The following is a 56,649-nucleotide window of genomic DNA, read 5'->3' on the forward strand; positions in this document are numbered from 1 at the left end:
GTCACCAGATCCAGGTCGATGGCCAGGGGCTCGACCCCCACCGTCGCCCGCACCTCCTCCCGGACCAGGGCGATTAGCCGCTGGCGATGCAGATCCAGGGCAAGGCTCCGGGTCCGGTCCCGGGCGGCCTCTAGGTCCGCCCGGTCAACCGGGCCGGCGCCGGTGCCGCCGGCCAGGCCGCCCTCGCCCTCCACCGCGGCCAGCGCCCGCTGCCACGCCGGCACCAGGTCCGCCGGCTCGCTGCCCAGCCACGCCAGGACCGGCCGGATGACGGCCAGCAGGACCAGGAGCCCCAGCACGACCTGGACGTAGCGGCGCATGGCCCCCGTGGGCAGGGCCAGTTCCACCAGCCCGGTGAGGATCAGCACCATGACGACCTGCCGGATCCACTCGCTCAGCGCCCCCATGGCCGGCCTCCTAGCGCATCATCACGGCGGCGTTGCCGGCGGCCAGCATGACGGCCAGGACGATGAAGAACATCAGCCCCACCACCGCCGTGGCCGCGCCCACCAGGACCAGGTGGTCGCCCATGGACTGCAGGGCCGCCGTCACATGGCCCGGGCCGACGGGCTGGATCGCCGCCGCCACCAGCCGGTAGACGAAGACCAGGGCCACCAGCTTGAGCAGCGGGAACACCACCAGGGCGAAGACCGCCAGCATGCCGAGCAGGTTCACCGCGTTCTTCAGCAGCAGCGACGAGGTCACGACCAGTTCCACCGAATCGGACAGCATGCCGCCGACCACGGGGATGAAGGTCCCCACCAGGTACTTGGCCGTCCGCAGGGCGATGCCGTCGGCCACCGTCCCCGCGGCCCCCTGGATGGCCACCACCGTCAGGAACACCGTGCCGGCCAGGCCGAGCAGGACCAGGGCCGCCTGCCGCAGGAGGCGCGAGACGCCGGAGAGGGAGGTGCCCACCGGGAAGTGGCCGGCGATGTCGACCACCGCCGCCAGGAAGATCAGCGGCAGGACCCACTGGCCGACGATCACGCTGGTGGTGTGGGCGGTCGCCACCACCAGGGGATGGAGGATCCCGGCGGTGGCCAGGGCGCCGGTACCGGCCATCAAGGTCAGCAGCACCGGCAGGCTGGCCAGGAGGAAGTCCACCAGCCCCTGGATCGCCTGCTGGCTGACGGCCAGGGCGTCGCGGAAGCTGACCAGGGCCAGGGCGATCAGGGCCAGGTAGGTGACGGCGTAGGCCGCCCGGGCCACCGCTTCGTTGTCAAAGGCGTTCTCGATGGCTTGCAGGACGGCCAGCAGCACCGCCAGGACCAGGAGCCGCAAGAGCAGGCCCCCGTTGGTGACCACCTCGCCGGCCAGGGCCCGCAACAGGGCGCCCAGGATGTCCCCGGCGTCCCAGGGCAGCTCCCCCCGGCGCAGGGCTTGCCAGGTCGACTCCCAGTCCAGGCCCGGCAGGGCCTCGCCCACCTGCTCCCGGACCCGGTCGAGGGCCTGGAGGAACCCGGCCGCCCCTTCCGTCTCCTCCCACTGGCGCTGGGCCAGCCGGTCCAGGTCGAGGGTGCCGCCGGCCGGCTCGCCTTCCGGGGCCGGGTCCTCCCGCCCGTCCAGCACGGGGGCGGCCGGCGGGGCCTCTTCGCCGGTGGCGGCCGCGGTGGTTGGATGGCCCGGGGCCGGCCCGGCGGCCCCGGCCGGGGCGCCGCTGCCGGGGAGGAAGGGCAGGATCAAGAGGGCCAGAGCCGCCGTCAGGACCGCCTCCCAGCGGAGGCTCGCCCGGCGCCGCCCGGTGCCCCGGGCGGCCGGCCCCCCACGCCCCCAAGGACCGGCCTGGGGCCCGCGGCCGGTCCCGCCGGCCAACCCCGTCCCCACGGCCACCGGTTGGGTTCCCTTCCCACCCACCGCGGGCATGCGCCCCACCTCACGTCCGCACCCCGGTCCGCCGGGCGGCCCGGCCCGCCGGCCGGCTAGGCCGGCAGCAATCCCACCAGCAGCTCCAGAACCGCCATCAGGATCGGCACGGCCAGCAGCAAGATGACGACCTTGCCCGCCAGTTCCACCTTGGCCGCCAGGGCCGACTCCCCCGCATCTCGGCACAGCTGGGCGCCGAATTCGGCCAGGTAGGCCACACCGACGATCTTCAGCAGGGTGGCGGTGTAGCGGCCGTCCAGATCGGCCCGGTCCGCCACCTGCTGCAACACCCGCAGAACGGCCGCGATGTCGTCCACCAGCAGGAGGAACACGGCCACGGCGGTGACGATGCTCAGCAGCAGCGCCCATTCCGGCCGCGCCTGCCGCAGCAGCACCAGCAGGACGCTGGCCACCAGGGCGATGCCGACAACCTGGGCGATGGTCATGGCTCTCAGCCCAGATCGAAGAGGTTCTGGATCGTCTCGAACAGCTCGACGATGACCTGGACCGTCATCCACAGCACCACCGCCAGCCCGGCCAGCAGGACGGTGAAGGCGTACTCCTCCCGTCCCGCCGTCTTCAGCAGGGTGTAGACCACGGTGACGATGATGCCGATGCCGGCCAGCCGGAGGATCAGGTTGGGGTCGATCACCGCCGCGCCTCCTCCCCTCGCGCCCCCTACAGCAACAGCAGCCCGATGAAGGCCCCCGCCAGGATCCCGCCATACCGGTAGATCCGGCCCCAGCGCTGGTCCTGGTCCCGGGCCAGCGCCTCGGCCGCCTCCAGCCGGGCCATGGCCAGGTGCAGGTGGCGCACCTGGTCGTCCCGGTCGGTGGCCCCCAGGTAGGGCGCCAGGGCCCGCAGGACCCCGCAGTCCTCCGGGGTGAGGGCGCTGTAGCGGGCCAGTTCCTCCACCGCCGCCTCCCAGGCGGCGGCCGCCGTCCGGCGCTCCGGCGGCGCCAGGCGGCCCGCCGCCCGCCGGAACAGGGTGGCGGCCGGATCGGGGTAGAACCCGGCGATCCGCGCAAAGGCCTCCGGCAACGGCGTCACCCCGAAGGCGATCTCGCTCTCCAGCGCCTGGAGGGCGCTGCGCAGCACCCGCAGCTCCCCGGGCCGCCGGGCCAGCTCGGCCGCCCGTTGCCACCCCCAGGTGGAACAGGCGAGGAGGACCAGGGTGAAGCCCAACCAGCCCATGGCCCTACCCCCTGCCGTCGCCGTCCAGGGCGATCCACCGGCCGCCGGTCCCCCGGGCGTAGACCGCCACGGCCGTGCCCGGCCGTGGCCGGCGGGCCAGCTGGACCAGCCGCCGGAAGGCCCCCGTGGCCTCCAGGGCCCGGAGCTGGCGGCGGGCCTCCAGGTCCGCCGGGCTGCCGGCATGGGCCGTCGCCACCACGGTGACCCCGGCGTGGACCGCCTCGGCCACGGCGGCCGCGTCGCCCGGCCCGCCCAGCTCGTCGGTGACCAGCACCTCCGGGGAGAGGGCGCGCAGGGCCAGGGGGATCCCCGTCTCCTTGGGGCAGTGGGCCAGCACCACCGTCCGCGGCCCCAGGTCAAAGGCGCCACCCGCCGCCAGCTCCCCCCGCTCGTCCACCACGGCCACCCGCTGGGGGGCCAGGGTGCCGGCCAGACCGGCGCTGGCCAGCCGGGCCAGGTCCCGCAGCAGCGTCGTCTTGCCGCTGGCCGGGGCCCCGATGACCAGGGTGCTGGCCAGGCGCGGGGCCCCCGGGCCGGGTTCCACCAGCCGGGGGAGCAGGGGGACCGCACACCCCGGGACGGGCCGGGCCCGCCGGATCACCAGCCCATCCACCCGCCGGAACCGCTCGATCCGGCCGCCGTCCACCTGGACCTCGCCGGCCAGGCCCACCCGGTGACCGCCGGGCAGGGTGAGGAACCCCTGGCGGGCTTCCTCCTGAACGGCGTACCAGGAGCTGGCCGTCATCCGTTCGAGGCACGCCGCCACCTCGGCGGCGGTGACCGCCGGCGCCTGGCCGGGCTGCGGGACCAGGCGGCCCGCGGCGTCGACGAACCCCTCGCCCCCGGCCAGCAGGACCCAGAGGGGTGCACCGGCCACGACCCGCACCTCGTCGACCTGCCCCTGCACCTGGGGGGCCAGCCGCGCCAGCCGGTCGGCCAGGGAGGGAGCCAGAGACTGCAGCAGGGCGTCCCAGGCCGCATCGGGTGCCTGGGGCCCCTCTCCGGCCCGGCCCGTTTCCGGCGCCGCCGCCAGGCTGGCGCCCGCCGCGCCCTCGGCCGCCCGCTGGCGAGACGACATGGCTCGCCCGCTGCGGGCGGCGGGTCCGGTGGCGCCGGGGAGGGCGGCGCCGGGCAGGAGACGGGCCGTCCGGCGCGGCTGCCCTGGGATCGGGGTACCGTAGGCGACCATGGGCTTGCCCCCTGTCCAACCTCGTTCCCAGGTATATGAGGGGCTTGACCCCTTTAACACCGGACCCGCCACCTTCGTCTCCGATCCCCAGCCATCTGGGGACCCGATCGCCGCCCGCCCGTACCGGGCGGCCGAGGCAGAGCGAGGCAGGCGGCGGCAGGTATGGCCAAGGGGCGCTTCAAGACGCCAGGCCGCCCGGGGTCGGGCGGCCTGGCGAGCGCGCAGCGATGCGGTTGAAAGCGGTCCCACGGACCAGAAGGCGGTTGATCGGGGTGAACGGGAACGGGTTGAAGGGATCAGAAGGGTGCGACGGGCGCCGCCGGGCCGGCCACGGGGCCGGCAGCCGTCCCCGCGGCCACGGGGGCCGCGTTCGTCCCGGCCTCCCGCCGGCCGTCCATCCCGGTGCCGGCCCCATCGCCCGCGGGCCGGTGGTTCCGGGCCGCACCCTGCGCCCCGGCCTCCAGGGGGTCTTCGCTGTCGTCGGGGTCGGCATCGGGGAGGAAGTCGTGGACCACCTCGCCACAGTTGGGACAAACCCACTCGAACTCGTTCTCGTCCTCTTCCGGCTCCCGGTCGAACTCCAGCTCCTCCATGGCGACGGCGTAGCGGGTGCCGCAGTGGGGGCATTCCAGCAGCAGGCCGTCAACCAGCCGGTCGTCCCCGGCACCGCCCGCGCCGCCGCGCCCCCCCGTCCCCGCCGGGCCGCTGGCCCGAGCCCGAGGTGCCTCCTCCCCGCCGACCCGCGTGGGGATGCCCGAGTCGAAGACCACGGCCCCTTCGAAGTCGGCCGGCGCCGCGTCGCCGGCGTCGCCCTCGGCACCGGCCCCGGCCGGTTCCTCCCAGTCCGCGAGGTCCTCCTCGTCCCAGAAGGCGTCCTCGTCCTCGTCGTCGTCCTCGCCGCTGACCGCCTCTTCCAGGTCGAACAGGTCCTGGTCCAGCTCGCCCAGGTACTCCGCCAGCTCGCCGAGACGGCCGTCCAGGCGCTCCATCTCCTCGGCCATGGCGTCGAGCACCTCGATGATCCCCGCCAGGACCCGGCCTTCGGCCGACTGGCCGGACAGGTTCAGGCCGGCCGCCAGTCCGTTGAGGTAGGCCACCCGCTGGCGCAAACGGCCCATGGCGTTGCCCCCCTTCGCGTGCCTGGTCGAGGGCATGGTCCTGCCTCGACCCCCGCCGGCCGCCGCCCCGTCGCCGGTGCCCCGGCCCGGTCCCAGGGCGGCGGGCCGAGCCATCTCCATACAAATGTGCCCGGCGGGCGGGCGCCGGATTCGCACCCGCCTGCCGGGCGGTGAAGGAACGCGTGGAGCCCCCTTGAGGAACGGGCACCCCGATGGCGGGGGGCTTGCGGGCGCTGGGGGGGCCGCGGACTCCCGGGGACCGGCCGTCCCCCGCCGCTCCGATCCCGGCGGGTCAAGAGACCCGCTCCACGTACTCGCCGGTCCGGGTGTCGACCCGGATCACGTCGCCGGCGTTGACGAAGAGGGGCACCTGGACCACGGCCCCCGTCTCCAGGCGCGCCGGCTTCGACCCGCCCTGGGCCGTGTCGCCCCGCACGCCGGGTTCCGTCTCCACGACCTTGAGGTCGACGGCCGTGGGCAGCTCGACGCCCAGGGTCTTCTCGCCGGTCTGGAGGACCTTGACGACCATGCCCTCCTTGAGGAAGTTGACCGCCTCGCCCAGCTGGGCAGTGCTCAGGCCCACCTGGTCGTAGGTGGACGTGTCCATGAAGAAGTACTGGCCGTCGGACTCGTAAAGGTACTGCATCTCCCGCTTCTCGATGGGCGCCGGCGGGAAGCGCTCGTCCGGACGGAAGGTGCGGTTCACCGTGGCCCCCGTCTCCAGGTTGCGGATCTTGGCCCGGACGAAGGCCTGGCCCCGCCCCGGCTTGACGTGCTGGAACTCCAGGACCTGGTGCACCTGCCCGTCGATCAGCACGGTCATCCCGTTCTTGAAATCCCCTGCTTCGATCATCGCCCCAACCTCCTTCAGGCCCGGCCGCTCAGGCCAGGCCCACCTCCAGCAACTCCTTGCTCACCCTGGTCAGGATCTCGCCCCCGTCCTCGGTGATGACGACCAGGTCTTCGATGCGCACGCCGCCCCACCCGGGGATGTAGATGCCCGGTTCCACGGTGACCACCATGCCCGGCTCCAGCCGCTCGTCCTCCGCCAGGGCCGAGAGCCGCGGCCCCTCGTGGACCTCCAGGCCCACGCCGTGGCCCGTGGCGTGGCCGAACCGGTCCCCGTACCCGGCCTCTTCGATGACCTGCCGGGCCGCCCGGTCGACCTCGGCCCCCGTCGCCCCCGGCCGGATCGCCTCCAGGGCGCGGCGCTGGGCTTCCAGCACCACCCGGTAGATTTCCCGGTGGCGCGGGGTGGCCCGGCCGACCACCACGGTCCGCGTGCAGTCGGAGCAATAGCCGCCCACCACGGCGCCGTAGTCCAAGGTGACGAACTGGCCCGGCTCCAGGGCGTGGGGGCCCGGCTGGCCGTGGGGCAAGGCCGAGCGGGGGCCGGCGACCACGATCAGGTCGAAGGCCGCGGCCGTCGCACCCCGGCGGCGCATGGCAAACTCCAGGTCGAGGGCCAGCTGCCGCTCCGTGACCCCCGGCCGCAGGCCGGCCAGGACCTCCAGGAGCGCCTCGTCGGCCAGCCGGGCGGCCTCGCGGATCCAGGCCAGCTCGACCTCGTCCTTGATCCGGCGCAGCTGCTCGACCCAGCCGGAGACCCCCACCAGCTCGATCGCCTCCGGCACCGCCGCCCGCAGGCGCTGCCACTCGCCGTAGCGGACGTGGTCCGCCTCGAAGCCCAGCCGCCGGACCCCCCGTTCCTGGAGGTGGCGGGCCAGATGGGCGTGCACCTGCGGCTCATGGCGCACGATCTCGAACCCGGGCGCCTCCTGGGCCGCCTGCTCCAGGTAACGGAAGTCCGTCCAGAGCTGGGCGTCGGTGGCGGTGATGAGCAGCCACCCCGAGCTGCCCGAGAAGCCGCTGAGGTAGCGGCGGTTGGCCGGGCTGCCGATCCAGAGGGCGTCGACCCCCTCGGCGGCCATGCGCTCCCGCAGGCGCTGAAGGCGCCGGGCCGTCTGGGCCGCCCGATCCTGGGCCACGGTCAAGGCCATCCTCCTTCGCCTCCTGCTGCCAGAGTCCTGCGGCCTGCCAGGGTCCTGCGCCGCCCCACGGCCCCGGGGGGCCCATGGGCCCCCCGGGGCCGCCGGGCCCGGCCCCCGGCGGGGGCCCGGCGGGGGCCACAACCGGGCCGGCCGCTCAAGCGGACAAGACGACCCGCACCGGGCGATCGCCCAGGCGCCGGCGCCCCTCTAGGGCGCCGATTTCGATCAGGTAGGCAAACCCGGCCACCTGCCCGCCCAGCTGCTCCACCAGGGCGGCTGCGGCGGCACTGGTGCCGCCCGTGGCCAGCACGTCGTCGACGATCAGGATGCGGTCGCCCGGGCCCACCGCATCCCGGTGCACCTCGATGGCCGCCTGCCCGTATTCCAACTGGTACTCCTGGCGGGCCACCGCCAGGGGCAGCTTGCCGGGCTTGCGGGCGGGGATGAACCCCTTCCCGAGCCGCACCGCCAGCGGCGCCCCCAGGATGAAGCCCCGGGCCTCGATGGCCAGGACCCGGTCGAAGACCAGGTCCGCCACGGCCCCGGCCAGGGCGGCGAGGGCCTGCTGGAAGGCCGGCCCGTCGGCCAGCAGCGGGGTGATGTCGAGGAAGGTGACGCCGGCCACCGGATAGTCCGGCACCCGCCGGATCCACGGCCACAGCGCCGCCGGCCCACCCGCCGCCGGCCCGGTGCCGGTCCCCCCGGTCTCCGGCCCCCGTTCCCCACCGGTCCTCACCGGCCCGCCTCCTCTCCCGGCCGCCAGCGCAGCACCGGCCGCCGGGCCGCCAGGGCCTCATCGAGCCGGCCGACGGGCGTGGTGTGGGGCGCCTGCCGGAGCACCTCCGGCTCCTCCTCCGCCTCCCGGGCGATCCGCCGCATCACCGCCACGAACCGGTCCAGGGTCTCCTTGCTCTCGGTCTCCGTCGGCTCGATCATCAGCGCCTCCTCGACGATCAGCGGGAAGTAGATCGTCGGCGGGTGGATGCCGAAGTCCAGCAGCCGCTTGGCCACATCCAGCGCCCGTACCCCCGTCCGCTCCCGCAGGTTCGACGCCGAGAGGACGAACTCGTGCATGCAGGTCCGGTCGTACGGCAGCCGGAAGAGACCGGCCAGCTGCCGCATCACGTAGTTGGCGTTGAGGACCGCATCCTCGCTGACCCGCCGCAGGCCCTCGGCCCCCAGGGCGCGGATGTAGGCGTAGGCCCGGACCAGGATGGCGAAGTTCCCGTAGAAGGACCGCATCCGGCCGATGGCCTGGGGCCGGTCGTGATCCAGGTAGAACCGGCCTGTCTCGGGATCCCGCTCCACCAGGGGCGCCGGGAGGAAGGGGACCAGCTCCTCCTTCACCCCCACGGGCCCCGAACCGGGCCCGCCGCCGCCGTGGGGCGTGGAGAAGGTCTTGTGCAGGTTGAAGTGGACCACGTCGAAGCCCATGTCCCCCGGCCGGGAGATGCCGAGGATGGCGTTGGCGTTGGCCCCGTCGTAGTAGAGCAGGCCGCCCGCCCCGTGGACCAGTTCGGCGATGCGGTGGATGTTCTCGTCGAACAGGCCGAGGGTGTTGGGGTTCGTCAGCATCAGGGCAGCCACGTCCTCGTCCAGCGCCGCCTCCAGCGCCTTGAGGTCCACGCCGCCGCGGGCGTCCGACGGCACCTCCACCACCTTGTAGCCCGCCATGGCGGCGGTCGCCGGGTTCGTCCCGTGGGCGGAATCGGGCACGATGACCTTGTAGCGGTGCCCCTGCCCCCGGGACCGGTGATAGGCCCGGATCAGCAGGATCCCGGTCAGCTCCCCATGGGCCCCCGCCGCCGGCTGCAAGGTGGCCCGGGCCATGCCGCCCAGCTCGCACAGGGCCCGCTCCAGTTCCCACATCAAGCGCAGCGCGCCCTGGGCCAGGTCGTCGGGCACGTAGGGGTGCAGCCCGGCGAACCCCGGCAGGGCCGCCACCCGCTCGTTTACCTTCGGGTTGTACTTCATGGTGCAGGAGCCGAGGGGGTAGAACCCGGTGTCCACGGCGTGGTTCATCTGGCTGAGCCGGGTGTAATGGCGCACCAGGTCGACCTCGGCCACCTCGGGCAAGGCAGGCGCCTGCTGGCGCAGGAGGTCCGCCGGCACCCGCTCCTCCACCGGCCGCACCGGCACGTCGGGATCGGGCAGGGCCATCCCACCCCGGCCGGGCCGGCTGTAGGCGAAGATCAGCGGTTCCGGCTCGGTGCCCACCGGCGCGGGCTCGCCGGCCCCGACCCCGGCGGAGGAACCGGCCCTCCCCGGCAGCGATCCCGCCGCCGGCTGGTGGGCGGGACTCGCCGGCCCCACTGCCCCCGGTTCGGGACCGGGGCCGTCCGGCCGCGTCTGGGGGCCGGCGGGAAGGCCTTCCACCGGCTGGGCCCCGGGCGGCAAGCCGCGGTCGTCCGTCATGACCTCACCCCCCAGGCCGCCACCAGGCCGTCCAGCTCCTGCCGGGTCCGCCGCTCGGTGACCGCCACCAGCAGCTGGCCGCGCCGCCCGGGCTCCCACCGGCCCAGGTCGGGGCCCACCAGGTAGCCCGCCTCTAGGGCGGCGGCCGCCGCATCCTGGCCGGGCCGGTCGCAGGCGATCACGAACTCCTTGAAGAAGGGCGCCTCAAACACGCGGCGGAAGCCCGGCAGCGCCTCGATCCGCTCCGCCAGGTAGTGGGCCTTGTGCAGGCACAGCTCCGCCACCCGCCGGAGCCCCCGGGGGCCCAGGGCCGCCAGGTGGATCGTCGCCGCCAGGGCCATCAGGCTGTGGTTCGTGCAGATGTTGGAGGTAGCCCGGTCGCGCCGGATGTGCTGTTCCCGGGTCTGCAGGGTGAGGACGTACCCCTCCCGCCCCTGCCGGTCGACGGTCCGGCCGACGATCCGGCCGGGCAGCCGCCGCACGTACTCGCCCCGGCAGGCGAAGAAGCCGAAGTGGGGGCCTCCGTAGGCCATGGGCAGGCCCAGGGCCTGGCCGTCGCCCACCACGATGTCGGCCCCGTAGCGGCCCGGCGCCTCCAGGAGGCCCAGGCTGACGGGATCGGCGCTGACCACCACCAGGGCGCCCGCGGCCTTCGCCCGCCGGGCGATCTCGGGCGCCGGCTCCAGGCACCCGTAGAAGTTGGGCTGCTGGATCAACACGCAGGCCACGTCGCCGGCCGCCAGGATCTCGTCGAGGGCCCGGGGGTCCGTAGTCCCGGCCTGGGGATCGACGGGCACGGCGGTCACGGGCAGGCCCTGCCCTTCGGCGTAGGTCGCCAGCACCTGCCGCGCCTCGGGGTGGACGCCCCCGAGCACGACGATCCGCTCGCGCCGGGCCAGGTTGACGGCCATGAAGGCGGCCTCGGCCAGGGCCGTGGCCCCGTCGTACATGGAGGCGTTCGCCACGTCGAGACCAGCCAGCTCGGCGATCATCGTCTGGAACTCGAAGATGGCCCGCAGCGTCCCCTGACTCACCTCGGGCTGGTACGGGGTGTAGGCCGTGGCGAACTCGCCCCGGCCCGCCAGGTAGGGCACCACCGACGGGATGAAGTGGTCGTAGACGCCGCCCCCCAGGAAGCAGACCTTAGCCGCCCCGGTGTTGGCGGCGGCCAGTTCCTCCAGGTGGGCGACCAGCTCCGGCTCGGTCAGGGCCGGAGGAAGGTCGAGGGGCCGCTGGAGCCGCAAGGCCGCCGGGATGTCGGCGAACAGGTCCTCCACGGACCCGATGCCCAGGGCGGCCAGCATCGCCTCCCGGTCCTCCCGGGTGTGGGGGATGTAGTCGATCGCCATGGTCGCGTTCCCTGCCTTAGCTGGTGCGCTGCCGGTAGGCGGCCGCGTCGAGCAGGCCGGCCAGTTCGTCCCGGTTCAGGATCTGGATGCGGACGAGCCAGCCCTCCCCGTAGGGATCCTGGTTGACCAGCTCGGGCCGGTCGGCCAGGGCCAGGTTGACCGCCACGACCCGCCCCGAGACGGGCATGTACACGTCGGAGACCGTCTTCACCGACTCGACCACCCCGAAGGCCTCCTTGGCGCGGTACTCGGCGCCGACCTGGGGCAGCTCGACGAAGACCACGTCCCCCAGCTGGTCCTGGGCGTAGGCGGTGATCCCGACCACGCCCTCGTCACCCTCGACCCGCAGCCACTCATGCTCCTCGGTGTAGTACAGGCCTTCCGGTACCTCATGGGCCACCGTCGTCAACCTCCCCGCCGCCGGCGATAGAAGGGGGTCTCCACCACCTGGGCCGCCACCGCCCGCCCCCGGATGGCCACGGCGAGCCGCTGGCCGGGCGCCGCCAGGGAAGGCGGTACGTACGCCAGGGCCAGGCTGGCCTCCAGGGTGGGGGCCACAGTGCCGCTGGTGACGCGTCCCACTGTCTCCCCCCGTTCGTCCAGGACCGGGTAACCCGGGCGGGCCACGCCGGGCTCCAGCAGCCGCAGGCCGACCAGCTTCTTGCGGAGGCCGTGCTCCCGCTGTCGCAGCAGGGCCTCCCGGCCGATGAAGGGCCCCTTGTCCCATTTGACGACAAAGTCCAGGCCGGCCTCAAGCGGGGTGGTGTCCCGGTCCAGCTCCTGCCCGTAGAGGGGCAGGCACGCCTCGAAGCGCAGGGTGTCCCGGGCGCCGAGGCCGGCCGGAACTAGCCCCTCGGCCTCCCCCGCGGCCAGGATCCCCCGCCAGATGGCGGGCACGCCGTCCCAGCTGAGAAAGATCTCGAACCCGTCTTCCCCGGTGTATCCCGTGCGGGAGATCATCCCCTCCCAGCCGCCGACGAAGTGGAAGGGCCGCAGGGCGTCCAGGTCGACGTCGTCGGTGACCCGGGCCAGGATGGACTGGGCGCGGGGGCCTTGCAAGGCGATCAGCGCCGTCTCCAGGCTGCGGTCGGCGATGGTCACCTGGGGGCCGCCGGCGTGCTCCTGGATCCACTCCAGGTCGGAGGCGGTGTTGGCCGCGTTGACCACCAGCATGTAGCGCTGCTCGCCCAGCTGGTAGACCAGCAGGTCGTCGACGACACCGCCCTCCGGCGTGCACATGACGGTGTAGAGGGCGCGGCCCGGCGTCAGCCGGCCCACGTCGTTGGTGAGGAGCCGCTGCAGGGCTTCCTGGGCGCCGGGGCCGGAGACCTCGATCTCGCCCATGTGGCTGACGTCGAAGAGGCCGGCGGCGCTGCGCACGGCCCGGTGTTCCTCGATGATGCTGGTGTACTGCAGGGGCATCGCCCAGCCGGCGAAGGGGACCATGCGCGCCCCCAAGGCCAGGTGCTCCTCGTAGAGGGGGGTCCGCTTGAGGTCCCCTGCCGCAGCGGTGGTGTCCCCGCTCACTGGACGTCCTCCTTCCCCTCGGGTGGTCCCGGCCGGCGTCGCCGGGCGATCCCCGCTGGGACCGCCCCCGGCGCGGACCGCAGTGCCATTCGACACCGGGGCGGCCCGTTCCCTCCCGGACCGGTGGCCCAAGGCCGGCGGCTGCGGCCCGGCCTCCCCCGGCGGGTCGCGACGCCGGCCTCAAGCCCGGGCGGCGGCCCGTTCCACCGCTTTGTGCAGGATCTCCCGGTCGCCGGGGGCAAAGGCGTCGGCCGGCGCCGTGGCCAGGTCGACCCAGCCGATCTCCGTCACCTCCGCCAGCTGGGGGGTGAAGGTCGCCCCCGCCGGCACCCGCACCAGGTAGTAGAAGCGCAGGGAGTGGAACGGGTGGTTGAAGAACGCGAAGAAGTTCTCGGTGAAGTGGAATAGCTCAATGGGCTCGGGTTCGACCCCGGTTTCCTCTCGGAACTCGCGGCGCAGCGCCTGTTCGAGGGATTCCCAGGGTTCCACCGCGCCACCCGGGATGTCCAGGCGGCCGGTGAAGGCCGACCGGCCCAGCAGGACGCGACCGCCGTCGACCGCCACGCCGTAGACGGCGGGCCGGAAGCGGACCTGGTGGGCGGGGTAGCGGCGCCGCTGCCCGTGGAGGGTCAGGCACTCGACCTCCGCCGGTGGAACCGGCCCGGTCGTTCCCGGTTCTGCCATGCCGGATCCCCCTTTCCCCGGTGGGGTGTACACTTATTTACGGGAGGCGAGGGAGATGGAGCGACAACGGGAGAAGATGATCGCCCTGATGAACCTGTCGCGCATGTTGCCGCAGCACCCCGGCCTCATGATGCTGGTCGGCTTCCTCGCCGCGCGCCTGGATCGCCTCCACTTCGTCGCCACCACCGACGAGGCGGATCCCGCCGCCGTCCGGATCGTCCTGGCCACACCCCACGCCCGCATCTGGACGGGCCGGTGGTTCCGGGCCTGGATCGGGACCGCCGAGGTCCCCGACCCGGTCCTGTTGATCTCCGCCCTGGCGGAACGGGACTCCGACATCTACCTGGCCCTGGACATCGGACCGCGTCCGGTGTGGCTGGAAGCGGTCCTGGCCCCGGTCGAGCCGGCGGCGGCCCCCACCCCCCGGGAGCGGCTCGAGGAGCTGCGGGAGCGGGTGGACCGCGCCCTGGACATCTACAACGAGTGCCGCCGGCAGCTGGAGCAGGGCGACCCCCAGCGGCGGGAGGAACTGGAGTTCTTCCTCGACCTCGCCCGGCGCGAGGTGGAGGAGCTGGGGCGGGAACTCCAGCGGCTCAAGGAGTCCCTTCCCGAGGCCGACTGACGCCGGGAAGGGGCGGCGGCCGGCGACCGGCACCCCGGGGCCCCGAAGCGCGGAGCCCGGTAGCAAGGTTTCCCGGGGCCAGCCGTGATGACGGCGGGCCTGTGCAGCGGCCATCCCCCGCGGCGGCAGGGGCCCCAGGCGGGAGCCGGCTCCACCGCACGAGGGCGGCCCCTTCAGCGGGCCCGTCGCCCTTTCGCCCCATCGACCCAGCGCGCCGCCCAGGCCCTGGCCGCCCCAGCCGGGGCGTGATGCCCTTTCACCGCCGGGACAGGGCGACCCGCGCCGCGGAAGCGGCCACCAGGTCCTCATACAGCTTCAGGATGCGCGCCAGGATCACGTCGCTATCGTATGCCCGGGCCGCCTGCTGGGCGGCCCGGCCCATTTGGGCGCGCAGGGCCGGGTCGTCCACCAGCCGGAGGCAGGCGGCGGCCAGTTCGTCCGCCGTGGCGGGGACGACCAGGCCCGCCTCGCCGGCCGCCACCACCTCCTCCGAGACGTCGCTGGCCACGGCCACCACGGGCAGGCCCGCCGCCATGGCCTCGACCACCACCAGCCCCTGGGTCTCGGTCACCGACGGGAAGACGTACACGTCGGCGGCCCGGTAGAAACCGGCGATCCGGTCCGGGGGCACGGCACCCGTCAAGCGGACCCGGCCCGACAACCCCCATTCGGCCACCGTTCGCTCCAGGTTCTCCCGCAGCGGCCCGTCGCCCACCAGGACCAGCCGCACGTCCGGGCGCTGGGCGGCCAGCCGCCGGAACGCTTGCAGCAGCAAGGCCAGGTTCTTCTCCCGGCTGAGCCGGCCGGTGTATAGGAGGGCGACATCGTCGTTGGCCAGCCCCAGCTGGCAGCGGATCCGCACGCGCTCGGCGGGATCCCCACCGGCGAACCGCCCGATGGCGATCCCCGTCGGCACCACCTCGATGGGCGTCTCCACCCCCAGGCTGGCGACTTGGCGCCCAATGGCGCGGGTCGGGGCGATCACCAGGTCGCAGGCATTGCAGAAGCGACGCACGTAGGCGTTCAACGCCGGCACCAGGACCGAGCCTGCTCCGGGGGCATAGTGGCGAAGGTAGACGTCGTAGCGGGTGTGGAAGGTGAAGCACAACGGAAGCCCCAGGGCGCGGGCCGCATCCAGGGCCATGCGGCCCATCACGAAGGGCGTGTGGGTGTGCAGCACGTCCAGACCCAGCCGGTCCACGGCCGCCCGCACCTGGGCCTGCCGGGGGACCGGGATGCGAAACTGGGGGTAGAGGGGCGCCGCCACCGACGGGAAGCGAACCACCCGCGCCTCTTCCTCGGGATCGGACGGCTCCCCCAGGCCCTCCGGGTAGCGCGGACCGAAGACGTACACCTCGTGACCGGCCCGCTCCATCCCCCGGCGCAACGTCTGGATGGAACGGACGACACCGCTGATGTAAGGGGTGTAGCTGTCGCTGAACATCCCAATCCGCATGGACGGGCCCACGCCCTCCTTGCCGGTCACCCGGTGCCGCCCGGCTGCCTGCCCGGCACCGGCGCCGCCCCTCGCCGCCTCCGGCCCGCCGTCGCCCCCGGCGGAAGAGGTGAACGGCGCGGCAACCAGGCCAGAACCAGGATAGCATACCGCTTCCGGGCCTGCCGTTGCGGCGGCCGCGTTCCGTTCCAGCGATCCCGCTCCCTGGGACGAAGGACGCAGGAAGGACGAAGGATGGACGAACGGGGGGCGAAGGAGGGCTGGATCCAAGGCATGGGTCCGGCCCGTGAAGCGCGCACCGTGGGGTGGCGGCTCTTCAGCCGGGCGGCGCGGCTGCGCATGGTTTGGCGTTTGGTGCTCATGATTCACGGCCGGTTTCATACGCCCGGAGTCTTGGGTTGGTGCGGAGCGGGTCGAAAACATGGCGTCCGGGCCTGCTTTGGCCCGGACGCCCGTCGGGCTAACGCGCGTTTCGGCTGACGCCCTTTCCGACTGTTTTGGGGTTGGCCTTCCCGCGTCGGGGCGAACCCGCTCCGCCGTCAGGCCGTGGCCTTGGCCGACCGGCGACGGCGCAGGGTGATGGCCCGGGTCTCGACGGAGAGGTAGCACTTGGACCGCTTGTTCCACTCCATCACGTACCGGCCTTGACCAAAGCCCTTCTCTGCCAGCAAGGCCAGCAGCTTCTTGTTGTGGGTCCGGCCCGTCTTGGGGTTGATGTACCAGGCGTCCTGATCGTCCGGCTGGGCCTGGACCAGAGCGAGCTTCTGGCCCTTGACGCCAAAGAGCACGTACACGCCGGGCTTCTTGCCGTTCTGCGTCATCAGCTGCTCGCGCAGGGCAGCCGAAAGACTGACGGCATTGGGCAGGATGTTGACCGCCAGCGTACCCGCGTTGCGGGTCTCACCCTCATCGGACTTGCGGAGCCATTCGATGGCCACCGACCATCACACTCCTAACCGGATTTGGACTTCCCGTGTATATTATACGCGGCCTGAAAATATAACAAGGGTGTACCATCCGGGTTTTATCGAGATTCCATGATGGGTCGTCCATGACGGGAATTCAGGGAGATACCTTTTCGGAGAGACGCCATCCAACCAACCGATGCTCCCATGCGTTCGCCATGCGCCTTTGACGACATGGATCAGCGGGACAAGGGTCGCCCCGCGTTCCCAGTTCGATGCCTTTTCCAGGGTTCGGTTGAGCCAACGGACAAAAGTCGACGAAACGGGCTGCACTGAAGGCGAACGCCCGTGACAACGGGATGCATCGGTTTGGCGTACCACGGCAGGCCCCGTAGGATCGATGGGGAGGGGAAACCTTAAGACAAAACACGTGCAAAGGGGGAGATATCAAGGGTTACGTCGGGCGTCGCAACAGAGATGGGGATGGCACCCTCGGCTTCTGCCGGAAGGAAGGCGACCTCCTGATGACTCCGGTTCCGTTGGCATACAAAGGCACCCGTTCCTCAACCCATCCAAGGCGACGCTCATCGGGCACAAGAGCGGGCACAACAATTGGTTTCAAGGATGACGGGTGGTTTCAAGGGTGACGGGGACGGGCCCGTTACCGGACTTGGGTCACGCTGGCATCCGCCGCCACGGTCACCGGCACGATTCCGGCGCCAGGGCGCCACGCCAGGTCCACCGGAACCGTCAACCGGACGGCGACCGTCGGGTCGTCCACCCGGCGGCCGCTCCACGGGTGGCGCCGTGGGGCCTGGGGGGTTGCATTGATCACCTCCACCTCGATACGGGTCCGGCTGGCGATGCCGGGACCGAAGGCCTCTTGCAGGCCCTGCGCCGCCCAGCGGCGGGCCGTCGCCGCCGCCCCATGTTCGAGCAACGACGGTTCGCCCCGGGCGAAGGCCTCCTCATCGATCTCCTGGGCCCCGGCGAGGCTGGCGAAGTCGGCCACGGCCTGGGCCCTGGCCCGGGTGACCACCAGCCGGCTCCCGTCGAGAACCAGTCCCAATCCGGCCAGGATGACGGGCATGATCAAGAGGAAGGCGGCGGCCACCGCTCCCCGTTGAGCGGGTCGGCTCCCCCGGGCCGATCGCCGGCCCGGCTGCTGCCGTCCCGGCGGTCGCCGGACCGCAGGCGTTCGCGTCCCTCGCTGCTCCGGGCAATCTCCTGCCACGGCTGGCCCCTCCCCACGACTCCTTCACACAACCCCTTCGGACCCCCTGTGAACCCTGAAACGCTGGGCGCGGGCCGGCATCCCGCCGGCCGGACCGGCCCCGGCCGGCGTCCCGGCCGGGGCGACCGGCCGGGACGCACGACCAGCCTGTGATCCTTGGCGGGGCAAGGCCGGCACGACCGCCATCGCTGGGACGGGCCCCGGTCACGTGCCGGGCGGCCGGATCCGCTCGTTGCGACCGTCCATGCGGATGCGCAGCGGGATGCCGCCGGGCACCAGCCTGGATAAGACGGGCGTCACCGGCCGCGCCGTGAAGCGCAGTTCGACCGACAGCGGGCTCCCATAGGCAGGGCGCCGCGGTTCGATGGCAACCGTCACGGCCTGCGGAGCGATGCCACCGGCTTCGAGCTGCCGCGCGATCACCTGGCGAACCTCCGGTGTATCGCCGCCCTCGACGATGGCCCGGCGCACCCCTTCCCGGGCCGCCTGCACCAGGACGATCTGCCGGTTGAGGATCACCGTCAGGTCAAAGAGGCCGAAGATCAACGTCGCCAACAACCCGACCACCAGGACGAACTCGGCCGCCGCGGCCCCCTGGTCCCCGCCCCGGCGGTGGGCCGTCAGCCGCCGGCCTCGCTCAGGGCACTGGTGATCTCCTCCAGCCTCCCCTGGATCGCGCTGCCCAGATCGGTCAGGGCCGTGATGAGGACGATGACGACCAGAGCGAGCAACAGGGCATATTCGGCCGAGGCCGCCCCGGTCTCGTCGCCCCAGGCGGCCGTCAGCTTGCGCCACCACCGCCAGCGACCGGCCGTCGCCGCTGTCATGCGCATCGCCGTCCATATCACTGCATCCCGCCTCCCTGAACAGGGTTTTCACGCCACCGGTGGCGCCGTCGCCAGCCCGCACCTCCGGGCGCGGGGCCACCGATCCCACGCTGGAGGAGCCCACGCGGGCTGGATCCATCCCACCCCCTTTCCGGTTTCAGTGATAGAGGCGCAGGAACTGGATCACGTTGGGCAGCAGCACCACGACCAGGACCGGCGGCAGCAACAGGCCCATGGTGATCACCGTGAGCCAGAACGGCAGGCTATCGGCCTGGCGTTGCCACTCCCGGGCCGCCAGGGCCCGCATCAGGCGCACCTGTTCGTCCAGGGTTTGAGCAAGGGGCAATCCCCGGGCCTCGGCTTCGACCAGGGTGCGCAAGGCAACGGTGACCTCCGGTTCGGGGTAGAGCTGGGCAAGTTCCAGCAGCGGCAACCGGAGCGGCTGGCCCGCCCGGATCCGGGCGAAGGCATCGCGGGCGTCCTCAATCAAGGGGCCCTCCCCCACGTCGTTGGCGACCTCCACGGCCTGCCGCAGGCTGAGACCGCCGCGGGCAGCCAGGGCGATGTCCTCAAGCCAGCCGGGCATTCCCCGGCGGACCTGGTTGGCGCGCTGGCGCCCCGCGGCGGCCAGGGCCGTGAGGAAGATCCGGCGACCGCCCAGATACCCCACCACCGGCAGCAGCAGCAGGCCCGGCGTGGGGCTCCCGACAGCCGTAGCGACGAAGGTGGCGAGGGCACCGGCCGCGGCGCCGGTCCAGGACGCCAGCCCCAGGGCACGGCATGCCCAGCCCATCAGGTCCTCGGGCGCCCAACGATGCCAGCCGGCGCGCCGCAGAAGGAGGATCAGGTCGGTGTCGGCCGGCGGCCGGGCCGGCCACGGCCAGCGTTCCACCAGGGCGCTCAGGTGGCCGGGCGCCCGGGCCAGGCCGGGGCGGAGCCCGAGGCCGCCGGTCCGGCGCCACCAGCCCAGCGCCCTTCCCCAGCGCTCGGCGGCCCACCAAAAGCCCGCTCCACCGGCCAGGGCGGCGAAGCCGCCCAACACGTAACCCGTCATCCCGTCACCCCTCTCCTGCAGCGGCCAACCGGCCGGTGAGGCGGCCAAGCAGGTACAAACCGCTGAACCAGGAAACGACGCCGTACCCTAGGCCCCAACGTCCCAACGGATCGTCCCAAAGCGGCGTGAGAAAGGCGGGATCCATGAGCAGGGCGTAACCCGTCACCGCCGCCGGCAGGACTGCCAGCAGACGGGCGGAGAGCCGTGCCTCCGCCGTGCGGGCCGCGAGATCGGCCCATCCCAAGCGCTGCTCCCGCAAGCGATGGATGATGGCCAACATGGGACCGGTCACGTCGCCGCCCGTCCGCCGGTGGGCGGCGGCCACAGCCTGGCAGCGCCGCAGGGCGCGAAGGCCCGTGGCCCGATGCCACAGGGCGAGGGCTTCCTCCAGCGACAAACCCGCCCCCATCGCCGCCAGGAAGGCGCCCTTCGCCGGCTCAAGGGCCGGTGAGGTCGTCTCCCGCGCCGCTTCGATCCAGGCCTGCCGCAACGGCCGCCCGGCCTGGAGGTGGGCGATGACCGTGACCAGGAGCCCCTCGAGCGCTTCCGCCGCCCCGTCGCGGCCCGCCCGCTGTCGCCGCCTGGGCCCGGGCCCGAAGCCGGCCAAGGCCAACATGGGAATGGGCCGCCGTCCCCGTCGCGAGCTGCCCGTGACGCCCTTCGCGCCGCCGGGATCGTCGGCCGAGGCGCGCCTGCGGCGGCCAACGGCCTGCCCTAGCTCGGGCCAGGCCACGGTCACCAGCCACCCCGCCAGGGCTGCCGAAACCGCGCAGGCCAGGGCGCTACCCGTCGCCGTCATCGCCGGCCGCCTCCTCCTTCCCTCGCGGTGGGGCGAGGGGTTCGAGCCGTCGCAACCCTCCCGGCGGGGGAAGGGCAACGGGTTCGAGGCGCCCATCGGGCAGCACCCGGCAGATCTCCGCCACCACCCGCCGCCCACCGGGCAGGCGCACCTGGTGCACCACCAGGTGGATCGCCCGGCGGATCTGCTCCCGCACCAGATCCACCGGCCAGTGCTCGCCGGCCATCAGCACCAGTTGCTCCAGCCGCCGCAGGGCATCCAGGCTGCTGTTGGCATGGATCGTCGACACCGAGCCCAGATGGCCGGTGTTGAGGGCTTGCATCAGGTCGGCAGCCTCCTCCCCCCGAACCTCCCCGACCACCAGGCGGTCCGGCCGCATCCGCAGGGCGTTGCGCAGCAAGACCCGCAGGGGTACGGCGCCCTGCCCGTCCAACCCGGGCGGTCGGGCTTCCAGGCGGACCACATGCCGATCGGGTCCCAGGTCGATTTCCGCCGCCTCCTCCAGGACGACGACCCGTTCGAGGGGGTGGGTCGCCGCCCGCAGCAAGGCGATCAGCGTCGTCGTCTTGCCCGAGCTGGTGGCCCCGGCGATGAGCAGGTTCCTCCGCGAGCGGACGGCTTCGGCCAGGAACCGGGCCGCCGCCGGGCTCAGGGTGCCAAGCCGCACCAGGTCTTCGAGGGTCGGCCGCTGGCGGCGGAAACGCCGGATGGTCAGCACCGGGCCGTCCACAGCCAGGGGCGGCACGATGGCGTGGACCCGGTCCCCCGAGGGCAGGCGGGCGTCGACGAAGGGATGGGCGGGATCCACCCGCCGGCCCAGGGGGGCCACGATGCGGTTGATCGTCTCCAGCAGGTGGTCGTCGTCGCGGAACCGGCCCGGGAACGGTTCGATCCGCCCGGCGCGCTCGACGAAGACCCGGTAGGGGCCGTTCACCATGATCTCGGTGACGCTGTCGTCGTCGAGCAGGACGTCGATGGGGCCGAGTCCGACCATCTCGGCCGCGATGGCCCGCACCAGGGCGGGGGTGATGAGGGGCGCCGGTAGGCCCCCGGGACGGGCCAGCACTTGGGTGACGAAGGCCTCGAGCCGCCGGCGCAGTTCCGCGCCGGGTGGCTCGCGCAGCAGCTGGGGCCGCTCTCGCAAGAGCCGCTCGCGCACCGCCTCGACCAGCTGGAGGAAGCGGGGGTCTTCGCCGGTGGCCATCTTCTGGGGCTCAACCGGCACGGAACGTCACCCCCTCCACCGGGCTCGCCGGCCGGACCCCACCGGCGCCAGAACGCCAGCGCCGCCAGAGCCGGCTCAGCGGACCTCCCCGGGGTCCCTCGGCCGGCTGGCCCAGGGCCGCGGCCAGCAGCCCACCGACTGCCTGGACAGCGGGGTGGCCCGGCTGGGCCAGGACCAGGGGAAGGCCGCTGGCCGCCGCCTGGGCGACCGCCCCTGCGTCGTCCGGGATCCACGCAGCCACTGGCACCCCCAAGTACCGCTGGATCTCCTGCCGGGCGGGTTCCGGACCCGACCACCGGTTGACCACCACCCGCGAGCCGGCCTCCATCCCGCCGTCGGCGGCAAGCTGTTCGAGCCAGAGGCGGGTGCGGCGCAGGGCGGGTCCGTCCGGTGTCGTCACCACAAGATCCCATCGTCTGGGGTGGGGCAGGGTGGGCAGAACCGGACGCGCCGGCTCGGCAGGCCCATCGACCACGACCACGTCAAAGAGGAGAAGGGCCCGTTCCAGCACCCGCTGCAGCGCATCGGGCGCCACCAGTTCCGCCAGATCCGGCCGCGGTGGCGCGGCCAGAACCCGCAGTCCCGACCGCAGGTGCACCAGCCACTGCTCGGCCCAGGCCTCCTCCGGCCCGTCCAGCAGGGGTTGCAGATCGAGGATCGTGGGGCCGGGACCCAGGTCAAGGACGACCCCCACGTCGGCGGCGGTCCAGTGGGCATCGACCAGCCCGGTGCGCAACCCCCGGATCGCTGCCGCGACCGCCAGTTCACAGGCCAGCCAGGTGCGACCCGTTCCCCCCTTGACGCCCGTGACCACCAGCAGCCGCGCGCCCGTACCCGGCGACGGGGCGGCGTCGGAGGATGCCAGGGGGCCGGACCCGGCGGGCGAGGAAGGGCCGCCGGACGGGGACACCCGGGCCGGAAGGCTCGGGCGGTCCGCGGGAGGGGCTGCCCCGGGTCCGGCACCGGCCTGCGGGTTCCCCGGAGGTGGCGGCGGCGCCGTGCCGGCGTGCCCCCCTGCGGCCTGCGCCGGGCCGTCCGGTTCCACCACCTGGGGCGGCCCATCCAAAGGCGGCCGCTTGAAGCCGGCGACTCGTTTTGCCGCGTCTCCCGGCGATGCCGGGGCCTCGGGGCGCATCGGGCCGTCCTCCCCGCCCGCCCGTTCGCTCTTGGGGCCGGGTTCGTCCAGAACCTGGTCCAGAGAGGTGACCACCCGGACGGCCGGTGCACCGCCCAAAAGCGCGGTGGCCGCCGCCTCCCACACGTCGGTGGCGGCCCCCGCAGGGGCCAGCAGCCACAATACCCCCTCCTGGTCCCGGTTCCGCACCAGCCGGCCACAGCGCAGGGCCTCCGCCAGGTCCGGCGCCTGGACGAGCCACACGTCCACGGGCTCGCGTGGGTCGGGGACGGCGTCGACCGTCCGAGCCAGGCCGGCAGGCTCCCACCCCGGATGGCGGGCCAGCCGCTCGATCTCCCCTGGCCGAAGCCCGATGCCGTACCACCAGACGGTGCCGTTCCGCGTCACGGTACGTCCTCCCCCTGTCCAAGCCATTGAGGATCGACCAGAGGGACCCCCGGATCGGGGGCCGCCGTGGCGGGCGCACCGAAGGGAAGGGTTGAAGCGTCCTGGTCGCCCGCCGGTGCCGGTGGGGCCAGATCCGAGCGGTCGCTCGCCCCTTGACCGGCAGCCGCCACGCCCGACGCAGGCCCCGGCCCGTCGACCGCGGCCGCCGGGCCGGCGGTCGTGCCGGTGGCGGCGTCACCGGCGGAGCCTGTGCCCCCACCGCCCTGGGGCAAGAGGAACAAGTTGTCCCACGTGACCCCTGTACCGCCGCCCGCGGGTCCCGCTGCCGGAGCCAACGACAGGAAGACCCGGCCGAAGGTCAAGGCGTAAGCCAGCCGCTCGGCTTCGTCGGGGGTCACCCCGACCAGCACCCCCAGGGGGCGCCCCTCTTCCCAGCGACGGCCTTCCTCATCGCGGACCTGCAGCACGGGCAGGTTCTCCAACAACGTCCGGGCGACGGCTCCCGGCCCCTCGCCGCCGACAAAGATCACGTCGACCCGGTCACCGGGCTCGACGGCGCCTCCCAGCCCTTGCTCGAGGCGGGTCGGGATGAAGAAGGCCTGCTGGCGCCCTTCCAGATAGAGGGACAGGCCCGCGTCCCTCCCCGGGGCTAGGTCAGCTTCCAGCAGTGGCTCACCCGCCTCCACGTCCCGGCGCAACACCCGCCCGACCACCTTGGCGGGATCGGCCACCGCCCCGGGATGAACGGCGGCGGCCGGCAGGGGGACGACAGACACCATGTCGGCTTCGATCTTGACGGGCGCCTGCAGCGCCCGGGCGGCCACGACCACGGGCAGGGAGGCCGTGGCGTCGAGATAGATGAGGTAGGCGGTGGCCCCAGACAGCAGCGCCACGCCCAGGCTGGCCGCGGCACGCCACGAGATCCGGCGCAAGTCCCCACCTCCTTTGCCACATAGTGGTTCCGTCACTCCAGAGACTACCACTCCCCCGCATCATGAGTCAAGTATTTCCATCTCAGGGTTGCCGTGGTATCCTTGCAGCGGGGGGTGGGATGGTGCGCAGGGGACGGAGCGGCCGGTGCCCCATCCGGCCGGCCGCGGGGATCCAGCCAATCCAGATGGGCGAGATCGGCCCAGGGCGCCGGGGGGTTCCCGCCCCGGCAAAGGCGGGCGGCCCTTCCGGTACGGCCGCCCGTGCCCATGGGGTAGCGGGGGTTGCAGGGCACCATCCTGGCGTGCCGGGGCCCGAGGCGGGCGTCGGGGGCAATGCCAGCCGCCGCCGGCGGCGCCTGGGGCTTGTCCCGCCCGCCCTGCTGGTGCTCGTGGCGCTGAGCCTGCCGGCCCAGGCCGCCGACCCGTGGTACGTGGATCTCAAGGGCCACTGGGCGGAAGACGAGGTGAGGGTCCTGTGGGAAGAAGGGGTGACCGACGGCTATCCCCGGGCCGACGCCCTGGGCCGGCCCCAGTGGTACTACCTGCCCAACGCCTTCATGGAACGGGCCCAATTCGCCGTCTTGCTGGTCAAGGTGATGGGCCTCCCGCCCGACCCCACAGGGCCGCCCGCCTTCACCGACGTGCCCCCCGATTACCGGGCGGGAGGCGACGTGGCCGCCTATCCCTGGATCCAGGCGGGGGCGCGGGCGGGCCTCTTCGCGGACGAACGCGGCCGCTTCCGCCCGGCGGACGTCATCCGGCGGGACGAGGCGGTGGCCATGCTCATCCATGCCCTGGAGCTGGACTGGTACGCCCGCAGCCTGCCCGAGCAGCGAGTGGCGGCCCTGCTGGGTCGCTACGCCGATGCCGCCAGGATTCGGCCCGAGCTGCGGCGGGCCATGGCCGCCGCCATCGACCTGGCCATCGTGGTCGGCTACGGTGATGGCTACCTCCGGCCCGACCGGTCCCTCACCCGGGCGGAGGGAGCCACCCTCATCTACAAGTCCGCCCTGATCCGGGTCGGGGCGGAGCCGCCATCCTTCTCCCCGGACGGTGACGGGCAGGAGGAGACCACGGAACTGCTGGCCCAAGCCCTGCTGAACCGCAACCAGTCGTCCTGGCAGGTCGACGTGCTGGATGCCCAGGGCAATCCCGTCAACCGGTGGTCGGGCACGCGCCTGCCAGCCCGGTGGACGTGGGATGGCAGCGACGACCAGGGCCGGCCCCTGCCGGCGGGCCTGTACCTGCTCCGCGGCCAGTTGGTCACCCGGCAAGGCAGCCGCTTCGTCTCCGCCATCGAACCGGTCGTGCTGGTCTACCACCGCCTTCTGGCCGCGGTCTCGCCGGTGGTGGTGGAACCCGGCGCGCAGGTCACCGTCACCGCCCAGACGGAGGGGCCGGCCGAACGGGTGACGCTCCAGCCACCCGTGGGGGGACCTCGTCCGCTACAGGCCGAGGGGAGCGGGTCGTGGCGAACGACCTGGAACGTGCCGGACGGGCTGCCGCCCGGGACCTACGCCCTGGTGGTGGCCGCGGACTTTCCCACCGCCCGCCGGGAACAAACCCTGGCCATCCAGGTCCTCCCCGCCTTGTGGATCGAAGGGGAGGCACTGCCCAACCCGGCAGCGGCGGGATCGACGGTCACCGTGCGGGCCAGCACCTCGAGCCGGATCGACCGGGTCCAACTGGTGCCGCCCCAGGGAAAGGCGATCCCCCTGCACCCCGTCGGACCCGGGCGGTGGGAGGTGCGCTGGTCCGTCCCGGCCGAAGCACCGCCGGGAAGCGTTCTGGAGCTTGGCTTGGAAGGCTGGCAGGGGGTCCGGCGGGTGGCCGCTCGCATCCGCCTTGCGATCGCGGCCGGGGAGATCCAGCCGGTCTTCTATCTCAGCCGCTGAGCTCAACGGCTAAACGCCCTCAACGGCTAAACGCCGCCAGGATCTGGATCAGCGCCGGACCCAGCAGGACGATGAACAGGGTCGGAAAGATGAACAGCACCAGGGGGAGGAGCATCTTGATGGGCGTTTTCATCGCCTGTTCCTCCGCCCGCTGCTTGCGCTGGAACCGGAGCTGCTCGGCCTGGACCCGCAAGACCCGGGCCAGGCTCACGCCGAGCCGGTCCGCCTGGATCACCGCGGCAGCAAAGCTGCGCAGCTCCGGGAGCTCGACCCGGTCGGCCAGCGACCGCAGGGCCTCCTCGCGGCCCACGCCGAGGCGCAGCTCCTTGAGGTACTGCCGGAACTCGGTGCTCACCGGGGCCGGGAACTTCTCCGTCACCTTCTGGACGGCCCCGTCGAGGCCGAGCCCGGCTTCGACGGCCACGCTGAGCAGGTCCATGACATCGGGTAACGCTCGGGCCAGTTGTCGCCGGCGCCGGGTGGCCCGGTCCCGTAAGGCCACGTCGGGGATCACCCAACCCGCCCCTCCGGCCAGCAACGGCAACAGCAGGGTGACGGCCAGGCCGGCCGGGCCCGCCCAGGGCAGCCAGCCGCCGCCCAGCAACCCCAGGGCGCCGCCCAACCCAGCCCCGAGCGCCTTCAAGCAGGCGAAGGGGCCGAGCCCCATGGGCCGGCCAGCGGCCGCCAGCAGCCGTTCCCAGCGGGAGGCGACGCCCCGCGGTGTCCAGCGCTCTGCCGCCGCCACCAGTCCTTGCCAGGCAGGGCGCAGGACCCGCTGGCCAAAGGGTTGGGCCAGTTCCTCCGTCACCGCCTGGTCGGCGGAAGCGGCGCCGCCTCCCCGCAGGCCGATGTCCCGTAACCGCTTACGGGCGATGTGTTCCGCTTCCGACGGGGCCATGACGGCCAGGGTGGCCAGGGCCACCGTCATGAACACGAGCCAGAGCAAGACGGGCTCAACCCAGGTGCCCGCACCCAACCAAGCCCCCAAACCCCCTGCCACGGTGCATCGCCTCCTTGCCACCCGGCTCCCGGGGCCGATCCCGCGGCGACGGCTGAACGGTCCGACTGCCGACCGGCCGCCGGCCCCCCGGCCCCCGCGGGCCCAACCGGGACCTTCACACGTCGACGCGGATCAGCGCCCGGATCACCAGGACGCCGGCCGCCTCCATGACGACCCCGGCACCCAGCAGCACCCAGCCCACGGGGGTCGTCAGGAGGGGCTGCAGGTAGGCCGGGTTCATGGCGCTCAGCAGGACGAGCAGGGCCACGGGCAGGGCGCCGACAATCCAACCGGAGAGGCGGCCCTGGGCGGTCAGGGTGCGAATCTGACCCTGCAGCCGGACCCGCTCGCGGATCGTCTCGGCCGTCCGTTCCAGGACCCCGGCCAGGTTGCCCCCCACCTGCTTTTGGATCAGGACCGCCGTCACCACCAGGTCCAGATCGGGGCTGGGGACCCGGTCCAAGAGGTTGGCCAGGGCATCTTCCAGGGGGATGTTGACCCGCGTCTCCTTGACCAGCCAGGCGAACTCGTCGGCGATGGGCGCCGGCATCTCCCGGGCCACCACGTCGGCCGCCTGAAGGAAGGAGTACCCCGACTTGAGGGCATTGGCCATCAGGGTGAGGGCATCGGGCAATTGCCCGTCGAAGGCCCGCAGCCGCTGCTGGTACCGCCGCGCCACGTAGAGATCGGGCAGGAGCAGGCCCAGCACGCTGGCGGCGAGGGCCAGGAGCCATTGGCCGGTGAGGACGAGCCCCACGAGGCCGCCGCCCATGCCGGCCGCACCTTGGAGGGCCAGGAACTCGACGGCGCGCCAGCGCAGGCGGGCCCGGTTCAACTTGCGTTGCACGCCGTCCAGCCAGCGGGTGCCTTTCAGGTGGGCCTCGGCCCGCTCGACCAGCTCCTGCCGCCAGGTCCGGGCGTCGCGGGCGGCGGGCGCAGCCTCCTCCATGGCCAGCATCGGGGCGAGCCGCAGGCCGCGCTGGCGGGAGTGCCGGTGAACCGCCTCAAGCCGCCGGGCGACCCGGGCGCCCTGCCAGCCCTCCCATGCCCGCACCAGGCCCCAGATCAAATAGGTCGATGCGGCGAACACCGCAAGAAGAAGCAGCCAGCCGGGCCATCCCAGCGAAACCAGCGTGCCCACCGCCGCAGGCCCATCGCCGGCAGCTCCCCCAAGGCCCCCCACTACGGCCGTGGCCCCGGTCCCGGCCGCCGCCCCCGAACCGGCCCCGAGGCCCTCGGCCCCGTGATGAACCAGCCGCACGACGGCCTCCCAGGCGGCCTCCGCCCATCCCCGCAGGGTCGCCCACAGGGAGGCCAGGACCTCCACCAGCCATTGCCCCCATCCGGCCATGCATCCTCCCTCCCTCGGCCCGGCCCCGCCCGGCGACCTCCGACGGTCCCGGTCAGTCGAAGAGGCCGGGCGGCAGCACGATGCCGGCCGCCTCCAGCCGCTCCTGGCACCGCGGCCGGATCCCCGTGGCGACGAACTCGCCCATCACCTTGCCGCTGGCGTCGACGCCGTAGGCCTGGAAGCGGAACAGGTCCTGCAGGACGATGACGTCCCCCTCCATGCCCTGGACCTCGGTGATGTGGGTGATCTTGCGCGTCCCGTCCTTGAACCGGCTCTGGTGCACGATCAGGTCCAGGGCCGAGGCGATCTGCTCCCGGATCGCCCGCACCGGGAGGTCGATCCCGGCCATCAGCACCATCGTCTCCAGGCGCGACAGCAGGTCCCGGGGACTGTTGGCGTGGGCCGTGGTCAGGCTGCCGTCGTGACCGGTGTTCATCGCCTGGAGCATGTCCAGCGCCTCGCCCGAACGCACCTCGCCGACCACAATGCGGTCCGGCCGCATGCGCAAGCTGTTGCGCACCAGCTGCCGGATCGTCACCTCGCCCCGCCCCTCGATGTTGGGCGGCCGCGTCTCCAGCGACACCACGTGCTCCTGGCGGAGCTGTAACTCCGCCGCGTCCTCGATGGTCACGATCCGCTCGTCGGGCGGGATGAAGGACGATAGCACGTTGAGGGTGGTCGTCTTGCCCGAGCCGGTTCCTCCCGAGACCATGATGTTGAGCCGGCCCCGGACCGCCGCCTCGAGGAACACCGCCATCTTCGGGCTCAAGGTGCCCAGGCGGATCAGGTCGTCGATCTGCAGGGGGTCGCGGCTGAACTTCCGGATGGTCAGGCACGGCCCGCGCAGGGCCAGGGGCGGGATGATGGCGTTCACCCGGGACCCGTCGGGCAGCCGGGCGTCCACCATGGGGCTGGCCTCGTCGATCCGCCGGCCCAGGGGGGCGACGATCTTTTCGATGAGATGAAGGATCTGCCGGTCGTCCTCGAACTGGACCGGCACCCGCTCCAGGCGGCCCCGCCGCTCCACGTAGACCTGGTCGCGGGCGTTGACCATGATCTCGCTGATCTCCGGGTCCTTCAGTAGGGGCTCCAAGGGCCCGTAGCCCAGGATCTCGGCCAGCAGGGTCTCGGCCAGACTCTCCCGCTCCAGGGGGGAGACCGATTCCTCCTCGACCAGGTACTCCAAGATCTTGGCCCGGATGGCGGCCCGCTGCTCCTCGCTGGGTCCTTCCGGACGAACCAGCGCCCGCCCGTCGATCTCGTCGATCAGCCGCAGCTGGATCCGGTTCTTCAGGGCCCGGTGGGGGTCGTCGGCCGGCACCCCGTCCCCCCGTCCCGGGTCCCGGCCCCGCCCGCTCCGTTCGGGCTCGGGTTCCGTCACCGGTTCAAAGGGCTTGTCCTTCAACCGCTGATAGAGGCTCGAACCCATGGCCACTCCCCCTCCCCGCTGCCCAGGTGCTCAGGACGAACCGGCCGCCGCCGGCCTACGCCTCATCGGCCGGTGACGGCGAGCGGTTTAGAAGAAGCCCAGCAGCGACAGCCTCCGGGCGGGCGGCCGGGCGGCCGCCGCCGGCGCCGGCGGCGCCAGCTTCTCGGCCAGGGCCTCGACCGCGTCCCCCAGGGGCGACCGGGCCCGGCGGGCGCAGAAGGGGACGCCGGCGTTGGCCGCCTGAACCGCCACCGGGTCCCGGGGCAGGACGTGGGCCACCGGAAAGTTCAAACCGTGGGCCACCTCGTCGGGCGTCAGTCCCCCGGGCTCGTGAAGGTTGAGGACGACCCGGACCTTGTCTTCCGGGTACTCGAGCTTCTGGATCAGGAGGTCGAGGCACTTGGCCGTATTGGCCACAGCGGGGATGTCGCTGGTCGTGACCACGACCAGGAGGTCCGACATGTCGAACGCCGTCAGGTTGGAGTCGCGGTAGTTGGCCGCCGTGTCCACGATAACGAAATCATGGGTGGACCGCAGCGCCTCCAGCACCTCCGCCGTGTAGTTGCGGGCGGGGTCACGCCGCCCCTCCCCTTCGATCTCCGCGGCCTCGTGGGGGAAGAGGGGGGCGGGCAGCAGCGACAGCCGGAAGCCGCTCACGGGGTGCAGGGCGGGGGCCACCGCCTGGGGATCCAGGGCGCCCTCCCGCCGGCAGAGGTCGGCCAGGGTGGCCCGGGGCCGGATGCCCAGCAGTAGGGCCGCGCTGCCCAGCTCCAGGTCCAGGTCGACCAGCACCGTGCGCCGGTCGGGCCGTTTGGCCAGCACCACGGCCAGGTTGACGGCCAGCGTCGTCTTGCCCACACCCCCTTTGGCGGAGAAGACGGTGATCAGCCGGCCCCGCCCGCCCGGGGCGGGCATGAGGGACACCGGGTCCGCCGGCGGCACGGCCCGGCGCACGGCCTCGGCCAGGGCATCGGGGGAGAAGGGCTTGACCAAAAAGTCGCAAGCCCCGGCTTGCATCGCCCGCCGGAAGTACTCCGGCCCGTTCTCCACCGAGACCATGATGATCCGGGTCTCCAGCTGCTTGAGGATCCGCTCCGCGGCAGCCAGGCCGTCCAGGCGCGGCAGGTTGATGTCCATCAGCACCACGTCGGGGTGCAGGTCGGCGGCCAGGGCCACGGCCGCCTCGCCGTCCGCCGCCTCGCCGATGACGTGGAGGTCAGGCTCCATCTCCAGCATCTCCACCAGGCTGCGTCGGACCGGTTCGGCGTCTTCCACCACGAGGACCCGGATACGCTCGGTGCGGCTCGCCCCTGCAGCTGGGGAGCCCGCACCCTTCGATCCCGGCCCCCGGGCCCCGGCCCCGTCCCCTGCCGCCCCACCTGCCGATGGTACGGGGGGCATTCCACCCCCGTGCAGGGCCGGCCCCAACGGGCCGGACCCCAGGGGCAGGCCGCCACCCTGGCGCCCGTTTCGTCCGATCACCATGGCTCCCCCCTACCGCACCAGGTCCGCCAGCCGGGTCACGGCGGGCCCGGTCTCCTTGTCGTCCCCCGCCGGCCGCAACAGCAGGCGCAACCGCCCCTCCTGTTCGGCCAGGGCGATGGCCGCCGCATGGGCCGGTGCCACGGCCAGCGTCAGGTGGGTGATCCCGTCCCCCGCCGGCTCGCCCTCGGCCGCCGTGTCCTGCTGCACCGCCAGGACCAGGACGTTCTCCACCAGGATGCGGGCCTCGGGCTCGGCCACGCCCGCCTTGCCGCCCGGCAGACCGATCAGCACGTCGACCCGGTCCCCTGGCTGGACGAACCCGCCCACGGCGATCACCGGATCGGCTGCGATGGTCAGCGCCCGGGTCCCCGGGGGCAGGCGGTAGGCCAGCCCGTCCGTGCCGTCGCCCCGGGCCAGCTTGTTCGTCAGGACGAACTCGCCCTCGGCCAGCGGCACCTTGGTCACCTTGCCCACCGCCTCTTCCAGCCGCCCGATGGCCCCGCGCCCGACCAGGTCCGCCGGCGCCTGGCGCACGGCCAGCATCTCCGGCTCGAGGACCGTCTGGGCCGGGACGGGCCGGGTGGCGACCACCACGGGCACCCGGGGCCCGTCGCCGGCCTGGCCTGAGGGCACGCGGATGGAAAAGGCGACCAGGATCGTCACCGCCAGCCCGGCCAGTACCGGCAGCAGCAGATAGCGCACCACTCGTCCGCGGCTCAAATCGCCTCGTCTCCTTCCCCTCGGCACTGCCTGGCATGTCCCCGCGGCCCTGCGCCCCGGGCCCGCCACCGGGCCGGCCCGGTCCCGCCGCAGCGGGACGCCGGCGCCGCCATCCGGCCTTCATCCCGGCCTCCGCCCGGCCCCGTTCCCTCTCCCTTGGCGCCGTTCCGTTCCCCCGGCCCACGGTCATCCGGGGGAATGTCAACGCAGCCTTCCTGGGGGCTTGGCCGGGCGCCTATTCGACCAGCCTCACGACCCGGACCCCCGCGCCGGCGGGCGGCCCTCCCGCCTCACCCTCCACCCACAGCCGGACGAACCGGCCCACCACCTGCCCCTCGTCCTCCCGGGCCTCTTCGAGGAAGAAGGCGGCAAAGCCGGTGACGGTGACCCGATCCCGGCCGTGGGTCTCATCGAAGCCCCGGATGACGGGGACGATCACCACCCGCGGCGAGTCGGGGCGGAAATCCTGGTACGTGCTGTCGGGGTCGGCGGCCAGCCGCTCCCGATAGGCGGCGACGGCCCCGGTGTTCCGGCCGGGTTCGGTCTCAACGGACTGGCCCACCCGGAGCCAGCCCGGGTAGCCGTTGCGGATGTTCTCTCGGACCGTGTCGGCACCCCGGCCGCCGAGGGCCAGCAAGTGGAAGTTGCCGGGCGACCCGGGCCGGTCCAGCACCAGGACATAGCGCCGGCCGGGCTCGAAGACCTGCTCGTCGACCCCATAGGGCTGCACGCCCCGGACACCGCCGGCGGCCGCCACCGCGGCCGTGGCGCCGGCCCGCACGGTGACGGTCTCCGGGCCGAGGACCCGGGCCAGGCCCAGGGGAACGGCCGATTCCACCTCGACGCGAAGGCGTTCCCCGCCGGAGGCCACCTCGATGCGAGCCATGCCGGCGTCGACGCCGTTGCGGCCCAGGTATTCGGCCGCCAGGGCGCGGGCGCGGGCCGGGTCTTCCGGCAGGGCCGCGACGCCTGCCAGGGCCGCGGCATCGGCGGCCGCCTGCAGGCGGGTTCGCTCGGCATAGAGGCGCCCCCCGTCAACCGCCAGGCCGGCCATGCCAAGGAGGGCCGTCAAAGCAATCGCCACCAGGACGGCCACGCTCCCCTGCTCGCCGCGGCCCGGGCTCCCGCGCCGCCCGGTGAACCGGCCGCCCCGCCGCGGGGTAGGGCGGCGGCTCCCAATGCGGGGTCCCACGGGAGCCGGCCCGGGCGCCCCGCCCGGCCGTCCCGGCCGGCGTCCCTTCGCCTCCGTCCTCGCCCATTCCAGCGCACCCATCGCCCGTCCCGCTCCCTCACTCGATCCGGGTCACCACGGCCGCCTCCAGCTGACGCTCCGGCCCCAGCAGGCCGGCCAGGGGGGTGATGAACCGGAAGGGATAGCGCACCTCCACCGTCAGGGGCTCGCCCACCATCCGCCGCGACGGCTCGGGGTCCACCTCCACCGCCAGCTGGGCGACGTCGAGCCCAGTCGCGGCCGCCTCCACCTGCCGGCGGATCCCGGCGTCGTCGCCCGGGTGGACGGCCCCGAAGCGGGCCCCCTCCCGGGCGGCATGGCGCACGGTCAGGCCGGTGTAGACGTAGCGCCCCAGATCCAGGACCCCCATCAGGATCAGAAGGAGGACCGGCAGCAGGACGGCCAGCTCGACCAGGGCCTGGCCCCGCTGCCGTCCGGGGCGACGCACCCGCCGGTCAGGGGCGCTGGCGACGGCCCGGGCAGCTGGCCTGGCGGCGGTTCTCTCCGGCCCCGGACCGGGGCGGCCGGCGCGACCCGTCGCCGGCCCGGGTCTGCCGCATCCTGCCTGCCGCCATGGCAACCCTGTCGTCACCGGCCTTCCAACCTCCCTCGTCTCCCCCGGGGATGAGCGCGGCGGCGGGGCGCGGGCCTCAGGCCGCGGCCCCGCCGCCGCGCGGGGGGAGTCCTGTGATGGGGTGGGGGGAAACTATTTGCGACCATTGCCGAAATTCGAAAATATCAAGGCCCTATTGCCCGGTCGCACTCTTGGGATCCTGAAGAGTCTTCGTGACATCTCCAAAAATCTCGCGGAGGCCACCCTGCATGGCCACCAGCGCACCGATCAGCACCACGGCGATGAGCGCAATGATGAGCCCGTATTCCACCATCCCCTGCCCCGCCTCGTCCCGCAGGCGGAACTTGACGCCTTCCCACCAGGCCATGAGCCGCAGCATGGCGCCGCCCTCCTTTCGTCCCCGCCGGGTCTCGGGCCCTGGGGCGGCCTCCGCTTGCCTCCGCCCGCCCGGCACCCGCCCGGCGCGTCCTGTTGATTCCAGCCTACGGGGCGGCTAAGGGCCGGCCAATGGCCCGCAAGTCGCGTTTGGGTGCACCCCGAGTCCCAACCTTCCGGGGGGACCCGGGTCCTACGGCGGCGCGGCGCGCCCGTGGGCCCGGCCCCCATCGCCCGGCCCCTGGCCCCCACCACCGAGCGGCGACCCCCGGCCACGTCGTCTCCCAACGACAAAAGCGGGCCCGGTCCTCTAGGACCGGGCCCCGCCGCCGGAACTGCACCGGCGCCGTCGCACCTCCCGCCGCCGTCAGACCTTGACCCAACCCTCGCGGATGGCGTGGATCACCGCCTGGGTGCGGTCGGCCACCCCGAGCTTGCGGAAGATCGACGTGATGTGGTTCTTCACCGTCTTCTCGCTGATGAAGAGGCGCTGGCCGATCTCCCGGTTGGAGACCCCTTCGGCCACCAGCTGCAGCACCTCGAACTCCCGGCGGGTCAGGGGCTCGGGGATCCCCCCGCCCAGGGGCGTCCACCGTTCCCGGCGCCGGGCCCCCAGGTTCAGCACCCGGGCGGAGAGGGTCGGGTGGACGTACCCCTCGCCGCGGCAGCAGAGCCGCACCGCTTCCACCAGCGTGCGGGGTTCCACGTCCTTGAGGACGAACCCGCTGGCCCCGGCGGCGATGGCCTCCAGCAGGTACTCCTCCTGGTCGTGGATCGTCAGGACGAGCACCTGCGTCGAGGCGGAAGCCGCCCGGATCTGACGCGTGGCCTCGATCCCCGACATGTCCGGCAGGTTGATGTCCATGACCACCACGTCGGGCCGCAGGTGGGCGGCCTGCCGCACCGCCTCGGCCCCGTTGCGCGCCTCTCCCACCACCTCCATGTCCGGCTCGAGGTGGAGGACCTGGCGGAGCCCTTCCCGCAGGAGGGCATGGTCGTCAGCGATCAGGACCCGGATCGGCATGACCGGCATCTTCCCTCCCCAACGGGATCTCCAGGCGCACCCGCGTGCCCTGGCCCGGGCGGCTCCGGATGTCGATCCGGCCGCCCACCATGGCCACCCGCTCCTGCATGTTGGCCAGGCCAAAGCGGTCGGCCCCGCGGGGCGCGGCGGGATCGAACCCGCATCCGTCGTCGGCCACCTCCGCCCACAACCGCTCTGCGGCGAACTCGACCCGCAGGACCACCCGGCTGGCGCCGGCGTGCTTCCACACGTTGTTCAAGGCCTCTTGGAGGACGCGGTAGACGGTGATCTCCACGGCGGGGTCCAGCCGGCGGGCCGGCCCCCGGATCGTCAGGTCGACCTCCAACCCCGTCTTGTCGACGAACCCGGCCACGTATTGCCGCAGGGCCGGGATCAACCCCAGGTCGTCCAGGGCCATGGGGCGCAGGTCGAAGATGATCTTGCGGACATCCTGCAGGCTCTCCCGGGTCAGGGCCTTGAGCCGCTCCAGCTCGTCCCGGGCCCGGCCCACGTCCTCGTCCAGGAGCCGCTGGCACACCTCCACCCGCAGCACCACGTTGGCTAGCATCTGGGCGGGACCGTCGTGGATGTCCCGGGCCAGCCGGCGCCGCTCCTCCTCCTGGGCCTGCAGCAGCATCAGGCCCACCTGCAGGCGCCGCTGGAGGTCCGCCGCTTGCCCCAGAAGCTGGCCCAGCTTGCCGGAGAGCAGCTCCAGCGCCAGGCGGATGTGGCCGGCCAGTTCCTCCGCCCGGCGGACCGTGGCCTCGAGGCGGCGCAGCCGCCGCTCCAGCTCGTCCCGCCGCTGGCGCAGCTGGGCCTCCCGCTCCTGGGCCCGCACCCACTGCTCGTGGAGGCGCATCGCCTCCTCGTACGCGTCCCGGTAGGCGTCCTCGCCGTAGCGCTGGAAGTGGCGGGAGATCTCGACCAGCCGCAGCCGGGCCCGCTGCTGGCGCCGCGCCAGGTCGTCGACCTGGGCGATCACCTCGGCCACCTGGGCACGGACCGCCTCCAGCTCCCGGGCCGCCTCCCGGTACTCCTCGCGGGCCTGTTCGGCGATGAAGAAGACCTGTTCGCGGCCCCGCTCCACCGCCGCCATGGTCTCGCGCAGGACCCGGTCCAGGGCCACGGGATCGAGGGGACCGGTCACCGCCAACGCCACCCGCACCACCGCCGGCCGGCCCCCGGCGCCTGGGCGCCGGAGCCGCGTTCTTCCCGGGTTATCGGAAAAGACGCCCCGCGATTGAGATGGGAGCCGGACGAACGGGCATCGCCGCCGCCGGGCGGCGGCCGGCGGCGGGGCAGGCTGCGGGATCGGGAAGAAGGGGTGAAGGACGACAGGCGGGAGCCGGCCGGGGGCGCGGGCCGGAGCCGGCCGGGGGCAGGGGAGGGGGGGCGGGGGACCGGGGCATCGGACGCCCCAGGTCCCGGGGACCGGTGGACGGGCGGAGGCGGCCGGAACCGGGCCCGGCGGCGGCCGGGCCGATCAGGGTGGCGGGCTTCCCGGTCGCACCAGGTGGCGCAGGACCCAGCGTTCGACGACCCGGACCAGCCGGGTGCCGATGAACTCCCGGCCCGGCAGCGGCGTCACCAGGACCGTCACCATGCCCAGGCGATTGCCGCCCAGCACGTCGGTGAAGATCTGATCGCCGATCACCGCGGCCTGGGAGGGCTCCAGGCCGATGGTCTGGAGGGCGCGGCGGAAGGCGCGGCGCCGCGGCTTGGTGGCGGCGTGGACGGCGGGCACCCCGCAGGCGCGGGCGAAGAGCTGGACCCGCTGCTCGAAGTTGTTGGAGAGGATGCACACGGCGAAGCCCTGCTGCCGCGCTTCGTCGAGCCAGCGGCGCAGGGCCTCGTCGGGCAGGGGCTGGTCCCGGCGGGCGATGGTGTTGTCGAGGTCGAGGATCAGTCCCCGCACCCCCCGGGCCCGCAGGTCATCCCAGCGGATCGCATAGATCGACGGGGCCACCAGATCCGGTGTCAGAAGACGCCACAACCGCCGCACGCCAGGGGCTCCTTTCCCAACGTCCCGCCCCATTATACGGCGATTTGGGCAGCGACCGGCGCCGCCCGGGCGGGCGTCAGGAGGCGTCGTCGTCGCCGTCGTCGCCGCCGGCCGGCGGGGCGCCGGCGCCGGGTTCCTCCAGCACGTGGCGGGTTAACTTGCGCACCGCCCGCTTCTCGATGCGGGAGACGTAGGAGCGGGAGATGCCCAGGACCCGGGCCACCTCCCGCTGGGTGTAGCGGCGCTTGCCATCCAGGCCGAAGCGCAGCTCCAGCACCCGGCGCTCCCGCGGGCCCAGCTCCCGCACCGCCTCCCGGATCCGGCGGGCCAGAAGCCGCCGGCCCACCATGTCCTCGACGGCGTCGTCCTCGGCGGGGAGCATGTCGATCAAGGTGACCTCGTTGCCTTCCCGGTCGACCCCGATGGGACTCTGCAAGAACACCTCCCGCCGGGTCCGCCGGGTCGCGCGCAGGTGCATCAGGATCTCGTTCTCGATGCAGCGGGCGGCGTAGGTGGCCAGGCGGGTGCCCTTGGAGGGGTCGTAGGTGTCGACCCCCTTGATCAGCCCCACGGTGCCGATGCTGATCAGGTCCTCCGGATCCTCGCCGGTGTCGTCGAACTTCTTGGCGATGTGGGCCACCAGGCGCAGGTTGCGTTCGATGAGCACATCCCGGGCCCGCTCGTCCCCGCGGCGCATCCGTTCCAGGTAATGGGCCTCTTCTTCCGGGGAGAGGGGCTGGGGAAAGCTGCGTCCCGTCTGCAGGTAGCCGACCAGGTAGAGCAGGCCGCGCACCAGCGCGGCGCCGAGGAGCAGCAGCCATCCGGGTCCCATGGCAGCGCCTCCTTGCGGAAAGCGGCCCCCGCCGCGGGCGCCGGGCCCAAGAGGCCCCTGGGGCCCGCCCTGGCGTCCGGGGGGCCGGGCTCGGGTTGCGTCGCCGGCGGGTGAGTCGCCGGCAGGTGAGCCAGCACGTCGGGCACTGCCACGGTATGCCGGGCGGGAGAGCGGCGTACCTGTCCACGGCCGAATTTGGGCAAGGACCCGTCACCTTGGGCGAGGCGGCCGGCCCCAGAGGGTGCCGGGCGAGGCGGCCGGCCCCGGAGGGTGCCGGGCGAGGCGGCCGGCCCCGGGCGAGGGTCCCGGGCGAGGCAGCCGGCCGCAGGCGGGGGTCCCGGGCGGGGGTCAACCGCCCTGGTCGAGGGATTCCCGGTAGGCCCTGACGTTGCGGTTGTGCTCGGCCAGGGTGCGGGCGAACTGGTGCCGTCCCGAGCCGTCGGGCCGCAGGACGAAGTAGAGGTAGTCCACGTCGGCCGGATGGAGCACGGCGGCGATGGCCGCCTGCCCGGGCGCGCCGATGGGACCGGGTGGCAGTCCCGCGTAGCGGTAGGTGTTGTAGGGTGAATCGACCCGTAGGTCGGCGTAGGTCAGGCGCCCGGAGACCCGCCCCAGGGCGTAGAGGACCGTGGGGTCGGCATCCAGCGACATGCCGCGCTTCAGCCGGTTGAGGTAGACGGCGGCGATGATGGGGCGTTCCTCGGCCACCCGCGCCTCCCGCTCGACGATGGAGGCCAGGGTGACCACCTGGTGGACCGAGAGGCCCAGCCGGCGGGCCTGGGCCTCTTCCTCCGGACCCACCACCTGCCGGAACCGGTCCAGCATGACCCGGACCAGAAGGGCGGGGTCGGCCCGGCCGTGTTCGTCCACGGGAACCCGGTAGGTGTCGGGGAAGAGGTAGCCTTCAAGGGGTTCGCGCAAGGCGGCCCGGGCGTCCTCGTCGCGGGGGAGGTAGGGCCAGGCGGCCGCCGCCTGCTCCAGGGCCCGGCGCAGGGCCGCCTCCTCCACCAGACCCTCGGCGACCAGGTGATCGACCACCTGGTCGACGGTCCATCCCTCGGGGATGGTGAAGCGGGCCGTCAGGATCTCGCCGCGGGCCAGCTTGTCCAGGATGGCCCGGGCCGGCATGCCGGGGCTGAGGCGGTAGACGCCGGCCCGCAGCTGGCCGTCCCGGCCCTCCAGCCGGGCCAGGATGCGGAAGGCCAGCGGGTCGCGGATGAGCCCCTGGCGATGGAGCAGGGTGGCGATCTCGGCCGTCGAGGCGCCTCGCGGCACCCGCACCACCACCGCCTGGGACGAACCCGGCCGCGGCGGCTCCAGGGCATGGAGATAGGTGCGATACAGCCACCCTGCGGCCCCGGCGGCCACCACCACGGCGACCGCCAGCACCCCGCCCAGGACCCGCCACGGAATCCGCCCCACCGCTCGCCCTCCTCACCTCCCGCAAGGTTCGCCCCCGGCCGGTACCCTCCTGCCGGCCTTCCGGACGCCGACCCTCCGGACGGCCCCCAGCCGCACCGCTCCGTGCCGGACGCCCGGCACCTCCCCGCCCGCGGCCCCCCTGGGACCGGTCAGGGTGCCGCGGACCGGCCGGATCGGCAGCAGCCCACCCGGAAGGTCCGCGGCCCCGGCGTCAACGGGCCCCTCCCCGGAAGTCAGCGGGGAGGGGCGCTCCCTCAGCGGCGCCGCCGGCCGGCTTCATCCTCGTCCTCGTCGTCCAGGCCGGCCTCCTCGTCGTCGAGGCCGTCCAGGTCCTCCAGATCGTCCAGGTCGTCCTCGTCCAGCATCTCGTCGTCCAGGTCCTCGTCGTCGGCCTCGTCCTCGTCCCAGTCCTCGTCGTCCCAGTCGTCGTCGGGGCCCAGGACCTCATCGGCGTAGGCCTCGTCCTCCTCCTCGGCCACCATGTCCTCCCACGCCTCGGCCACGGCGTCCCATTCCTCGTCGTCCTCGATCTCCACCAGGACCGGCGTGCCGTCGTCCTCATGGAGCAGGCGGAAGATGAAGGCCTCCTCCTCGTCGTCGGGGTCGGCGACGATGGCGTACTTGCGGTCGTTCATCTCCACCAGGTCGATGACGACGAACTGCTGCTCCTCGCCGTTCTCGTCCCGGAAGGTGACGATCCGGCGTTCCTCCGGCAGGTCCATTCTTGCCCCACCACCTTCCTGCACAGGCTCCTGGGTCAGACCCTCGCCGCTGCCGAGCGGTCGCCAGGGCGCCCCGCGGGGAGATTCGCCACCGGCGGCCCGTTGCCTGCGCGCCGCTTCGAGAAAAGCCTGCAAGATCACCGTCGCCGCCATGCGGTCGATCACGGCCTTGCGCCGCCGGCGGGAGAGATCGGCGTCGATCAGCACCCGCTCGGCCTCGACGGTGGACAGCCGCTCGTCCCATAGGGTTACCCGCGGAACGCCGGCCGCCCTCAAGCCGGCGGCGAAGCGCTCGGCCGCCTCGGCCTCTGGCCCGCGGCGACCGTCCAGGCGGCGGGGCCAGCCGACCACGATGCCGCCGGCTTCGTGGCGGCGGGCCAGTTCGACCACCTGGGCGATGTCGGCGGCGTCGCCCCGCCGGGGCAGGCTGGTCAGCGGCCGGGCGACGATGCCATCCGGGTCGCTGATGGCCACCCCGATGACCCGGGTGCCGAGGTCAAGGCCCAGCCAGCGCATCCGGTCACCCCGCCTTCGCCCGGGCGCGCCTCACAGCCAGCGGGGCTCCCGCCGGCGCGGAGCCAGCAACAGCCAGGCGGCCGCCCCGGCGACGAACCCCGCCACGTGAGCCCACCAGGCGACCAGCGTGACGTTGGGCGCACCCAAAGCCGCCAGCCCGTTCAGCACCTGCAGCCCAAACCAGACCAGCAGGAAGACCCAGGCCGGCACCTCCGCTACCGTAATGAAGATGAAGAGAAAGATCAAGGTGACGATGCGCGAGCGGGGGAAGGCCAGGAAATAGGCGCCCAGCACGCCGGCCACGGCCCCGCTGGCGCCGATGGTGGGGATGGACGACGTCGGGTTGGCGACCACGTGGGCGTAGTTGCCCAAAAGACCCGTCAGCAGGTAGAAGAGGAGAAATCGCCCCCGGCCCAGGCGGTCCTCCACGTTGTCCCCGAAGACCCACAGGAAGAGCATGTTGCCGAGGAGATGGACCAGGCTGCCGTGGAGGAACATGGCGGTGACCAGCGGCACATAGGGCGCCGGTCCGACCTGGGGCAACAGGGCCAGCGGGGGGATGGAGGCCGGCACCACACCGTAGCGCTCCGCCAGGAGCCCGATGCCCGCCTCCGGAGTCGGTCCGGTGGTCCATTCCACGTAAAACACATAGACATTGAGGGCGATCAGCAGTACGGTGACCCAGGGAAAGCGTCGCGAGCGGATGGTGTCGCGCAACGGGATCATGGCGTGCTCCTTCCTGGTGGCCCGCCGGTCCCCGCGGCTCCCTTACGAACCCTCTTTCGGGGGATGGGATTCCACCCCCAGCCCGGAAGGCGAGGTGACCGCGATGACCGAACCGCTCGTACCCGTTCCCCGCCCGCGCCCACCCCGGCTGCGGCGCCGGCGGCATCGGCTCCCCCACGGCGGGCGGCCGCCGGCCTGGTCCACCGTCCCGGGCTCCGTCCTGCCGCCCGACCCTCCGGTGCGGGCCCGCTGGTGGGACCGCTTCTGGGCCGAACTAGCCTACGTGGCGAGCTTCAAAGGCCTGTGGCTGACCGTGGCCGTCGGCGGCCTGGTGGCCGGTTTCCTCCTGGGCACCTGGTTCGGCCACCAGCTGGCGGCGGCTGCCCACCTGCGCTAAGCCCGGGCCCTCGCTTCGACCCGGTCCGGCCCGGCCCGCCCCCCTGCCCCCCGCGCCACGACCGGCGCCCGACCAGCAGGTGGAACCGGCCCCTAGCCCGTGGAACCGGCCCTGCCCGCGCTCCGCCGGTGCGGTACCGCGCCCAGGTCGCAGCGGCGGGCCCTCAGGCCTCCCGGCGGGCGGGCCGAGCCCGCAGGCCGGCCACGTACGTCCGCACCAGCTCCGCCAGCAGCTGATCCCGCTCGATCCGGCTGACCAGGGCCCGGGCGCCCCGGTGACTGGTGATGTAGGCGGGATCGCCCGAAAGCAGGTAGCCCGCCAGCTGGCGCACCGGGTCGTAGCCGCGTTCCTCCAGGGCCTCGTAGACGGCGGCCAGGATGGCCGCCGGGTCGGCCGGCCGCCCGGCGCCCGGGGTCCCCAGGGACATGCCCCCATACATCGTCGGTTCCCCGTCGGTGACCGGGCGGGCCGGCTCCGCTCCCTGTTGCACGCTCTCCGCCTCCGCTTCTCGCTTCCTCTCGGTGGCCGCGGTCCGGGCCCGGCGGCGATCCCGGCGGGGATCAGCCCTGCCCCGCCGCGCCCGCCGCGGTCTCCGCCGCCAGCTGGTCCAGCCAGAGGCGCCGCCCGTGCTCAAGGGCCTCGGCCAGGCGGTCCGGCTCGCGGCCGCCGGCCTGGGCCAGGTCGGGCCGGCCGCCGCCGCCGCCCCCGACCCGGCGGGCCACCTCGCCCACCAGGCGCCCCGCGTGCAGGCCCCGCTGCTGGGCGCCGGGAGTCACCGCCGCCACCAGCAGCGCCCGCTCGGCGGTCCGGGCGCCCAGCAGGACGGCGGCCTCCCCAGCCCGCTGGCGCAGGTAATCCGCCGTCTCCCGCAGGACGTCCGCGTCGTCCACGGGGAGTTCGCCTGCGATCACGCGGATCCCTGCCACGGTGGGCGCCCCGGCCAGCAGCCCGTCCGCCGCCTGGCGCGCCAGGCGCAGGCGCAGCTGGCGCAGCTGCCGCTCTAGCTGGCGCTGCCCCTCCACCAGGGCCTCCAGCCGCTGGGGCAAATCGTCCACCGGCACGTGCAAGGTGGCGGCCAGCCGCTCCAGAACCGCTTCCCGGCGCCGCAGGTACTCCAGGCTGGACCACCCCGTCACCGCTTCGACCCGCCGGACGCCGGCCGCCACGCTGCCTTCGGCGGTGAACTTGAAGAGGCCGATGTCGCTGGTGGAGGCCACGTGGGTCCCGCCACACAGCTCCAGGCTGTAGTCGCCGATCTGGACGACCCGCACCTCGCGCCCGTACTTTTCCCCGAACAGGGCCATGGCACCCGCCTCGAGGGCCTCCTCCAGGCTGGTCCAGTACCAGCGCACGGGCACGCTGCGCAGGATCTGCTCGTTGACCTCATCCTCCACGGCCCGCAGCTGGTCCGCCGTCGGTGCCTCGAAGTGGGTGAAGTCGAAGCGCAGCCGGTCCGGCGCCACCAGCGAACCCGCCTGGTTGACGTGGTCGCCCAGCACCCGCTTCAGGGCCGCGTGGAGCAGGTGGGTGGCCGTATGGTTGCGCATGATGGCCACGCGCCGGGCCGCGTCGACCCGGGCCCGGACCCGGTCGCCCACCTGGACGGTTCCCTCCGCGACCCGGACCTTGTGGAGGATCCGGCCCCCGGGCAGGGGCTGGGTGTCAAGGACCTCCAGCCGCGCCCCCGCCGTCTCCAACCAGCCGGTGTCGCCCACCTGGCCGCCCCGCTCGGCGTAGAAGGGCGTGCGGTCCAGGATGACCCCGATCTCCTCGCCGGCACCGGCCCGCTCGGCCGGTTCCTCCCCCCGGACCAGAAGCCGCACCGTGCCCTCGTCTTCCAGCCGCTCGTAGCCGGTGAAGGTGGTGGCCGGTTCGTCCGCCAGGGCCTGCGCCAGGGGGGAGCTGGGATCCCACCCCTCCTCCACCTCCCGGGCCGCCCGGGCCCGCTGGCGCTGGACGGCCATCGCCCGCTCGAAGCCTTCCCGGTCGACCCGCAGGCCGGCTTCCTCCGCCGCATCCTCGGTGAGGTCCAGGGGAAAGCCGTAGGTGTCGTAGAGGACGAAGGCCTCCTCGCCGTGGATCAGGCCGTCGCCGCGCTGCCGGGCCCGCTCGATCACCTCGGCCAGGATCGCCATGCCCTGGTCCAGGGTGCGGAAGAACCGCTCCTCCTCCCCGCGGATGACCCGGGCCACGTAATCGGCCCGCTGGCGCACCTCCGGGTAGGCGTCCCCCATCACCTCGGCCACGGTGTCGACCAGCCGGTAGAGGAAGGGCTCCCGCAGCTCCAGGATGCGCCCGAAGCGGACGGCCCGGCGCAGGATGCGGCGCAGCACGTGACCCCGCCCCTCGTTGCCAGGCAGCACGCCGTCGGCGATCAGGAAGGTGCAGGCGCGGGCGTGGTCGGCGATGACGCGGAAGGGAAAGCCCTGCTCCCCCTCTTCATAGCGCCGCCCCGTCATCCCCTCCACCGCCTGGATCAGCGGGCGGAAGAGGTCGGTGTCGAAATTGGAGGCGACCCCCTGCATCACCGAGGCGATGCGCTCCAGCCCCATGCCCGTGTCGATGGAGGGCCGGGGCAGGGGCTCCAGCCGGCCGCTCTCGTCGCGGTTGAACTGCATGAAGACCAGGTTCCAGATCTCCAGCCAGCGGTCGCAGTCGCAGGCGCCGATGGCGCAGGTCTCCGCCTGGCAGCGGAACTCCTCGCCCCGGTCGTAGACGATCTCGCTGCAGGGGCCACAGGGGCCGGTATCGCCCATGGCCCAGAAGTTGTCCTTCTCCCCCAGGCGGACGATGCGGTCCGCGGGGATGCCCGTGACCTCCTGCCAGAGCTGGAAGGCCTCGTCGTCGTCGCGGTAGATCGTGGCCCAGAGGCGCTCCCGGGGCAGACCGAGTTCCTCCGTCAGGAAGGTCCAGGCAAAGCGGATGGCGTCGCGCTTGAAGTAGTCGCCGAACGAGAAGTTGCCCAGCATCTCGAAGAAGGTGTGGTGCCGCGCGGTCTTGCCCACGTTCTCCAGGTCGTTGTGCTTGCCGCCGGCCCGCATGCACTTCTGGGCCGTGGTCGCCCGCTTGTAGGGCACCTTCTCCTTGCCGGTGAAGACGTCCTTGAACTGCACCATCCCCGCGTTGGTGAACAGCAGGGTCGGGTCGTCCTTGGGGATCAGGGACGAACTGGGCACGACGGTATGGCCGTTGCGCTCGAAGAATTCCAGAAAGCGGCGACGGATCTCCGCCGCCGGCATGCCGCCCGGCTGCGCGCCGCGGGCGGGCGCCCTGTTGGCAACCACCGATCCGCACCTCCCCGTCGGAATCGTCGTCGGGTTTGCCGTATCAAACAAAAAGCCGCCGCCGGCCTCGGCCGGGGCGGGCAAGCCGCGGTACCACCCGGGTTCACCCCGTCCTCGCGGGCGGGGCCTCGGTGGGTCGGCGCCCTGCGTCCAGGACGGGCGCCGATCCGCGCGGTAACGGTGCGCCGCCGGGTGCACTTGGGAAGGGGCCGGGACGCTAGGGCCTTCCTTGGTGCACCGGCTCCGGGAGGGCTTGCACGCCACCGCCCGGGAACCTCGCAGCCAGGGGTTCCCTCTCTGGGGGGCGGGCGGGCGGCTTGGTCCCGTCATCGCCGGGGCCGTCCCCTCCGGGCACGGCCCATGGAATCACGGGCATTTTGCCATTTCCGGCGAAGCTCGTCAACGTGGGGACGGGGCGCCGTCCGCGGCAGGCCGCGGCAGGGGGGCCGGCAGCGGCGGCGAAGCAGCCTGTGAGGTGATGCCGGTGAAGCCCGGATTCGTGCCCGGCCTGCGGGCCGAGGTCGAGGCCGTCGTCGACGCCAGCATGCAGGCCGCCTTCGACGGCCGGGTGATCCACCCCCTGTATTCCACCTGGTCGCTGGTCCACCATCTCGAACACGCCGCCCGGCGGGTTCTGGAGCCCTACCTGGAACCCCACGAGGAGGGCGTCGGCTACGCCGTGGAGGTGCGCCACCTGGCGCCGACCCCGGTGGGGGCGCGGGTGCGGGCGGTGGCGGTGCTGGAAGCAGTGGAGGGCAACCGGGTGATCTGCCGGGTCGAGGCCTACAACGACCTGGAGAAGATCGCCGAGGGGCGGCAGATCCAGGTGGTCCTGGACCGGCAGGCCTTCCGCCGGCGCATCGCCGACCTGCAGCGCCGCCTGGCCGCTGGTGATCCGGCCGGGGCCTGAGCCGGCGGCGCCACGACCCGGCCGGCTCTGAGCGGTGGCACCGCGACCCGGGCGGGCCTGAGCCAGCAACCCGGCGACCCGGGCGGGCCCAAGCCGCCGGCACCGCGACCCGGGTGGGCCTGGGCCGGGAGCCCTGCGCCCCGGCCAGGGACTGAACCGGTGGCCCCGCGACCCCGGTGGGCCCGGGCAGGCCTCAGCCGGCAGTTCCACGGCCCGTGCGAGCCCGCTCCCTTGCCCCCGCTGCGGTCCCTGACCCTGGGCCCGCCCCTCCGCCGGTCCCCAACGCCCTGCCCGGGAGCGCCCTCCCCTCACCGGGGCACCTTGGGCCGCCAGCGCACCGGCCGGATGGTGCGGCCGGTGCGCCGCTCCCCGGGGCCCGCCGCATCGCCGGCCGGGGTGGCCGGGCCCGCCGGTGCGGTGGAACCGGCATCGCCGGTGCCGGCCCCTGCCGGCTCCCCATGGGCCGGCGCCACCGGCCCCGTGGGGCCGGCGGTCCCGTCGGCGGCCGGTTCGTCCCCCGGCCGGTCGCCGGCCCCCGGCTCGCCGGGACGGGACGGATCCCCGGCCGCCGCCCGCCGCTCCCCCTTGGCCGGCGGAGGGCCCGAGGGCCTGTTCACCAGCCGCTCCAGCCCGCCCACCCACTCGGGCCAGGCGAAGGCCAGCAGGACGTGGACCAGGCCGGCCACGGGCACGGCGAACAGCAGGCCGGCCACGCCGAAGTGGTGGCCGGCCACCAGCAGGGCGCTGATCACCACCAGGGGATGGACGCCGACCCGGTGGCCCAGGATCCGGGGCGAGAGCACGCTGTTCTCGATCCACTGGATCAGCAACAGGGCCACCGCCGCCTTGAGGGCCGTGGCCGGGGATTGCAGGGCGGCCATGGCCACGACGGGCACGGCGCCGATCACGGGACCGAAGTAGGGGATGAGGTCGGCCAGGGCGGCCAGGGCGCCCAGCAGCACGGCGAAGCGAAGGCCGAAGAAGGTGGCGACGGCCGTCACCATGAGCCCCACGAACCCCGCCACCAGCAGCTGCCCGCGGATGAACCCGCCCACCACCTGGTCCACCGCCCGCACCAGGTCGAGCCACCGCCGCCGGGGCCCGTCCCCCAGGCGCTCCCGGGCCCAGCGGCGCAGCCGGGGCAGGTCGTTGAGCAGGTAGAAGGCCAGCACCGGCGCCAGCAACAGCGGCGCCGCCCCCAGCAGTCCCTCCACCAGGCCGCCGGTCAGGTCCGCCAGGCGGGCCGCCACCCATCCCTCGGTGCGGTCGATCTGCTGCAACACCGCCTGGCGAACCGTCGCCGGCAGCGTGGCCCGGGCGGCATCCTCCCGGACCCCCTCCACCAGCTCCCGCAGCCGGCGGGTATAGCCGGGCAGCTGGGTGCCCAGGCGGTTCAACTCGTCCAGGAACCCCGGCAGCAGGTACACGACGGCCACCGCCGCCGCCAGGGTGATCAGCAGGTAGAGCAGCAGGATGGCCGTGGCCCGGCGCAGGCCGTGGGTTTCAAGGAAGTCCACCGCCGGCGCCAGGAGGTAGGTCAGGACGAGGGCCAGGACGAAGGGCGGCCATGTACCCCGCAACAGGTAGAGCAGGCCCAGGGCGGCGACGGCCAGGGCGGCGCCTGACGCGACCCTGCGCCAGGACCCTGCCGTCATGGCCCCGACCTAGCGGGTCCCCACCCTGGCCAGCAGCCGCCGGGCCCGGGGCCGGGCCCAGCGGACCAGCCGTCGCCGCTGGCGCGGCACCTGGACCTCCAGCCACTGCTGGCTCCACCGCCCCGCCCGCGCCAGCCAGCGCGCCGGTCTCAGCCCGGCGCACTCCAGGGCCGCCACCATCAGGCCGCCCACCACCACACCCGCCCAGAACCGGCCGCCCATGGTCTCACCCCTCCACCGGCCCGGATCCGCCCGCCGCCTCGGCCACCAGCCGCACCCGGTTCCCCTCCGAGTCCAGGACGAAACAGTCCACCTGGCCCGAGCCCAGGTCCTGGAACTCGATGCAGCAATCCCAGCAGTACCACTCGTTCTGGCCGATGCGCCCCGTGGCATTGCCCGCGCAGATCGGACAGCGCATGGTGCCGTCCCCCCTCGACTTCTTCCTTAATCTGCACGGGCCGTGCGGGGGTCATGCGGGGGACTGGGAGGGTCGGTGGCGGCGGCGTGCCCGGGCGGGGTCCCGCCCCCAGGAGACCGGGTGCCGGGCGGGTCCGGTGGCCCGGCGGGCGGCCGAGGCGCGGCCCCGGGGAAGGCGGCGGCTGCAGGTCGCGGGAGCAGGCCGGGATGGGGCGAGCCCCGGGATCGGCGCAAGCCAGGGGCCCGAATAGGGGCCCGGCCGGGAGCCCGACTGGGGGCCCGGCCCGGGCCTCGGGATGGCGGCCTGGCGCGCGGGATCGGGACGCGGCGCCGCGCCGGCCACGGGCGCCGCGCCGGCCACCGGCGCCGGGCCGCCGGCGGGGTGTCCCGGCCCGGCGGGGCCGGGTGGAAGCCACCGGAGCCAGGTACCGGGGCGGTTCCGCGACTTCGTGCACCGGTTAGGCCGGCGTGCCCACCGGAACGGCTCCGGCGCCGGGAGCGGCCGCCCTCTGGCCGGGTTCGTCCTGCAGGGCGTCGGGGGCCACGGGATCGAGGACCTCGGCGATGACGCCCCCACCGGCCACCCGGTCCCCGTCGTAGAGGACGACGGCCTGCCCCGGGGTGATGGCCCGCTGGGGCTCGTCGAACCAGACCTCGATGACGTCCTGCCGGCCGTCCACCGGCCGGACGACCGCCGGGGACTCCGGCGACTTGTACCGCACCCGGGCGGTGACCCGCGCCTCGCCGGCCAGCCCGGGCCACGAGACCCAGTTCACGTCCACCGCCCGCAGCCCCCGGGCGTAGGTGGCCGTGTCGGGACCGACGATCAGGGCGTTCTTCTCCGGCAGGATCCGCACCACGTACATCGGCCGGTCGCTCTGGATGCCCAGGCCCCGGCGCTGGCCCACGGTGTAGTAGGCCAGGCCGCGGTGGGTGCCGATGCGCCGTCCCCGGGTGTCGTAGATCGGACCGGGCTGGATGCGGTCGCCGGCCCGTTCCTCCAGGAAGTGCCGGTGGTCGTCATCCTTGACGAAGCAGATCTCCTGGCTCTCCGGCTTGCGGGCCGTCACCAGGCCATAGGCCTCGGCCAGCCGGCGGACCTGGGTCTTCTCGAACCGGCCGATGGGCAGCAGCGTGCGGGCCAGCTGCTCCTGGGTGAAGTTGTAGAGCACGTAGGTCTGGTCCTTGCGCCGGTCGGCCGACTTGCGCAGGACGAACCGGCCCACCGCGTCGTCGTACTCCACCACGGCGTAGTGGCCGGTGGCGACGTAGTCGCAACCGAGCGCCTCGGCCCGGCGCAGGAACTCGTCGAACTTGATGTACCGGTTGCAGGCGATGCACGGGTTCGGCGTCCGCCCGCGCAGGTACTCGGCCACGAAGTAGTCGATGACCTTCTCCTCGAAGTCCTGCCGCATGTTCATCACGTAGTAGGGGATGCCGAGCCGCTCCGCCACCCGGCGGGCGTCGTCGATGGCGCTGAGGGAGCAGCACCCCCCATAGCGCGCCTCGTCGTCGGGCTCCATGGCAGGCCACGTCTGCATGGTCACGCCGATGACCTCATACCCCTGGTCGCGCAACAGGGCCGCCATGACCGAGCTGTCGACGCCGCCGCTCATGGCCGCCAGGACCCGGCCCTTCTTCGCCTGGCCCACGTCGCCACCCCCTTTCCCTTCCCGTTTCAATGGCTTTGTCTCCGGTTCTTCCGGCCGGGCGGGTGGTTCCGGCCGGGCGGGCCGGGCCCGAGCCGCCACCCCGCCCACCGGCCCCGGGCGCCGCCCTAGGCCCCGGCCACCAGGCCCAGGCTGCGGGCCCGCCGGGCCCGTTCGACCACCCGGGGCAACACGTCCAGCACCCGGTCCACGTCGGCCTCCGTCGTGCCGTCGCCCAGGGAGAGGCGGATGGCGCTGAAGGCCTCGTCCTCCGACAGGCCCATGGCCTGCAGGACATGGGACGGCTCCGGGGTGCCGGCGCTGCAGGCCGATCCGCTGGACGCGGCAATGCCCTCCAGGTCCAGCTGGATCAAGACGGTGTCGGCGGTGATCCCGGGCAAGCCCGCATTGGTGATGTGGGGCGCCCGCGGCGCGCCGGCGCCGTGGATCCGCGCCCCCGGGATCCGGGCCAGGATCCCCTCCTCCAGCCGCCTCTGCAGGCTCGCCAGCCGCACCGCCCGCCGCGGCTGCTCCCGGGCGGCCAGCTCGGCCGCCAGGCCGAACCCGGCGATGGCGGCGGTGTTCTCCGTGCCCGAGCGTAGCCGCCGCTCCTGGCCGCCGCCGTCCAGAAGGGGCAGCAAGGCCGTCCCCGCCCGCACGTAGAGGGCGCCCGCGCCCTTGGGCCCGCCGATCTTGTGGGCGGAGAGGCTGAGCAGGTCCACGCCCAGGGCGTCGACGTCCAGGGGCAGGACCCCGGCCGCCTGGACCGCGTCGGTGTGGACCAGCACGCCCCGCTGCCGCGCGGCCCGGGCGATCTCCGCCACCGGCTGGATCGTCCCCACCTCGTTGTTGACCAGCATGACGGACACCAGGATGGTGTCAGGCCGCAAGGCGGCCAGCACCCGCTCCGGGTCGACCCGGCCCTCCCCGTCCACCGGCACGTAGGTGACGTCAAAGCCCTCGCGCCCCAGGGCCGCGCAGGCGTGGAGCACGGCGTGATGCTCCACGGCGGTGGTGACGATGTGCCGGCCGCGGTCCCGGTGGGCCATGGCCGCGCCCTTCAACGCCAGGTTGTCGGCCTCCGTGCCCCCGGAGGTGAAGATCACCTCCCGGGGCTGGCAATGGAGCAGCCCGGCGACCTGGGCCCGCGCCTCGTCGATGACCGCCCGGGCCGCCCGGCCCGCGTAGTGCAGGCTGGAGGGATTGCCCCAGGCCTGCTCCAGCACCTCCATCATCCGCCGGCGGACCTCCGGCCGCACCGGCGTGGTGGCCGCGTGGTCCATGTAGACGCGCTCGCCCATCGTCACCACCCCCTTTCTCCTTGGTGCTGTCTCCTTCGTGCCGCCCGCCCCGACCGTGCGGCCCGCCCCACCGCCCGGGGGCCGGCGTCCCGCCGCCCGTCGCGATCATCCCCCGGCGCCGGTTTCCCACGTCGCCTTTCCTGCGGCCGGTCCGGCCGGTCCCGGTGGCGGGGTGCCGGCGCCCTACGGTCGCTGGGACCGGGAGCTCAGATATAAAACATGTAGCCCCGCCGCTGGCGCGCCTCGGCCTCGCGGCAGAGGTCGGCCAGCGTGGTCCCCTCCAGGACCTCCGTGATCGCCCGCCGCACGGCCTCCCACACGGGGTCGGCCACCGACGGGCTGCCCGTCGCCTCCTGGTCCGTCTCCGGCCCGATGGGGCCGTCCAGCAGCCGGACGACGTCCGCCACCGTGATGTGCGCCGGATCCTTGGCCAGCACGTACCCGCCCTGGGCGCCGCGCACGCTCTGCACCAGACCGCCCTTGCGCAGCGGCGCCATCAGCTGTTCGAGGTAGTTCTCCGGCAGGTTCTGGGCCTCCGCCACCTCGCGCAAGGGCACCGGCCCCCGCCCGTAACGGCGGGCCAGCTCGAACATCGCCCGCACGCCGTACCGGCCCCGTGTCGACAATTGCATGGCCGAACCCTCACAGGGCGCGCCCGGCCGGAAGAACCGGCCGGGCGTGCCAATTCCCACTGATTCACTGGGTTTTCTCACGGCCATGCTAGCACGGGGGCGCGCACCCTGTCAAAGGCGGTCAGCGGCCGCGCAGGATGTAGTGGACCGTCAGGGTTCCGCGATAGGTCTGGGGCACCGTCAGGTAGCCGTCGGCCACCACCCGGTAGGTGCCGGAGGGCAGGTCCCGCCGGTCCCACAGATCGGGGGTGAGGGTCACCTGCTCCGTCGTCGGCAACCACTGGGTCGACTCGGCGACCCGGGTGCCGGCGGGATCGAGCACGTACAGGTCCAGGTCCGTCCCGGGCAGGTCCCACTGGATCTGCACGTCCGCCTGGACCGCCCCCTTGCCGATGGAATGCTCCGTCACGTCCTGGGACTGGACCGTGGCGACCACACCGTCGGTGTCGGGTCCGATGGTGCCCTCCCAGGTGAAGGTCTCGCTGTAGGTCTCGTAGACCTTGCCGGTCTTCTTGTCCCGGTACTGGCCCACCTTGGCCGACATGCGCGCGGCCTTTTCAACGGCGGCATAGGCGTTGAGGTAGCCCGCGCCGACCTCCCATTCCTCGTACCCGGGCATGGGGGTGGCCGTGTCCACCAGGGCCTGCTTGACCAGATCGGGGCCCAGGGCCGGGTTCGCCTCCAGCATGAGGGCCACGGTGCCGGAGACGTGGGGCGTGGCCATGCTGGTGCCGCTGGCCACGGCGTACCAGACGGCATCGGTGCCCAGTTCCACCACGTCCAGGGCGAAGAAGGCGTTCATGTACACGCCGGTGGTGGCCCGGGCGGCGGCGATATCGACCCCCGGCGCCGTCAGGGTCGGATGGTAGAGGGGATCGCCGGGGATGCCCCGGGAGGAGAAGTCCGCCAGCGTCTTGCCGTCCTTGTTGCCCGCGGCCACGCCGATCACCCAGGGCGCCACGGCGTAGGGATTCAGCGTGTTGGGATCGGGCCCCGAGTTGCCGGCGGCGAACACCACCACGATGCCGGCGTCGTGGGCCGCCTTGCTGGCCACGTTGATGGGGTCGCCGGGCGAGAACTCACCGGTCGTCCCCCAACTGTTGGAGATCACGCGAATCCCGTACTCCTCCCGGTGGGCCAGGATCCAGTCGAACCCTTCCAGGGCGCTGAGGATGAACAGGGTCTCGCCGGCCCCCACGCCGACCAGCCGGGCCCCGGGCGCGACGCCGGTGTACTTGCCGCCCAGGGCGGCGCCGGTCCCCGCCGCCGTGGAGGCCACGTGGGTGCCGTGGCCGCTGGAGGTGTCGGTGTTGGCCAGGCCCTCCACGACCACCGGGCCGGTGCCGAAGAGATCCGGCGCGATCTTGACGTTTTCCACCACCTTGTCCCCGTACGGCAGGTCGGGGTGGGTGGCGTCGATGCCGCTGTCCAGGATGGCGATGGTGACGCCCTTGCCGGTGTAGCCCAGTTCCTTCCACACCCGGTCCGCACCGATCAGGGGCACGCTCTCATCGAGCAGGTATTCCAGCTGGCGGTTGGCGTAGGCGGAGATCAGCCCCGGCAAGCCGAGCAGGCCCTTGATCTGGGCCGCTGTGCCCTTGACGGCCACCATCGGCAGGACCCGGAAGGTGTGCACCTGGACCCCGCTGGCCTGGATGGCGGCCACCTCGGCCTCCGTCGGCCGGTGATCGAAGGTCAGCACGGCCTCCACCGGCCCCGTGGCCGTCGCCAGCAAGCGGGCCAGCACCTGGTCCACCTCGACGGCGGCGTGGCTCGGCCGGGCCGGCGCCACCAGGGCCACCACCAGGGTCAGGGCGAGCACCAGGCCGGCCACCCGGCGCCCGAAGCGGTCCCATCCCCGTCGCAACCCGTTCCCCACGGCTTCACACCCCTCCCGCGAACCTTGGGATCGTGCTCACGAGAGGAGTTCGCGCCCGGGCCGTTCCCTTGCGACCCGCCCCGCCGGCCGCGGGCGGCGTCCTTCGCCGGCCCTCTACCGCTCCAGGCGGAAGCCGTGGGGCAGCAGGGCCTCGATGGGCTGTGGCGCGGGCTGGCCGTCGATCCACACCTGGAGACCCGGGGCGTATTCGAACAGAAGCTGGCGGCAGGCCCCGCAGGGGAAGGCCGGCTCCGGCCCGTCGGCGGTGACCACGATGCGTTTGAACCGGCGCGCCCCCTCCGACAAGGCCTTGAACAGGGCGACCCGCTCGGCGCACATGGTCAGGCCGAAGCTGGCGTTCTCGATGTTGCCGCCGGTGAAGACCCGGCCGTCCTCCGCCTCCAGGGCGGCCCCCACCCGGTAGCGGGAGAAGGGGGCGATGGCGGTCTCCCGGGCGGCGCGGGCCAGCTCCATGAGGGGCCCCCAATCGCCGGTCGCAAGCCCGGCGACGGCCTGGCGGGCCCCAGCGGCGCCGGCCCCAACGCCCCCACCGCCTGCCGGCCCGGCACCGGCTAGGGTGGCCGGCGGGATCCCCGGAGCGCCGGCCACCGGCCCAAGAGGGCCGGCCCCTGGCACGCCCTCGGCCCCCACCACGGCGTGGATCAGCGGCGGCAGGGGCGCCGGTTCGTCCGCCAGGGTGAAGGCGCGCTCCAGCCAGCGCCGGGCCTCCTCGAGCCGGCCGGGATCGTTGAAGTGCAGCTCCACCAGGGGCTCCCCGGCCTCCACCCGCTCGCCGAGCCGCTTGGCCATCACCAGGCCGGCGCCCAGATCGATGACGTCCTCCTTGCGGGCGCGGCCGGCGCCCAGCACCATGGCCGCGGTGCCGACGGCCTGGGCGTCCATGGCCACCAGGTAGCCGCCGCGGGGCGCGGCGAAGGCCTCCCGGTAGCGGGCCTGGGGCAGGCGATCGGGGTCGTCCACCGCCCGGGCATCCCCACCTTGGGCCTCGACCAGCCGCCGCAGCATGGCCAGGCCGTCGCCCGCTTCCAGGTGGCGCGCCAGCTGCTGCCGCCCGGCGGCCGGATCGGCCGCCCTGCCCGCCAGCCAGAGCATGATGCCGCCCAGCGCCAGGCAAACCTCCGTCAGCTCGGCGGGACCCTGGCCGCGCAGGGTGGCGATGGCCTCCCGCACCTCCAGGGCATTGCCCACCGCCCGCCCCAGGGGCTGGTTCATGTCGGTCACCAGGGCGACGACCCGCCGCCCCAGGTGGCGGCCGATGTCGACCATCAGCCGGGCCAGCTCCAGGGCCCCGTCCAGGCTCTTCATCAGGGCGCCCGATCCGGTCTTGACGTCGAGGACGATGGCGTCGGCGCCGCCGGCGATCTTCTTCGACATGATGCTGGCGGCGATCAGCGGGATGCTGTCCACGGTGGCGGTGACGTCCCGCAGGGCGTAGAGGCGCTTGTCGGCAGGCACCAGATCGGCCGTCTGCCCGGCGACGGCGATGCCGACCTCCCGCACCTGGCGGGCGAAGGCGTCGCGGCTCAGCTCGACCCGGAACCCCGGGAAGGACTCCAGCTTGTCCAGGGTGCCCCCGGTGTGGCCCAACCCGCGACCGGAGAGCTTGGCCACGGGCACCCCGGCGGCCGCCACCAGGGGAGCCAGGACCAGGGTGGTGGTGTCGCCCACCCCGCCCGTGCTGTGCTTGTCGACCTTGACGCCGGGGATGTCGCTGAGATCGACGGTCTCGCCGGAGAAGGCCATGGCCCGGGTGAGGTCGGCCGTCTCCCGGGCATCCATGCCCCGGAAGAACACGGCCATGGCCCAGGCGGCCACCTGCTCGTCGGGGATGGTGCGGCGGGCCACCCCCTCCACCCACCACTCGATCTCCTCCCGGGTCAGGGTGCCGCCGTCCCGCTTCTTGAGAATCAGGTCGTACGCCCGCACGGGGCCCGCCTCCCTCTCCCGCGTGTTGCCCGCCGGCCGGTCTGGGGCCGGTTCGTCCAGGGGGACCGGATCCCCAGGCCGTGCCGTCCGGGTTTCAAGCCGGTGGCTCCGGCGCGCCGGCCAGGATGGCCAGGCTGGCGCTGGCGCCGATGCGGTTCGCCCCGGCGGCCACCATGCGGCACGCCGTGGCGTAGTCACGGATGCCGCCCGACGCCTTGACACCCACCCGGGGCCCCACCGCCGCCCGCATGCGGCGCACCGCCTCTTCGGTGGCGCCGCCGGCGCCAAATCCCGTGGAGGTCTTGACGAAGTGGGCGCCCGCCTCCACGGCCAGCCGGCAGGCCTGGTCGATCTCCTCCGGGGTGAGCAGGCCGGTCTCGAGGATGACCTTGACCAGGGCCCCGGCGGCTGCGGCGACGGCCACCACCCCGTGCAGGTGGTCCACCACCTCCCGGTGCCGGCCCGCCTTGAGCAGGCCGATGGGCTGGACCACATCCAGCTCCCGGGCCCCCGCGGCGACGGCCGCCTCCGCCTGGCGCGCCTTGTCGGCGGCCGAGCCGGCCCCCAGGGGGAAGTCGATGACCGTGCAGACCACGGGTCCGGCGCCGGCCAGGAGCTCCGCCGCCAGCGGAACGTAGAGGGGGTTGATGCAGACGGCCGCGAAGCCGTGCTCCACCGCCTCCCGGCAGAGCTGCTCGACCTGCTGGGGCGTCGCCTCCGGCTTGAGCAGGGTGTGGTCGATCATGGCCGCCAGCTGCCGCCGGTCCAGGGCCGGGGCGGTCTCGGGGGCCCCGCCCAGGGAGTTGTCGCCGGAATGGATCACCGGCCGTCCTCCTTTCGGGCTGTAGCGGCCTCCGCGGATCGGCCTGGAACGGCCTCCACCGGCCCCTCCTCCCGTCCGGGAGCCGCCTGGCCCCAGGCCGCCCGGGGGGTCGAACCCAGCTGGTGGTGGCGGCGGCACCGGGGCTCGTAGGACTCGTGTCCGCCGATCAGGATCACCGGATCGTCGGGCGCGGCGGGCCGCCCGCCGATCAGCCGCTGGGTGAAGGTGGCCGGCTCCCCGCAGACCACGCAGATCGCCTTGAGCTTGACCACCTCGTCGGCCAGGGCCATGAGCTCCGGCATCGGCCCGAAGGGCCGCCGGGCGAAGTCCATGTCCAGGCCGGAGACGATGACCCGCATCCCGGCCTCCACCATCTCCAGCACGGCGGGCACGATGGCGGGGGCGAAGAACTGGGCCTCGTCGATGCCCACCACCTCGGCCGCCGCGCCGGCGGCCCGGGCCGGGATGTCCTGGGGCCGGTCGGCGGGGATGACCACCGCCTCCAGATCCCGCCCGTCGTGGGAGGCCACCGCGTCCCGCCG

56 protein-coding genes (2 of these 56 running past the window's edge) are annotated in these 56,649 nt (G+C 73.5%); 4 read left to right on the plus strand and 52 right to left on the minus strand.

All coding sequences use genetic code 11. The annotated features are described in order from the left end of the window. From ACYQ02_RS03710 to ACYQ02_RS03780, 15 genes are all read right to left on the minus strand, one after another. A protein-coding gene (locus ACYQ02_RS03710) for a stage III sporulation protein AF (protein WP_460039094.1) crosses the window boundary here: on the minus strand, positions 1-407 show its beginning. The gene continues 445 nt to the left of window position 1, outside the view; 407 of the gene's 852 nt are visible here — the first part of the coding sequence; its start codon is at positions 405-407; its stop codon lies off the left edge, out of view. Positions 408-417: 10 nt separating this feature from the next. After that, the gene (gene spoIIIAE / locus ACYQ02_RS03715; RefSeq protein ID WP_460039095.1) at positions 418-1,866 is read right to left on the minus strand and encodes a stage III sporulation protein AE; all 1,449 of its coding nucleotides are present in this window, start codon (positions 1,864-1,866) and stop codon (positions 418-420) included. Between the two features lie 56 nt (positions 1,867-1,922). Further along, entirely contained in the window at positions 1,923-2,312 is a 390-nt protein-coding gene (gene spoIIIAD, locus ACYQ02_RS03720) for a stage III sporulation protein AD (protein WP_460039096.1), read from the minus strand. A gap of 5 nt (positions 2,313-2,317) precedes the next feature. Continuing rightward, positions 2,318-2,518 (minus strand): stage III sporulation protein AC, encoded by a 201-nt coding sequence (gene spoIIIAC / locus ACYQ02_RS03725; protein WP_006904766.1) that lies wholly within the window; start codon positions 2,516-2,518, stop codon positions 2,318-2,320. 26 nt (positions 2,519-2,544) lie between these two features. After that, the gene (locus ACYQ02_RS03730) at positions 2,545-3,060 is read right to left on the minus strand and encodes a stage III sporulation protein AB (RefSeq protein WP_460039097.1); all 516 of its coding nucleotides are present in this window, start codon (positions 3,058-3,060) and stop codon (positions 2,545-2,547) included. A gap of 4 nt (positions 3,061-3,064) precedes the next feature. Then, positions 3,065-4,249, minus strand: a complete 1,185-nt coding sequence (locus tag ACYQ02_RS03735; RefSeq protein ID WP_460039098.1) for an AAA family ATPase — start codon at positions 4,247-4,249, stop codon at positions 3,065-3,067. 296 nt (positions 4,250-4,545) lie between these two features. Further along, the gene (locus tag ACYQ02_RS03740) at positions 4,546-5,367 is read right to left on the minus strand and encodes a CD1247 N-terminal domain-containing protein (protein WP_460039099.1); all 822 of its coding nucleotides are present in this window, start codon (positions 5,365-5,367) and stop codon (positions 4,546-4,548) included. A gap of 292 nt (positions 5,368-5,659) precedes the next feature. Next, positions 5,660-6,220, minus strand: a complete 561-nt coding sequence (efp, locus tag ACYQ02_RS03745; RefSeq protein ID WP_460039100.1) for an elongation factor P — start codon at positions 6,218-6,220, stop codon at positions 5,660-5,662. Between the two features lie 28 nt (positions 6,221-6,248). Further along, positions 6,249-7,367 carry a M24 family metallopeptidase gene (locus ACYQ02_RS03750; protein WP_460039101.1) on the minus strand — a complete coding sequence of 373 codons (1,119 nt, stop codon included), beginning with the start codon at positions 7,365-7,367 and terminating at the stop codon, positions 6,249-6,251. 145 nt (positions 7,368-7,512) lie between these two features. Then, entirely contained in the window at positions 7,513-8,019 is a 507-nt protein-coding gene (locus tag ACYQ02_RS03755; RefSeq protein WP_460039208.1) for an adenine phosphoribosyltransferase, read from the minus strand. Between the two features lie 71 nt (positions 8,020-8,090). After that, on the minus strand, positions 8,091-9,518 hold the full coding sequence (gene gcvPB, locus ACYQ02_RS03760; RefSeq protein ID WP_460039209.1) for an aminomethyl-transferring glycine dehydrogenase subunit GcvPB: 1,428 nt from the start codon (positions 9,516-9,518) through the stop codon (positions 8,091-8,093). 251 nt (positions 9,519-9,769) lie between these two features. Continuing rightward, positions 9,770-11,122, minus strand: a complete 1,353-nt coding sequence (gcvPA, locus tag ACYQ02_RS03765) for an aminomethyl-transferring glycine dehydrogenase subunit GcvPA (protein WP_460039102.1) — start codon at positions 11,120-11,122, stop codon at positions 9,770-9,772. A 16-nt stretch (positions 11,123-11,138) separates the two neighbouring features. Next, complete coding sequence (gcvH, locus tag ACYQ02_RS03770; protein ID WP_460039103.1) at positions 11,139-11,522, minus strand: glycine cleavage system protein GcvH; 384 nt, start codon at positions 11,520-11,522, stop codon at positions 11,139-11,141. A gap of 5 nt (positions 11,523-11,527) precedes the next feature. Beyond that, the gene (gcvT, locus tag ACYQ02_RS03775) at positions 11,528-12,649 is read right to left on the minus strand and encodes a glycine cleavage system aminomethyltransferase GcvT (RefSeq protein ID WP_460039104.1); all 1,122 of its coding nucleotides are present in this window, start codon (positions 12,647-12,649) and stop codon (positions 11,528-11,530) included. A gap of 180 nt (positions 12,650-12,829) precedes the next feature. Continuing rightward, on the minus strand, positions 12,830-13,333 hold the full coding sequence (locus tag ACYQ02_RS03780; protein WP_460039105.1) for an NUDIX hydrolase: 504 nt from the start codon (positions 13,331-13,333) through the stop codon (positions 12,830-12,832). Between the two features lie 55 nt (positions 13,334-13,388). Here ACYQ02_RS03780 and ACYQ02_RS03785 point away from each other — a divergent pair, with 55 nt between their 5' ends. After that, a complete protein-coding gene (locus ACYQ02_RS03785) occupies positions 13,389-13,955 on the plus strand; it encodes a hypothetical protein (RefSeq protein ID WP_460039106.1) in 567 nt (188 codons plus the stop codon). Between the two features lie 256 nt (positions 13,956-14,211). Here the strand turns inward: ACYQ02_RS03785 and ACYQ02_RS03790 are convergent, their stop codons facing one another. From ACYQ02_RS03790 to cpaB (ACYQ02_RS03835), 10 genes are all read right to left on the minus strand, one after another. Next, the gene (locus ACYQ02_RS03790; RefSeq protein WP_460039107.1) at positions 14,212-15,411 is read right to left on the minus strand and encodes a glycosyltransferase family 4 protein; all 1,200 of its coding nucleotides are present in this window, start codon (positions 15,409-15,411) and stop codon (positions 14,212-14,214) included. 539 nt (positions 15,412-15,950) lie between these two features. Then, the gene (locus tag ACYQ02_RS03795) at positions 15,951-16,349 is read right to left on the minus strand and encodes a hypothetical protein (RefSeq protein WP_460039108.1); all 399 of its coding nucleotides are present in this window, start codon (positions 16,347-16,349) and stop codon (positions 15,951-15,953) included. A gap of 628 nt (positions 16,350-16,977) precedes the next feature. Further along, positions 16,978-17,430, minus strand: a complete 453-nt coding sequence (locus ACYQ02_RS03800; RefSeq protein WP_460039109.1) for a Tad domain-containing protein — start codon at positions 17,428-17,430, stop codon at positions 16,978-16,980. Positions 17,431-17,754: 324 nt separating this feature from the next. Then, positions 17,755-18,174: a TadE/TadG family type IV pilus assembly protein gene (locus ACYQ02_RS03805; protein WP_460039210.1), complete on the minus strand. Its 420-nt coding sequence runs from the start codon at positions 18,172-18,174 to the stop codon at positions 17,755-17,757. Continuing rightward, positions 18,171-18,398: a Flp family type IVb pilin gene (locus tag ACYQ02_RS03810; protein ID WP_460039110.1), complete on the minus strand. Its 228-nt coding sequence runs from the start codon at positions 18,396-18,398 to the stop codon at positions 18,171-18,173. The genes ACYQ02_RS03805 and ACYQ02_RS03810 overlap by 4 nt, the downstream gene beginning before the upstream one ends. Positions 18,399-18,534: 136 nt before the next feature. Further along, entirely contained in the window at positions 18,535-19,431 is an 897-nt protein-coding gene (locus tag ACYQ02_RS03815; protein ID WP_460039111.1) for a type II secretion system F family protein, read from the minus strand. A 4-nt stretch (positions 19,432-19,435) separates the two neighbouring features. Beyond that, entirely contained in the window at positions 19,436-20,230 is a 795-nt protein-coding gene (locus ACYQ02_RS03820; RefSeq protein WP_460039112.1) for a type II secretion system F family protein, read from the minus strand. Then, positions 20,214-21,455 (minus strand): TadA family conjugal transfer-associated ATPase, encoded by a 1,242-nt coding sequence (locus ACYQ02_RS03825; RefSeq protein ID WP_460039113.1) that lies wholly within the window; start codon positions 21,453-21,455, stop codon positions 20,214-20,216. Before ACYQ02_RS03825 ends, ACYQ02_RS03820 begins: the two co-directional genes overlap by 17 nt. Then, entirely contained in the window at positions 21,445-22,977 is a 1,533-nt protein-coding gene (locus ACYQ02_RS03830; RefSeq protein WP_460039114.1) for a CpaE/TadZ family protein, read from the minus strand. Before ACYQ02_RS03830 ends, ACYQ02_RS03825 begins: the two co-directional genes overlap by 11 nt. After that, positions 22,974-23,909 (minus strand): Flp pilus assembly protein CpaB, encoded by a 936-nt coding sequence (gene cpaB, locus ACYQ02_RS03835; protein WP_460039115.1) that lies wholly within the window; start codon positions 23,907-23,909, stop codon positions 22,974-22,976. Before cpaB (ACYQ02_RS03835) ends, ACYQ02_RS03830 begins: the two co-directional genes overlap by 4 nt. Before the next feature lie 302 nt (positions 23,910-24,211). On the opposite strand from cpaB (ACYQ02_RS03835), the gene ACYQ02_RS03840 reads away from it, so the two are divergent. Further along, complete coding sequence (locus ACYQ02_RS03840; RefSeq protein WP_460039116.1) at positions 24,212-25,804, plus strand: S-layer homology domain-containing protein; 1,593 nt, start codon at positions 24,212-24,214, stop codon at positions 25,802-25,804. A gap of 19 nt (positions 25,805-25,823) precedes the next feature. On the opposite strand, the gene ACYQ02_RS03845 is transcribed toward ACYQ02_RS03840, so the two are convergent. From ACYQ02_RS03845 to ACYQ02_RS03915, 15 genes are all read right to left on the minus strand, one after another. Further along, entirely contained in the window at positions 25,824-26,804 is a 981-nt protein-coding gene (locus tag ACYQ02_RS03845) for a type II secretion system F family protein (protein WP_460039117.1), read from the minus strand. Positions 26,805-26,919: 115 nt separating this feature from the next. After that, positions 26,920-28,155: a type II secretion system F family protein gene (locus ACYQ02_RS03850; protein WP_460039118.1), complete on the minus strand. Its 1,236-nt coding sequence runs from the start codon at positions 28,153-28,155 to the stop codon at positions 26,920-26,922. A 52-nt stretch (positions 28,156-28,207) separates the two neighbouring features. Then, the gene (locus ACYQ02_RS03855) at positions 28,208-29,584 is read right to left on the minus strand and encodes a TadA family conjugal transfer-associated ATPase (RefSeq protein WP_460039119.1); all 1,377 of its coding nucleotides are present in this window, start codon (positions 29,582-29,584) and stop codon (positions 28,208-28,210) included. Positions 29,585-29,671: 87 nt separating this feature from the next. Further along, complete coding sequence (locus ACYQ02_RS03860) at positions 29,672-31,069, minus strand: CpaE/TadZ family protein (protein WP_460039120.1); 1,398 nt, start codon at positions 31,067-31,069, stop codon at positions 29,672-29,674. Positions 31,070-31,078: 9 nt separating this feature from the next. Continuing rightward, complete coding sequence (gene cpaB, locus ACYQ02_RS03865) at positions 31,079-31,789, minus strand: Flp pilus assembly protein CpaB (RefSeq protein ID WP_460039121.1); 711 nt, start codon at positions 31,787-31,789, stop codon at positions 31,079-31,081. 235 nt (positions 31,790-32,024) lie between these two features. Continuing rightward, positions 32,025-32,885, minus strand: coding sequence for a pilus assembly protein TadG-related protein (locus ACYQ02_RS03870; protein WP_460039122.1), 861 nt, complete (start codon positions 32,883-32,885; stop codon positions 32,025-32,027). A 193-nt stretch (positions 32,886-33,078) separates the two neighbouring features. After that, positions 33,079-33,468 (minus strand): TadE family protein, encoded by a 390-nt coding sequence (locus ACYQ02_RS03875; protein ID WP_460039123.1) that lies wholly within the window; start codon positions 33,466-33,468, stop codon positions 33,079-33,081. A gap of 298 nt (positions 33,469-33,766) precedes the next feature. Beyond that, positions 33,767-33,973, minus strand: coding sequence for a Flp family type IVb pilin (locus ACYQ02_RS03880; RefSeq protein WP_460039124.1), 207 nt, complete (start codon positions 33,971-33,973; stop codon positions 33,767-33,769). 363 nt (positions 33,974-34,336) lie between these two features. Continuing rightward, complete coding sequence (locus ACYQ02_RS03885) at positions 34,337-34,993, minus strand: response regulator (protein WP_460039125.1); 657 nt, start codon at positions 34,991-34,993, stop codon at positions 34,337-34,339. Further along, on the minus strand, positions 34,968-36,140 hold the full coding sequence (locus tag ACYQ02_RS03890) for a sensor histidine kinase (protein WP_460039126.1): 1,173 nt from the start codon (positions 36,138-36,140) through the stop codon (positions 34,968-34,970). The genes ACYQ02_RS03885 and ACYQ02_RS03890 overlap by 26 nt, the downstream gene beginning before the upstream one ends. 336 nt (positions 36,141-36,476) lie before the next feature. After that, the gene (locus ACYQ02_RS03895; protein ID WP_460039127.1) at positions 36,477-36,995 is read right to left on the minus strand and encodes a YqeG family HAD IIIA-type phosphatase; all 519 of its coding nucleotides are present in this window, start codon (positions 36,993-36,995) and stop codon (positions 36,477-36,479) included. Between the two features lie 76 nt (positions 36,996-37,071). Further along, positions 37,072-37,827 (minus strand): RNA polymerase sporulation sigma factor SigK, encoded by a 756-nt coding sequence (gene sigK, locus ACYQ02_RS03900; RefSeq protein ID WP_460039128.1) that lies wholly within the window; start codon positions 37,825-37,827, stop codon positions 37,072-37,074. Positions 37,828-38,175: 348 nt separating this feature from the next. Then, positions 38,176-39,249 (minus strand): endolytic transglycosylase MltG, encoded by a 1,074-nt coding sequence (mltG, locus tag ACYQ02_RS03905; protein WP_460039129.1) that lies wholly within the window; start codon positions 39,247-39,249, stop codon positions 38,176-38,178. Between the two features lie 254 nt (positions 39,250-39,503). Further along, on the minus strand, positions 39,504-40,487 hold the full coding sequence (gene ruvX, locus ACYQ02_RS03910) for a Holliday junction resolvase RuvX (RefSeq protein ID WP_460039130.1): 984 nt from the start codon (positions 40,485-40,487) through the stop codon (positions 39,504-39,506). Between the two features lie 30 nt (positions 40,488-40,517). Then, a complete protein-coding gene (locus tag ACYQ02_RS03915) occupies positions 40,518-41,213 on the minus strand; it encodes a rhomboid family intramembrane serine protease (protein ID WP_460039131.1) in 696 nt (231 codons plus the stop codon). A gap of 103 nt (positions 41,214-41,316) precedes the next feature. On the opposite strand from ACYQ02_RS03915, the gene ACYQ02_RS03920 reads away from it, so the two are divergent. Further along, complete coding sequence (locus ACYQ02_RS03920) at positions 41,317-41,610, plus strand: hypothetical protein (RefSeq protein WP_460039132.1); 294 nt, start codon at positions 41,317-41,319, stop codon at positions 41,608-41,610. 163 nt (positions 41,611-41,773) lie between these two features. Here ACYQ02_RS03920 and ACYQ02_RS03925 read toward each other — a convergent pair whose 3' ends face one another. Continuing rightward, positions 41,774-42,049, minus strand: a complete 276-nt coding sequence (locus ACYQ02_RS03925; RefSeq protein WP_460039211.1) for an IreB family regulatory phosphoprotein — start codon at positions 42,047-42,049, stop codon at positions 41,774-41,776. 121 nt (positions 42,050-42,170) lie between these two features. Beyond that, complete coding sequence (gene alaS / locus ACYQ02_RS03930; RefSeq protein ID WP_460039212.1) at positions 42,171-44,849, minus strand: alanine--tRNA ligase; 2,679 nt, start codon at positions 44,847-44,849, stop codon at positions 42,171-42,173. A gap of 529 nt (positions 44,850-45,378) precedes the next feature. Here alaS and ACYQ02_RS03935 point away from each other — a divergent pair. Next, positions 45,379-45,804 (plus strand): thioesterase family protein, encoded by a 426-nt coding sequence (locus ACYQ02_RS03935; RefSeq protein WP_460039133.1) that lies wholly within the window; start codon positions 45,379-45,381, stop codon positions 45,802-45,804. A 308-nt stretch (positions 45,805-46,112) separates the two neighbouring features. Here ACYQ02_RS03935 and ACYQ02_RS03940 read toward each other — a convergent pair whose 3' ends face one another. The 10 genes from ACYQ02_RS03940 to ACYQ02_RS03985 all read right to left on the minus strand — a co-directional run. Then, complete coding sequence (locus tag ACYQ02_RS03940) at positions 46,113-47,459, minus strand: AI-2E family transporter (protein ID WP_460039134.1); 1,347 nt, start codon at positions 47,457-47,459, stop codon at positions 46,113-46,115. Positions 47,460-47,468: 9 nt separating this feature from the next. Then, positions 47,469-47,681, minus strand: a complete 213-nt coding sequence (locus ACYQ02_RS03945; protein WP_460039135.1) for a hypothetical protein — start codon at positions 47,679-47,681, stop codon at positions 47,469-47,471. A gap of 4 nt (positions 47,682-47,685) precedes the next feature. Next, positions 47,686-47,877: a hypothetical protein gene (locus ACYQ02_RS03950; RefSeq protein ID WP_460039136.1), complete on the minus strand. Its 192-nt coding sequence runs from the start codon at positions 47,875-47,877 to the stop codon at positions 47,686-47,688. A gap of 457 nt (positions 47,878-48,334) precedes the next feature. Then, positions 48,335-49,528 (minus strand): tRNA 2-thiouridine(34) synthase MnmA, encoded by a 1,194-nt coding sequence (gene mnmA / locus ACYQ02_RS03955; RefSeq protein ID WP_460039137.1) that lies wholly within the window; start codon positions 49,526-49,528, stop codon positions 48,335-48,337. A 125-nt stretch (positions 49,529-49,653) separates the two neighbouring features. After that, positions 49,654-50,826, minus strand: coding sequence for a cysteine desulfurase family protein (locus tag ACYQ02_RS03960; protein ID WP_460039138.1), 1,173 nt, complete (start codon positions 50,824-50,826; stop codon positions 49,654-49,656). A gap of 206 nt (positions 50,827-51,032) precedes the next feature. Further along, complete coding sequence (locus ACYQ02_RS03965; RefSeq protein ID WP_460039139.1) at positions 51,033-51,458, minus strand: RrF2 family transcriptional regulator; 426 nt, start codon at positions 51,456-51,458, stop codon at positions 51,033-51,035. A gap of 121 nt (positions 51,459-51,579) precedes the next feature. Then, on the minus strand, positions 51,580-53,337 hold the full coding sequence (locus ACYQ02_RS03970) for a S8 family serine peptidase (protein WP_460039140.1): 1,758 nt from the start codon (positions 53,335-53,337) through the stop codon (positions 51,580-51,582). Positions 53,338-53,451: 114 nt separating this feature from the next. Continuing rightward, positions 53,452-55,284 carry a pyrimidine-nucleoside phosphorylase gene (locus ACYQ02_RS03975; RefSeq protein ID WP_460039141.1) on the minus strand — a complete coding sequence of 611 codons (1,833 nt, stop codon included), beginning with the start codon at positions 55,282-55,284 and terminating at the stop codon, positions 53,452-53,454. Positions 55,285-55,378: 94 nt separating this feature from the next. Then, a complete protein-coding gene (gene deoC / locus ACYQ02_RS03980) occupies positions 55,379-56,053 on the minus strand; it encodes a deoxyribose-phosphate aldolase (protein WP_460039213.1) in 675 nt (224 codons plus the stop codon). A 50-nt stretch (positions 56,054-56,103) separates the two neighbouring features. After that, positions 56,104-56,649: the 3' portion of a thymidine kinase gene (locus ACYQ02_RS03985; RefSeq protein ID WP_460039142.1), read on the minus strand. It continues 135 nt past the right edge of the window; 546 of the gene's 681 nt are visible here — the last part of the coding sequence; its start codon lies off the right edge, out of view; its stop codon occupies positions 56,104-56,106.

It is taken from the genome of Thermaerobacter litoralis (genome assembly GCF_054654595.1).

Coding starts and splice junctions, on each gene's coding strand:
- spoIIIAE (WP_460039095.1), bottom strand. CDS start 1,866: ATGCCCGCGGTGGGTGGGAAGGGAACCCAACCGGTGGCCGTGGGGACG.
- spoIIIAD (WP_460039096.1), bottom strand. CDS start 2,312: ATGACCATCGCCCAGGTTGTCGGCATCGCCCTGGTGGCCAGCGTCCTG.
- ACYQ02_RS03730 (WP_460039097.1), bottom strand. CDS start 3,060: ATGGGCTGGTTGGGCTTCACCCTGGTCCTCCTCGCCTGTTCCACCTGG.
- ACYQ02_RS03735 (WP_460039098.1), bottom strand. CDS start 4,249: ATGGTCGCCTACGGTACCCCGATCCCAGGGCAGCCGCGCCGGACGGCC.
- ACYQ02_RS03740 (WP_460039099.1), bottom strand. CDS start 5,367: ATGGGCCGTTTGCGCCAGCGGGTGGCCTACCTCAACGGACTGGCGGCC.
- efp (WP_460039100.1), bottom strand. CDS start 6,220: ATGATCGAAGCAGGGGATTTCAAGAACGGGATGACCGTGCTGATCGAC.
- ACYQ02_RS03750 (WP_460039101.1), bottom strand. CDS start 7,367: ATGGCCTTGACCGTGGCCCAGGATCGGGCGGCCCAGACGGCCCGGCGC.
- gcvPB (WP_460039209.1), bottom strand. CDS start 9,518: ATGGCCCTGCCCGATCCCGACGTGCCGGTGCGGCCGGTGGAGGAGCGG.
- gcvPA (WP_460039102.1), bottom strand. CDS start 11,122: ATGGCGATCGACTACATCCCCCACACCCGGGAGGACCGGGAGGCGATG.
- ACYQ02_RS03780 (WP_460039105.1), bottom strand. CDS start 13,333: ATGGCAGAACCGGGAACGACCGGGCCGGTTCCACCGGCGGAGGTCGAG.
- ACYQ02_RS03785 (WP_460039106.1), top strand. CDS start 13,389: ATGGAGCGACAACGGGAGAAGATGATCGCCCTGATGAACCTGTCGCGC.
- ACYQ02_RS03790 (WP_460039107.1), bottom strand. CDS start 15,411: ATGCGGATTGGGATGTTCAGCGACAGCTACACCCCTTACATCAGCGGT.
- ACYQ02_RS03815 (WP_460039111.1), bottom strand. CDS start 19,431: ATGACGGGTTACGTGTTGGGCGGCTTCGCCGCCCTGGCCGGTGGAGCG.
- ACYQ02_RS03820 (WP_460039112.1), bottom strand. CDS start 20,230: ATGACGGCGACGGGTAGCGCCCTGGCCTGCGCGGTTTCGGCAGCCCTG.
- ACYQ02_RS03850 (WP_460039118.1), bottom strand. CDS start 28,155: ATGGCCGGATGGGGGCAATGGCTGGTGGAGGTCCTGGCCTCCCTGTGG.
- ACYQ02_RS03855 (WP_460039119.1), bottom strand. CDS start 29,584: ATGGGTTCGAGCCTCTATCAGCGGTTGAAGGACAAGCCCTTTGAACCG.
- ACYQ02_RS03860 (WP_460039120.1), bottom strand. CDS start 31,069: ATGGTGATCGGACGAAACGGGCGCCAGGGTGGCGGCCTGCCCCTGGGG.
- ACYQ02_RS03880 (WP_460039124.1), bottom strand. CDS start 33,973: ATGCTGCGGCTCATGGCCTGGTGGGAAGGCGTCAAGTTCCGCCTGCGG.
- ACYQ02_RS03885 (WP_460039125.1), bottom strand. CDS start 34,993: ATGCCGATCCGGGTCCTGATCGCTGACGACCATGCCCTCCTGCGGGAA.
- sigK (WP_460039128.1), bottom strand. CDS start 37,827: ATGGGACCCGGATGGCTGCTGCTCCTCGGCGCCGCGCTGGTGCGCGGC.
- ruvX (WP_460039130.1), bottom strand. CDS start 40,487: ATGCGCTGGCTGGGCCTTGACCTCGGCACCCGGGTCATCGGGGTGGCC.
- ACYQ02_RS03915 (WP_460039131.1), bottom strand. CDS start 41,213: ATGATCCCGTTGCGCGACACCATCCGCTCGCGACGCTTTCCCTGGGTC.
- ACYQ02_RS03920 (WP_460039132.1), top strand. CDS start 41,317: ATGACCGAACCGCTCGTACCCGTTCCCCGCCCGCGCCCACCCCGGCTG.
- ACYQ02_RS03925 (WP_460039211.1), bottom strand. CDS start 42,049: ATGTATGGGGGCATGTCCCTGGGGACCCCGGGCGCCGGGCGGCCGGCC.
- alaS (WP_460039212.1), bottom strand. CDS start 44,849: ATGCCGGCGGCGGAGATCCGTCGCCGCTTTCTGGAATTCTTCGAGCGC.
- ACYQ02_RS03940 (WP_460039134.1), bottom strand. CDS start 47,459: ATGACGGCAGGGTCCTGGCGCAGGGTCGCGTCAGGCGCCGCCCTGGCC.
- ACYQ02_RS03945 (WP_460039135.1), bottom strand. CDS start 47,681: ATGGGCGGCCGGTTCTGGGCGGGTGTGGTGGTGGGCGGCCTGATGGTG.
- ACYQ02_RS03950 (WP_460039136.1), bottom strand. CDS start 47,877: ATGCGCTGTCCGATCTGCGCGGGCAATGCCACGGGGCGCATCGGCCAG.
- ACYQ02_RS03960 (WP_460039138.1), bottom strand. CDS start 50,826: ATGGGCGAGCGCGTCTACATGGACCACGCGGCCACCACGCCGGTGCGG.
- ACYQ02_RS03965 (WP_460039139.1), bottom strand. CDS start 51,458: ATGCAATTGTCGACACGGGGCCGGTACGGCGTGCGGGCGATGTTCGAG.